Origin of the sequence: Actinomadura craniellae (genome assembly GCF_003289645.1) — a bacterium.
Classification (GTDB): Bacteria; Actinomycetota; Actinomycetes; order Streptosporangiales; family Streptosporangiaceae; genus Actinomadura_D; species Actinomadura_D craniellae.
Map to the genome: position 1 here is coordinate 1 of NZ_QLYX01000012.1, position 57,671 is coordinate 57,671.

General features: G+C 73.2%; 39 protein-coding genes (1 of these 39 running past the window's edge). 16 read left to right on the forward strand and 23 right to left on the reverse strand.

Translation table 11 applies throughout. The features are described 5' to 3' along the window. Positions 1 to 634, reverse strand: a 634-nt coding sequence (locus DPM19_RS23485) for a cytochrome c oxidase subunit I (protein ID WP_199485251.1), incomplete at its 3' end; no start/stop codon positions are given. After that, positions 631 to 858: a hypothetical protein gene (locus DPM19_RS23490; RefSeq protein ID WP_146778972.1), complete on the reverse strand. Its 228-nt coding sequence runs from the start codon at positions 856 to 858 to the stop codon at positions 631 to 633. The genes DPM19_RS23490 and DPM19_RS23485, both read right to left, overlap by 4 nt. A gap of 171 nt (positions 859 to 1,029) precedes the next feature. Between DPM19_RS23490 and DPM19_RS23495 the strand changes: the two genes are divergently transcribed. Then, positions 1,030 to 1,320 (forward strand): EF-hand domain-containing protein, encoded by a 291-nt coding sequence (locus tag DPM19_RS23495; protein ID WP_233510668.1) that lies wholly within the window; start codon positions 1,030 to 1,032, stop codon positions 1,318 to 1,320. A 45-nt stretch (positions 1,321 to 1,365) separates the two neighbouring features. On the opposite strand, the gene DPM19_RS35410 is transcribed toward DPM19_RS23495, so the two are convergent. Both DPM19_RS35410 and DPM19_RS23500 read right to left on the reverse strand, forming a co-directional pair. Next, the gene (locus DPM19_RS35410) at positions 1,366 to 1,890 is read right to left on the reverse strand and encodes a flavin reductase family protein (RefSeq protein WP_158566870.1); all 525 of its coding nucleotides are present in this window, start codon (positions 1,888 to 1,890) and stop codon (positions 1,366 to 1,368) included. Between the two features lie 19 nt (positions 1,891 to 1,909). Further along, positions 1,910 to 3,133, reverse strand: a complete 1,224-nt coding sequence (locus tag DPM19_RS23500) for a styrene monooxygenase/indole monooxygenase family protein (RefSeq protein ID WP_158566871.1) — start codon at positions 3,131 to 3,133, stop codon at positions 1,910 to 1,912. A gap of 258 nt (positions 3,134 to 3,391) precedes the next feature. Here DPM19_RS23500 and DPM19_RS23505 point away from each other — a divergent pair, with 258 nt between their 5' ends. From DPM19_RS23505 to DPM19_RS23545, 9 genes are all read left to right on the forward strand, one after another. Then, positions 3,392 to 4,372 (forward strand): AraC family transcriptional regulator, encoded by a 981-nt coding sequence (locus DPM19_RS23505; protein WP_111870177.1) that lies wholly within the window; start codon positions 3,392 to 3,394, stop codon positions 4,370 to 4,372. Between the two features lie 139 nt (positions 4,373 to 4,511). Then, positions 4,512 to 5,750 carry a serine hydrolase domain-containing protein gene (locus tag DPM19_RS23510; protein ID WP_111870178.1) on the forward strand — a complete coding sequence of 413 codons (1,239 nt, stop codon included), beginning with the start codon at positions 4,512 to 4,514 and terminating at the stop codon, positions 5,748 to 5,750. Positions 5,751 to 6,111: 361 nt separating this feature from the next. Further along, positions 6,112 to 6,378 (forward strand): hypothetical protein, encoded by a 267-nt coding sequence (locus DPM19_RS23515; protein WP_111870179.1) that lies wholly within the window; start codon positions 6,112 to 6,114, stop codon positions 6,376 to 6,378. A 1-nt stretch (position 6,379) separates the two neighbouring features. Next, positions 6,380 to 7,981, forward strand: coding sequence for a M14 family zinc carboxypeptidase (locus tag DPM19_RS23520; protein WP_111870180.1), 1,602 nt, complete (start codon positions 6,380 to 6,382; stop codon positions 7,979 to 7,981). After that, complete coding sequence (locus DPM19_RS23525) at positions 7,978 to 12,588, forward strand: kelch motif-containing protein (protein WP_111870181.1); 4,611 nt, start codon at positions 7,978 to 7,980, stop codon at positions 12,586 to 12,588. The genes DPM19_RS23520 and DPM19_RS23525 overlap by 4 nt, the downstream gene beginning before the upstream one ends. Before the next feature lie 28 nt (positions 12,589 to 12,616). Further along, a complete protein-coding gene (locus tag DPM19_RS23530; RefSeq protein ID WP_111870182.1) occupies positions 12,617 to 13,792 on the forward strand; it encodes a Kelch repeat-containing protein in 1,176 nt (391 codons plus the stop codon). Beyond that, complete coding sequence (locus DPM19_RS23535) at positions 13,789 to 16,992, forward strand: serine/threonine-protein kinase (protein ID WP_111870183.1); 3,204 nt, start codon at positions 13,789 to 13,791, stop codon at positions 16,990 to 16,992. Before DPM19_RS23530 ends, DPM19_RS23535 begins: the two co-directional genes overlap by 4 nt. Then, positions 16,977 to 22,184 carry a hypothetical protein gene (locus DPM19_RS23540; RefSeq protein WP_111870184.1) on the forward strand — a complete coding sequence of 1,736 codons (5,208 nt, stop codon included), beginning with the start codon at positions 16,977 to 16,979 and terminating at the stop codon, positions 22,182 to 22,184. Before DPM19_RS23535 ends, DPM19_RS23540 begins: the two co-directional genes overlap by 16 nt. Next, on the forward strand, positions 22,177 to 23,985 hold the full coding sequence (locus tag DPM19_RS23545) for a hypothetical protein (protein WP_111870185.1): 1,809 nt from the start codon (positions 22,177 to 22,179) through the stop codon (positions 23,983 to 23,985). Before DPM19_RS23540 ends, DPM19_RS23545 begins: the two co-directional genes overlap by 8 nt. Before the next feature lie 46 nt (positions 23,986 to 24,031). Here the strand turns inward: DPM19_RS23545 and DPM19_RS23550 are convergent, their stop codons facing one another. Both DPM19_RS23550 and DPM19_RS23555 read right to left on the reverse strand, forming a co-directional pair. Continuing rightward, on the reverse strand, positions 24,032 to 26,413 hold the full coding sequence (locus DPM19_RS23550) for a hypothetical protein (RefSeq protein ID WP_111870186.1): 2,382 nt from the start codon (positions 26,411 to 26,413) through the stop codon (positions 24,032 to 24,034). 143 nt (positions 26,414 to 26,556) lie between these two features. Next, positions 26,557 to 27,561, reverse strand: coding sequence for an aldo/keto reductase (locus DPM19_RS23555; RefSeq protein WP_111870187.1), 1,005 nt, complete (start codon positions 27,559 to 27,561; stop codon positions 26,557 to 26,559). 258 nt (positions 27,562 to 27,819) lie between these two features. On the opposite strand from DPM19_RS23555, the gene fusA reads away from it, so the two are divergent. Further along, positions 27,820 to 29,931 carry an elongation factor G gene (fusA, locus tag DPM19_RS23560; protein ID WP_111870188.1) on the forward strand — a complete coding sequence of 704 codons (2,112 nt, stop codon included), beginning with the start codon at positions 27,820 to 27,822 and terminating at the stop codon, positions 29,929 to 29,931. Between the two features lie 214 nt (positions 29,932 to 30,145). Beyond that, entirely contained in the window at positions 30,146 to 30,988 is an 843-nt protein-coding gene (locus DPM19_RS23565) for a dienelactone hydrolase family protein (RefSeq protein ID WP_233510669.1), read from the forward strand. Positions 30,989 to 31,035: 47 nt separating this feature from the next. Here DPM19_RS23565 and DPM19_RS23570 read toward each other — a convergent pair whose 3' ends face one another. Then, positions 31,036 to 32,043 carry an aldo/keto reductase gene (locus tag DPM19_RS23570; RefSeq protein ID WP_111870190.1) on the reverse strand — a complete coding sequence of 336 codons (1,008 nt, stop codon included), beginning with the start codon at positions 32,041 to 32,043 and terminating at the stop codon, positions 31,036 to 31,038. 141 nt (positions 32,044 to 32,184) lie between these two features. Here DPM19_RS23570 and DPM19_RS23575 point away from each other — a divergent pair, with 141 nt between their 5' ends. From DPM19_RS23575 to DPM19_RS23585, 3 genes are all read left to right on the forward strand, one after another. Next, on the forward strand, positions 32,185 to 33,003 hold the full coding sequence (locus DPM19_RS23575) for a helix-turn-helix domain-containing protein (RefSeq protein WP_111870366.1): 819 nt from the start codon (positions 32,185 to 32,187) through the stop codon (positions 33,001 to 33,003). A 191-nt stretch (positions 33,004 to 33,194) separates the two neighbouring features. Then, the gene (rfbB, locus tag DPM19_RS23580; protein WP_111870191.1) at positions 33,195 to 34,169 is read left to right on the forward strand and encodes a dTDP-glucose 4,6-dehydratase; all 975 of its coding nucleotides are present in this window, start codon (positions 33,195 to 33,197) and stop codon (positions 34,167 to 34,169) included. A 244-nt stretch (positions 34,170 to 34,413) separates the two neighbouring features. Next, complete coding sequence (locus DPM19_RS23585; protein WP_233510670.1) at positions 34,414 to 35,112, forward strand: response regulator transcription factor; 699 nt, start codon at positions 34,414 to 34,416, stop codon at positions 35,110 to 35,112. A gap of 45 nt (positions 35,113 to 35,157) precedes the next feature. On the opposite strand, the gene DPM19_RS23590 is transcribed toward DPM19_RS23585, so the two are convergent. The 16 genes from DPM19_RS23590 to kynU form a co-directional block, all read right to left on the reverse strand. Next, on the reverse strand, positions 35,158 to 35,670 hold the full coding sequence (locus DPM19_RS23590; protein WP_111870193.1) for a pyridoxamine 5'-phosphate oxidase family protein: 513 nt from the start codon (positions 35,668 to 35,670) through the stop codon (positions 35,158 to 35,160). Between the two features lie 26 nt (positions 35,671 to 35,696). After that, the gene (locus DPM19_RS23595; protein ID WP_233510671.1) at positions 35,697 to 37,145 is read right to left on the reverse strand and encodes an FAD-dependent oxidoreductase; all 1,449 of its coding nucleotides are present in this window, start codon (positions 37,143 to 37,145) and stop codon (positions 35,697 to 35,699) included. 21 nt (positions 37,146 to 37,166) lie between these two features. After that, a complete protein-coding gene (locus DPM19_RS23600; RefSeq protein WP_158566872.1) occupies positions 37,167 to 41,762 on the reverse strand; it encodes a non-ribosomal peptide synthetase family protein in 4,596 nt (1,531 codons plus the stop codon). A gap of 23 nt (positions 41,763 to 41,785) precedes the next feature. Beyond that, the gene (locus DPM19_RS23605) at positions 41,786 to 43,603 is read right to left on the reverse strand and encodes a non-ribosomal peptide synthetase (protein WP_111870195.1); all 1,818 of its coding nucleotides are present in this window, start codon (positions 43,601 to 43,603) and stop codon (positions 41,786 to 41,788) included. An 88-nt stretch (positions 43,604 to 43,691) separates the two neighbouring features. Next, positions 43,692 to 46,025, reverse strand: coding sequence for an ATP-binding cassette domain-containing protein (locus DPM19_RS23610; protein ID WP_111870196.1), 2,334 nt, complete (start codon positions 46,023 to 46,025; stop codon positions 43,692 to 43,694). A 90-nt stretch (positions 46,026 to 46,115) separates the two neighbouring features. Then, a complete protein-coding gene (locus DPM19_RS23615; RefSeq protein WP_111870197.1) occupies positions 46,116 to 47,207 on the reverse strand; it encodes an FAD-dependent monooxygenase in 1,092 nt (363 codons plus the stop codon). Between the two features lie 36 nt (positions 47,208 to 47,243). Beyond that, complete coding sequence (locus DPM19_RS23620; RefSeq protein WP_111870198.1) at positions 47,244 to 48,413, reverse strand: glycosyltransferase; 1,170 nt, start codon at positions 48,411 to 48,413, stop codon at positions 47,244 to 47,246. Next, on the reverse strand, positions 48,413 to 49,402 hold the full coding sequence (gene rfbA / locus DPM19_RS23625; RefSeq protein ID WP_111870199.1) for a glucose-1-phosphate thymidylyltransferase RfbA: 990 nt from the start codon (positions 49,400 to 49,402) through the stop codon (positions 48,413 to 48,415). The genes DPM19_RS23620 and rfbA overlap by 1 nt, the downstream gene beginning before the upstream one ends. Further along, a complete protein-coding gene (locus tag DPM19_RS23630) occupies positions 49,399 to 50,016 on the reverse strand; it encodes a dTDP-4-dehydrorhamnose 3,5-epimerase family protein (RefSeq protein ID WP_111870200.1) in 618 nt (205 codons plus the stop codon). The genes rfbA and DPM19_RS23630 overlap by 4 nt, the downstream gene beginning before the upstream one ends. Further along, complete coding sequence (locus DPM19_RS23635) at positions 50,013 to 50,843, reverse strand: alpha/beta hydrolase (RefSeq protein WP_111870201.1); 831 nt, start codon at positions 50,841 to 50,843, stop codon at positions 50,013 to 50,015. Before DPM19_RS23635 ends, DPM19_RS23630 begins: the two co-directional genes overlap by 4 nt. After that, positions 50,840 to 51,907 (reverse strand): methyltransferase, encoded by a 1,068-nt coding sequence (locus DPM19_RS23640; RefSeq protein ID WP_111870202.1) that lies wholly within the window; start codon positions 51,905 to 51,907, stop codon positions 50,840 to 50,842. Before DPM19_RS23640 ends, DPM19_RS23635 begins: the two co-directional genes overlap by 4 nt. A gap of 18 nt (positions 51,908 to 51,925) precedes the next feature. Next, positions 51,926 to 53,191, reverse strand: coding sequence for a class I SAM-dependent methyltransferase (locus DPM19_RS23645; protein WP_111870203.1), 1,266 nt, complete (start codon positions 53,189 to 53,191; stop codon positions 51,926 to 51,928). After that, positions 53,188 to 54,369 (reverse strand): dTDP-4-amino-4,6-dideoxygalactose transaminase, encoded by a 1,182-nt coding sequence (rffA, locus tag DPM19_RS23650; protein ID WP_111870204.1) that lies wholly within the window; start codon positions 54,367 to 54,369, stop codon positions 53,188 to 53,190. The genes DPM19_RS23645 and rffA overlap by 4 nt, the downstream gene beginning before the upstream one ends. 78 nt (positions 54,370 to 54,447) lie before the next feature. Continuing rightward, positions 54,448 to 55,194: a methyltransferase gene (locus DPM19_RS23655; protein ID WP_111870205.1), complete on the reverse strand. Its 747-nt coding sequence runs from the start codon at positions 55,192 to 55,194 to the stop codon at positions 54,448 to 54,450. A 37-nt stretch (positions 55,195 to 55,231) separates the two neighbouring features. Further along, positions 55,232 to 56,032: a tryptophan 2,3-dioxygenase gene (locus DPM19_RS23660; RefSeq protein WP_233510672.1), complete on the reverse strand. Its 801-nt coding sequence runs from the start codon at positions 56,030 to 56,032 to the stop codon at positions 55,232 to 55,234. Positions 56,033 to 56,058: 26 nt separating this feature from the next. Beyond that, positions 56,059 to 57,300, reverse strand: a complete 1,242-nt coding sequence (gene kynU / locus DPM19_RS23665; RefSeq protein ID WP_111870206.1) for a kynureninase — start codon at positions 57,298 to 57,300, stop codon at positions 56,059 to 56,061. Between the two features lie 277 nt (positions 57,301 to 57,577). Here kynU and DPM19_RS23670 point away from each other — a divergent pair, with 277 nt between their 5' ends. Next, positions 57,578 to 57,671, forward strand: partial view of a hypothetical protein gene (locus DPM19_RS23670; protein ID WP_146778973.1) — the 5' end (the start) only. Its footprint extends 692 nt past the window's final position; 94 of the gene's 786 nt are visible here — the first part of the coding sequence; its start codon is at positions 57,578 to 57,580; its stop codon lies beyond the right edge, outside the window.

Below are 57,671 nucleotides of genomic sequence, written 5' to 3' on the forward strand. Positions count from 1 at the left end.
TGGTCAGCAGCACGTTCCAGGTGAAGATCGGCATCCGGAACATGGTCATGCCGGGGGCGCGCATCCCCAGGATCGTGGTGGCGAAGTTGACGGCGCCCAGGATGGTGCCCAACCCCGACAGCACCAGGCCCAGCACCCACAGGTCCCCGCCCAGTTCGGGGGAGTAGGACTCGGCGGACAGCGGGACGTACCCGGTCCAGCCGAAACTGGCCGGGCCGCTGCTGCTCAGGAAGCCGCTGATGACGGTGAGGCCGCCGAACAGGAACAGCCAGTAGCTCAGCGCGTTCAGCCGGGGGAACGCCACGTCCGGGGCGCCGATCTGCAGCGGCATGATCACGTTGGCGAACCCGGCGAACAGCGGGGTGGCGAACAGCAGCATCATGATCGTGCCGTGCATGGTGAACAGCTGGTTGTACTGCTCGGGGCTCACCACCTGCTGGCCCGGTGCGGCCAGTTCCGCACGGATCAGCATGGCCATCAGCCCGGCCAGCAGGAAGAAGGCGAACGAGGTGACCAGGTACAGGTAGCCGATCTTCTTGTGATCGGTGGTGGACAGCCACTCGGCCAGCCGTGTGCCCAGCGGCCGCCGTGCCGCTCCGGGCGGCGAGATCGGTTCTTCGGTCGTCCGGGTCATGGCCTCTCCGGGGTCTCGATGCGCGCGGGGGCGCCCGGGGGCTGCTGCCGCGCGGACGGCTCCGGGGAGGTCCGGGCCTCCCGGCCCGCGTTCATCGAGGCGATGACCAGGGTGGACATCAGCGCCGCACCGGCGGCCACCACCGCCAGTACCACCAGGGCCACCCGGGGCGGCCGCCAGGAGACCACGGCCTGCGGCGGCCGTTCCCGCTGCGACATCCCCACCGCCCGTCCCCGGATCGGACCACCTCGACGCCGATCCCCTACCCGACCGTTCGGGCATCTCCTTCAGTAACCGGTCAACTTCTCCTAGTGATGGTCGCGGGCCGGGTGGTCCGGAGGGGGCGGGTGACGCTCGGGGGCCGCTCCTTGAGAGAGCCGATATCGTGGCCGGACGTGTACTCGCCGGGCCTGCGTCCGGCCCGGCCAGGAGAGGTGGACCCGATGTCGTTCAGCCGGCAGGACGCCGCAGACGCCTTCGCCGTCGTCGACACCGACCACGACGGGATGATCGACCCGCAGGAGCTCACCCGGCTGTGGGAGCGCACCGGCGGCGCCCTCACCCCCGACCGGCTCGCCGAGATCTTCGCGCAGGCCGACACCAACGGCGACGGGCTGATCTCCTTGGAGGAGTTCGTGGAACTCCTGTGGCCCGGTGCCGCCGAGAGCGAGCCCGCCGCCCCCTGAGCCGGCGCCCGCCAGGAGCCCGTCCGGCCAGGAGGCGCGGGGCGGTCACAGCTCGGGGTGCCCGCTGACGACGTGGTAGCGGCCGGAGTGGTAGACCAGCGGTGCCCCGCCCGGGGCGTCGTACCGCACGACCTCCCCGAGCATGATCACGTGGTCTCCGGCGTCGATGCATCGCGCGGTACGGCATTCGAACCGGGCGACGGCCCCGGGCAGCAGCGGCACCCCGCCGATGCCGTCGGCGGTCGGGACGCCGCCGAACTTGTCCTCGGCCGGGGTGGCGAACCGCCGGGAGAGCGGGTGCTGGCCGGCGGCGAGGACGTTGATCGCGAAGTACGGGGCACCGGCGAAGTCCGGCAGGCTCGGGGCGTCCTTGCCGGGACACCACAGGACCATGGGCGGGTCGAGGGAGACGGAGGTGAAGGAGTTCACCGTCATGCCGACCCGGCGGCCGCCGGCGGCGCGCGCCGTCACCACCGCCACGCCGGTCGTGTACTGGCCGAGCGCGCGCCGGAAGTCACGGCCGTTGAAGGACACCGGCCGTCCGGTGCCGGTCACCGCGGTGCTTCGCATGTCAGTGGCCTCCGGAGGCTCAGGCGCCGACCGAGGCGAGGTACGCCTCGGCGTCCGCCGGGTCCATGAACCAGTGGAAGAAGTCGCGCGGGTCGTCGAAGCCGTTGGCGAAGCGGTGGGCGATGCGCGGGCCGGCACCGGCCGCGCCGAGGAGCCGGAGCACGTGCTCGGGCGGCGGCGCGAGCAGGGCGTTGGTCCAGGTGGTGACGTACTGGGCGTAGTCCCAGTACCGCTCGAACGTCTCCTGCATGAAGACCTGGTCGAAGGGCCGGTCGCCGTGCTCCAGGATGCTCGCCAGGTAGGAGGCGGCGCACTTGGCGGCGTTGTTGGACCCCTGGCCGGTGATCGGGTCGTTGAGCACGACCACGTCGGCGACGCCGAGCACGAGCGCGCCGGAGGGCAACTGCCCGACGGGCTTGCGGACGGTGGGCGGGAACCGGCCGGCCAGGGTCCCCTGGGGGTCGGTGAGCCGGACGTCCTGGCACCGCTCCGCCTCCCACGGCAGGTGGTCGGCGAGGATCTGCAGCGACCGTTCCAGGTGCCGCTCGGGTGTGGTCGCGTCGCTCCAGCAGTCCATCGGGCCGCCGGGAACGCCCTCGAAGACCATGATGTCGCAGGGCCCGGTGGTGGTGAGCGCGGGGAAGGTGAAGTACTCGCCCACCCCGGGGATGAGGTTGAAGCTGACGGCCGAGTACTCCGGTCGGGCGGCCATGCCGGTGACGTAGGTGAGGGCCAGGGCGCGCTGCGGCACGGCGTACGGGGATCGCTGCGCGTCCCGCTCGAAGAGGCCCGAGATCGCGCCCTTGCCCGCCGCGACCAGCACCAGGTCGGAGTCGCGGGCGTAGTCCTCCAGGTCGTCCACACCGGCCTCGCGCAGCTCGACCTTGCCGCCGCGCCGTTCGAACTCCGCCAGCCAGGCCGGCATCTTGACCCGCTGGTCGACCGAGCGGGCGGTGGCGTCAAGGCGTGAAGCCCAGTTGATGGCCCGGCCGCCGGAGCCGTCCGGCACGGCGAAGGAGAGGCCCTCGATGGGCGGGCAGGTCTCGCCCCAGAGGTCGAGGTTCAGCGCCCGCTCGTGGCCCAGCGCGGTGCCGAACATGCACTGGCTGGACATGATCCTGCCGTCCCGGATCTGCCCCCCGGTGCGGTCGGACACGAGGGTCACGTCGTATCCGGCGTCGACCAGGCCGATGCCGAGCTGCAGTCCGGCCTGGCCGGCTCCGATGATGGTGATTTTGCGCATGGGGGACGACCTCCGGTCGCTCGGTATTCGGACGGTTACGGGTGGCGGATGCGAACCCGAATATCGGTCGGGATAAAAAAGGTAATTCGGTGCCGGGCGCACCGCTTGTGGGAATGGCGGTCTTGCCCGGCGGCCCCTGCGTGGTGTCTCCTTTTATGTGGCGGAGTTACGGACAACGTAGGTCCGGCGCGACGCCGCCGCCATCCGCGCAACGCGGGGTCCTATCCGGATTGCGCACCCCGGTCCGTGGAGGTGGACATGAGCGATCGGCCGCTGCCGCTCGCCGCCCACGAACGGTTCCACACGCATGACCTCGACGAGGCCCGCGCCGAGGTCGGCCGCGCCTTCTGCCCGCACGGGCTGAGCCTGGTGGGCCGCGGGGCGAGGCTGGCGGCGCGCCTGCACTCGACCACCTTCGAGCGGACCGGCCTGCACTACCTCGACTACGGGGCCGAGGTGCGCATCACGCCCGGTGAGCTGGAGAGCTTCTTCCTCGTCCAGATCCCGCTGGCCGGCGCGGCCGAGGTGAGCTGCGGGCGCGAGCAGATCGTGTCCACGCCCGAACTCGCCTCCGTGCCGTCGCCGACCGACCCGCTGTCCATGCGCTGGGGGGCGGGGAATCCGCAGCTCATCGTCTGGATCGACCGGCCCGCCCTCGAAACCCATCTGGGCAGGCTGCTGGCCCGGCCGGCGCACCGGTCGATCGACTTCTCCCTGGGCATGGACCTGACCCTGCCTGCCGCCCGCTCGTGGCTGGGGACCGTCGACCTACTGCGACGGGAGGCCGACGGGGACGGCGGGATGCTGGACCAGCCGCTCGTCGTGAAGCAGTTCGAGGAACTGCTCATGACACAGCTGCTGCTGGCGCAGCCGAGCAACTACACCGCGGCGCTGCTCGGGGAGCAGCCGCGGATGGCCCCGCCCGCGGTCAAGCGGGCCATGGAGCTGATCGAGGCGCACGCGGCCGAACCGCTCACGGTGGCCGACATCGCCGAGGCGGTGGGGGTGGGCGTGCGCGCCCTGCAAGAGGGGTTCCGGCGGCACCTGGAGACCACCCCGCTGGGCTACCTCCGGGAGGTACGGCTGACCCGGGTCCGGGCGGACCTGGTCGGTTCCGACCCGGGGGTCACGACCGTCACCGACGTCGCGTGCCGCTGGGGGTTCTTCCACGCGGGCCGCTTCTCGGCCGCCTACCGGGAGCGTTTCGGGGAGTCGCCCTCCGCGACACTACGGCGCTGACCAGGGGAGACGCCGGTTCGCCGGCCGGGCCGCGCAGTGCCGGTGCGGGGCCGGGGAGTCCGCGGCGGCGCCGCGCCCCGGCGTGCGGTAGAAAAGCGCTGAACGGTGTTCGGTACCCAAGGCGCAGGAGGGCTCATTCATGGAGCTGGCCCCCGAGAAGACCGGGTTCGCCCCGGCCCGGCTGGAGCGCATCACGGAGCACTTCGAGCGCGCCTACATCGAGCCCGGCAAGATCGCCGGTTGCCAGGTCGCGGTGACCCGGCACGGGCACCTGGCCTACTTCCGCTCGTTCGGCCAGATGGACCGCGAGACCGGCAAGGCCATGGCCGACGACGCCGTCTTCCGCATCTACTCGATGACCAAGCCGATCACCTCGGTCGCGCTGATGACGCTCTACGAGCGGGGCCTGTTCCAGCTGAACGACCCGGTCAGCCGCTTCTTCCCGGCCTGGCGCAAGCAGCGCGTCTGGGTGTCGGGAGCGGGCCCCGACATGGTCACCGAGGAACCCGTCCGCCCGCCCACCATGCGCGACATGCTGTGCCACACCGGCGGCATCACCTACGGCACGGCCCTGGCGGACGTGGGCGCGCTCGGCACCGACCACCCCGTGGACCTGGCCTACGACGAGGTGGGCGTGCGGCGCGGCAAGGGCGAGACGCTGACGGAGTTCATGGACAAGCTCGCCGAGGTGCCGCTGCGCTACCAGCCGGGCGAGCGGTGGATGTACTCCTTCTCCACCGACGTCTGCGGTGCCCTGGTGGAGCGGATCAGCGGCCGGCGGTTCGACCGCTACCTACGGGAGGAGATCTTCGAGCCGCTGGGCATGGCGGACACCTCCTTCGTGGTCCCGGCCGACCGGGTGGACCGGTTCTGCGCCAACTACCACCGCGCGCCCGACAAGTCCCTCGTGCTCGCCGACGCGCCGGGGACCAGCCGCTACCTCCGGGAGCCGAACTTCTTCTCCGGCGGCGGCGGTCTCACCTCGACCACCGCGGACTACCTGCGCTTCTGCGAGATGCTGCGCCGGGGCGGCGAGCTCGACGGCGCCCGCGTCCTGGGCCCCCGCACCCTGGCCCTGATGCACCGCAACCACCTCAAGGGCGGCCGGGACCTCGCCCAGATGGCCATCGCCTCCTTCTCCGAGACCGCCAACGAGGGCGTCGGCTTCGGCCTGGGCTTCGCCACCACTCTCGACGCGGTGACCAACGGCGGTATCTGCGCGGGCGACTACTACTGGGGCGGCGCGGCTTCGACGATCTTCTGGGTCGATCCGGTGGAGGACCTGACGGTGGTGTTCATGACCCAGGTCATGCCCTCGCGGACGTTCGACTTCCGGGGACAGCTCAAGAACCTGGTCTACTCGTCGATCGTGGACTGACGGCGCCCGGGCGGGCGGTGCCCCTGGCGGCGCGGCCCGTCCGGGGCAGGCCGCATTCGGGCGGACCGAATCCGTGAGTGCATACATTCCGCTGTCCGCAATTTCCGATGATCTTTATGGGTGCCGGATTCGCCGCTCCGGTACTGGTGGGATATGTGGCTATTGTCGGATTTTTACTCGGGTGGGACTATCCCGCGAAATATTTCGCGGGTCGGACTGTTGACTTCGGTTCGGTAGAGAGTCACCCTGAGCTGCGTAAGCGCATGCACTCCTCCGCAAAGCGGACCGCATGTGACGGGGAATTATTCGCCTTCCGTATGTCAAGATCTCCTTTTCCCATCGGGTATTCCAGGGGGACAAGATGGGTCTCCTGCTCATTGACACGAGCGCCGAGGTGCTGCCCGGCCTGCGCGACATCGACGACCTTTATCTCGTTCGCTCCAGCATCGAGCGGATGGGAGACGACCGCTACCGGATCTCCGGCTACGCACCCGAGACGGTGATCCCGGAGTTGGAGGCACGGGGGTGCACGGTCCAGGTGCTGATGACCTCACAAGACATCGACCACTTCAACGACGACGTCGCGACCGCCATCGCCCCGCCGGACGACACCCCCCCAGAGTCCTGAGATGCCGCCGCCCTATCCCGAGATCACGGCGCCGCTGCGCCCGCAGCAGATCGAGGACGCCCTGGCGGACCTCGCCACGACCTTCCCCACGCTGTGCACGCGGACCGTCTTCACCGGCAAGACGCACGAGGGCCGCTCGCACAGCTACCTCAAGATCGCGAACGGCACCGGCGAGCGGCCGGCCGTCCTCGTCACCGGCGGCGTGCACGCCCGGGAATGGGCTCCACCGGACGCGCTGGTGACCTTCGCCCGCAACCTGCTGGTGTCCTTCCAGAGCGGCACCGACATCACGATCCCGGCGATGGAGGTCACCCCGCTGACCGGGCCGCCGGTGCGCTACCGCCCGTGGAAGATCAAGGCGAGTGATGTCGCCGGCATCCTCAACAAGGTCGACTTATACATCTTCCCGCTGGTCAACCCGGACGGCCGGGAGTTCGACCTCACCCCGCCGATCGACCCGATCGGCTGGCGCAAGAACCGCAGACCACCCCCACCGGCGGGCGGCGACATCGGTGTCGACCTGAACCGCAACTTCAACATCGCCTGGAAGTTCGAGGACTACTACGACCTGCCGCTGTACGTCTCGCGCTACGGCGAGGAACCGGCGAAGCGGACACCGGTCGGCGACATCAACCAGCTCTACCGCGGGCCGAACGAACACTCCGAGCAGGAGACCCGCAACGTCGAGTCGCTGCTGGACACCCTGCCCGTCCACTACTACGTCGACGTGCACATGTTCGGCCGCAAGATCCTGCACTCCTGGGGCCTGGACGGGAACGGCAACGACCCGGCGATGAGCTTCACCAACCCGGCCTTCAACAACAAGCGGGACGGGATGATCGCCGGCGACCCCGCGCTGCCGTTGGGACGGACCGACTACAAGGAGTACCTGCCCGACGACCCACCCCACAAGATCCGCTCGCGGGCCGTGTTCATCGCGAACGCGATGCGCGACGAGATCCTGCGCGCGGCGAACGGCGGCGCGACCCCACCGGCCGCCTCCAGCCCGCAGCAGAACCACTCGGACTACGAGGTCGGCCCGAGCGCCTTCCTGTACCTGCCGGTGGGTGGCGGCCCGACCCCCGGCTGCGCCGACGACTACGCGTGCAGCCGGCAGTTCGTCAATCCCGCCCGCAAGCCGATCTTCGCCTACACGATCGAGACCGGGCACCCCGAGGAGCAGGGCTTCCACTGCAACTACGCCAACCCGCCCGGGCACTTCCGGAAGATCAACCGGGAGGTCCACGCGGCGCTGCTCGCACTGCTCAAGGTCGCGGCGGCGTCGCCGCTGGCCCCGCCCGCACCCTCGCCCCGGCCCCCGAACAGCGGGCCGTGCCTGATCGCGACCGCCACCATGGGCGACGCCGGCCACCCGGACGTGGTGTTCCTGCGCGCCCTGCGCGACGAGCGGCTGCGCGCCACCCCGCGCGGCGCCCGGCTCGCCGACCTGCTCGACCGCGTCTACTACAGCTTCAGCCCGGCGGTGGCCCGGTACATCGAGGGGCGCCCCCGGGCCCGGACGGCCGTCCGGCTGCTGGTGATCCGTCCCCTCGTCGCCGTGCTGCGGCGCGCCCTGGGGACCGGCAAGGGAGGTCGCCGATGACCGGCACCGTCGAGCGGCTCGCGATCGAGGTCGGCAAGCTCCTCGAACCGATCACCGAACGGCTGGCCTCCGGCCAGCTCGTCGACCTGTTCGCCGACCTGGGGCTGCCGCTGCCACCGGCGGTGGCGAACTCACCCGCCGTCCAGGACGCGGCGAGCTCCGCGAACAACGTCCTCGTCGCGCTTCCCGCGAAGATCGGCGCGCTGGTGGACGCCGTGGCCGACGGCGACGACGGCGCCGTCGCCGCCGCGCTGACCGGGCTGCTGCAGGTGCTGCCCGGCGCGTTCAGCGCGAGCCGCGCGCTGGCGACCGCGGTCCGGACCGCGGTCACCGGAGCCGGCCCGGTCAGCCCGCCGGTGCAGCAGATCCTCACCGACCTGCCCCAGCGGCTGATCGACTTCACCGCCGCCACCTACCTGCTGGAGCAGCGCCCCGCGCTCGGCAACGCGCTGGCCCTGTTCGGCCTCGTCGACAACGTGCAGGTGGCCCCGGACGGAGACCGGCCCGGCTACCTGCGCCGCGGGTTCCGGACAGACCGGCTGGGCACGTTCCTGCGCGACCCGCTCCAGGCGCTCGCCGAGGTCTACGGCTGGGGGAACCCGGCGACCCCGCTGGACGTGCAGGCACTGTTCACCAGGCTCCGCGACCTGGCGCACGCGGCCGGCATCCCGGTCACCGTGCTCACCGGCCCGGACGGCCGGCTCCAACTGGCGGCGTTCCTCTTCCGGATCGACCAGGTCACCGGTCTCCCGCCGGGCACGCCGACCCCGCTGGACCTGGTGCTGGACGAGTTCGACCTCACCGGAGTCGATGTCGACCTGCCGTTCGGCACCACCTGGAAGGCGCACCTGCGCGCGGCGGGCACGCTCAACCTCGGCGCCGTGCTGCGCATCGAACCGCCCGCCACGCTGCGCCCCCAGGCGCCCGCGCCCGGCGTCCGGGGCGAGGTGACGGTGTCGTTCGAGCGCGTCCCCCCGCCCGGGTCCGGGCCGATCGTGCTGCTCGGCAGCGCCACCGGCACCCGGCTGGCCGCCGACGCCATCCGCGCCGGGCTCGGCCTGTCCTTCGCCGCGGACGGCGGCGGGATCCAGGCGCGGCCGGTCCTCGACGCCGCGGTGGACGGCGGCAAGCTGGTGATCGACCTGTCCTCCGGCGACGGCTTCCTCGCCACCCTGCTCGGCGGCGCCAAGATCGAGGCCGACCTCGACGCCGGCATCACCATCGACCCCGAGCACGGCCTGCGGTTCCGCGGCGGCGGCGGGCTGGAGGTCCAGCTGCCGGTGCACGTGGAGCTGGGGCCGGTGGAGGTGCAGGCGGTCCACCTGGCGGCGCGCGTCGACGGGCCGGGGGTCGTGCTGGAGCTGTCGGCCGGGTTCCGGGCCCAGCTCGGTCCCGTCCAGGCCACCGTCGAGCGGGTGGGCGGCCTGGTCCACCTCAGCCTCCCGCCGGGCGGCGGCGACCTCGGCCCGGTCAAGACGAAGTTCGGGTTCAAGCCGCCCGACGGGGTCGGCCTCGCGGTCGACGCGGGCGTCGTGTCCGGCGGCGGGTACCTGTTCGCCGACGCGGACCGCGGGGAGTACGCCGGGGCGCTGGAACTGGAGTTCGCGAACTTCGTCGAGCTGAAGGCGATCGGGCTGATCAGCACCCGGATGCCGGACGGCTCCGCGGGGTTCTCGCTGCTCATCGTGATCACCACCGAGTTCGGCGGGGGTGGCCTCCAACTCGGCTACGGGTTCACCCTGCTCGCCGTCGGCGGCCTGATCGGGCTGAACCGGGGCATGAACCTGCAGGCGCTGGTGGAGGGCGTGCGCACCGGCTCGATCGAGTCGGTGATGTTCCCGCGGGACGTGGTGGCGAACGCGCCGCGCATCCTCAGCGACCTGCGCGCCTTCTTCCCGCCCGAGGACGGCACCTTCCTGGTCGGCCCGATGGCGAAGATCGGCTGGGGCACGCCGACGCTGGTCAGCGTGTCACTCGGGGTGATCGTCGAGATTCCGGGGAACCTCGCGATCCTCGGCGTCCTCAAGTGCGTGCTGCCCACCGAGCACCTGCCGCTGCTCGTCCTGCAGGTGAGCTTCATCGGCGCGGTCGAGTTCGACAGGTCGCGGCTGTGGTTTTTCGCCCAGCTCTTCGACTCGCGCGTCCTGATGATGACCCTCGACGGCGGGATGGGCCTGCTCGTCGCCTGGGGCGACGACCCCGACCTGGTGCTGACGGTCGGCGGGTTCCACCCCTCCTTCACCCCGCCGCCGTTGCCGTTCCCGGTGCCGAACCGGCTGTCGGTGGACATCCTCAACCAGCCGGGCCGGCTGATCCGGGTGTCCGGCTACTTCGCGATCACCAGCAACACGGTGCAGTTCGGCGCCCGGGCGGAACTGCGGCTGGGCTTCGGCGGCTTCGGCGTCGAGGGGCACCTCGCGTTCGACGCGCTGTTCCGGTTCTCGCCGTTCATGTTCATCATCGAGATCTCCGCGGGTGTCTCGCTCAAGGCGTTCGGGGTCGGCCTGTTCGGCATCGACCTGCGGTTCCGGCTGGAGGGCCCGGCGCCGTGGCGGGCCCGCGGCCGCGGCTCGATCTCCCTGCTGTTCTTCGAGATCTCCGCGGACTTCGACATCACCTGGGGCGAGGAGCGCGACACCACGCTGCCGCCGGTCGACGTCCTGCCCCTGCTGGCGAGCGAGATCGCCAAACTCGAGGGCTGGCAGACCTTGCCGCCCGCCGGCGGCGCGAAGGCCCTGGTCAGCCTGCGCCCCCTGGCCGAGACCGACCAACTGGTGCTGCACCCGCTCGGCACGCTGTTCGTCCGGCAGCGGTCGATCCCGCTCGGCGTCCGCCTGGACCGGGTCGGCGCCCAGCGGCCGGCCGACGGCCGGCGCTTCGGCGTCGCGCCGGCCCCGGGCAGCGGCCTGGTGCAGCGGTCGGTCACCGACGACAAGTTCGCCATGGCCCAGTTCCAGGACATGGACGACGCGGCGAAGCTGTCCCGGCCCGCCTACGAGGACCAGGACGCCGGGCTGGAACTGGCCGCCGCGCAGGGCGCGCTGGCGTCCGCCCGGGTGGTCCGGCGCAGCGCCCGCTACGAGCAGATCGTCATCGACAGCAGGGCACGCCAGGCCGGCGGCACGACGCTGCGGGCCACCGCCGCCGCCCCGGCCGGCGGAGGCAAGCGGCTCACCACCGTCAGCCCCGCGGTGTTCAACCGGTTGCTCGACGGCAGCAGCACCAGCCGCTCGCCGCTGTCCCGGCAGGACGCCGAGCGCAGGCAGCCGTTCACCGCCGCCGAGACCGTCCAGATCACCGGGCGCCGGTACGTGGTCGCCCATGCCAGCAACAACCTCCAGGCGTTCCCGCCGGGCACCGGCCCCGGCGGCCCGGCGAGCTTCCGCAGCCAGACGGCCGCGGAGGACGCCCTCGCGGACTGGGTGGCCGACGCCCCCGCCCTGGCCGGCACGCTGCACGTCATCCCCGAGTCCGAGGCGGCCGCCCCGCCCGCGGTGCCGGGCACCTGGACCGCGGCGGCGAACCCGTTCCCGGCGGCGGTGTCCTGGGCGGCGGCGACGGACCCGGCGGCACGGCTGCCCGGCGGCAGGGTCCTGGCGGCCGGCGGCGCGGACGCCACCGGGCAGTCCGTCGCGGGCACGGCGCTGTTCGACCCCGTCGCGCTCGCCTGGGCGGCGGGCCCGGCGCTGGCGACCGCCCGCCGGCTGCACTCGACCACCGGGCTCGCCGACGGCCGGGTCCTGGTCGCCGGGGGGCTGGGCGGCACGGCGCCGGTCGCCGCCGCCGAGATCTACGACCCGGTCGCCGGCACCTGGTCCGTGACCTCCGGTGGCATGGACACGGCGCGCTTCGCGCACTCGGCGACGCCGCTGCCGGACGGCACGGTCCTGGTCGCCGGCGGTACCGGAGCCCGCGGCGCGGCGCTGCCGTCGGCGGAACTGTTCGACCCGGTCGCCGGCACCTGGGACGCCGCCGCGCCGATGACCGACGCCCGCTCCGGCCACCGCGCCGTGGCGCTGCCCGGCGGCCGCGTGCTGGTCGTCGGCGGCGCGCTGCCGACCGGGGGAGCCGACGCCGCGCTCGCGCACTGCGAGATCTACGACCCGGAGACCGGCGAGTGGACCCCGACCGGAAGCCTGGTCACACCGCGCCGGGGACACCAGGCGACCTTGCTGGCCGACGGCTCGGTCCTGGTGACGGGCGGCGCCGCCCCCGGAACACCCGCCACCGGCGGGTACCACCCCGGCGCGCTGGCCGCCGCGGAACGGTACGACCCCGGCACGGGCGTGTGGACACCGGTCGCCGCCATGCCCGGCGGGCGCCGGGGGCACCGCGCCGTCCTGCTGCGGTCCGGCGGGGTGCTCGTCGTCGGCGGCACCGGCGGCCCCACCACCGCGGGGGGCTACCGGAGCGCGGTGCGCTACGACCCGGCGGCCGACACCTGGACGGCCACCGGCCCCCTCGGCACCGGCCGGTACGACTTCGCGGCCGTCGAACTGGCCGACGGCCGGGTCGTCGCCACGGGCGGGCGGGTGCTCTCCGGCGCCGCGGCACCCGACCCCGACGCGGACGTGCTAACCGCCACCACAGAGATCTTCACCCCGTGAACCGGGCGACCACGAAGGGTTCGACGCCATGACCAGTCCGACACTGGCGGCCACCGGGCAGTGGACGGCCACCGACGACCTGCCCGCGCCCGGAAGCTGGGACGGGCAGTACGACGGCGCGGTCCTGCTGGAGAACGGCAAGGTCCTCGTCGTGGGCGGCGCCGACGCGGCGTCGGCGGCACTGGCCCGCGCCGCGCTCTACGACCCGGCCGCGCAGACCTGGCAGGCCACCGGTTCGCTGCAGACCGCCCGCCGGCGGCACTCCGCGACCCTGCTGGACGACGGGAAGGTCCTCGTCGCCGGCGGGATCAGCGGGTCCGCGCAGTTCCCGGCGCCGGGCCTCGCGGCGGCCGAGGTCTACACCCCGGCCACCGGAACGTGGGCGGCGACGGGCGCCATGCCGGGGCCCCGCTGGGGGCACAGCGCCGTGCTGCTGGAGGACGGGAAGGTCCTGGTGGCGGGCGGCACGACGGTCCGGTCCGGCCAGTCGGTGCGGGCCCTGCGCTCGGCGGCCCGCTACGACCCGGCCGCCGGCACCTGGAGCGCGGCCGCGGACATGACCGACGCCCGCAGCGGCCACACCGCCGTCGTGCTGGACGACGGGAAGGTCCTCGTCGCCGGCGGCACCGCGCCGGTCAGTCGGGACGGCGAGGCCGCGCTCGCCTTCTGCGAGCTGTACGACCCGGTCGCCGACACCTGGACGCCGACCGGGAACCTGCGCGTCCCGCGCGCCCGGCACCAGGCCGTCCGGGTGTCCGGGACCCGGGTGCTCGTCACCGGGGGCAGCGCTCCCGGGGCCGCCGCCGACGGCACGTTCGACCCGCTGAGCCGGCGCACGGCCGAGGTGTACGACCAGGCCACCGGCGCGTGGACCTTCACCCCGGAGATGCCCGGCGGGCGCGGCCTGCACCGTGCCGTCCCGCTCGGCGCGGGCAAGGTCCTGGTGGTGGGCGGCACCGACGACGTCCGTGACGGCGTCGGCTACCGCAGCGCGCTCATCTTCGACGCCGCCGCGAACACCTGGACCCCGGCCGGCGGACCGGCCGACGGCCGGTGGGCCTTCGCCGCCACCGCGCTGGCGGACGGCAAGGTCCTCGTCACCGGCGGGATCACCCGGTCCGGCCTGGCGGCCTCGACTCCGGACGCCGTCGAGCTGACCGCCGGCACGGAGGTCTTCAGCATCACCGGAGGGGGCATCCCGTGAGCGCGAACGCCTATTCCTTTCTGCCCTGGCTGCGGACCGGCATCGCGACCAAGATCACCGCCGATCCGGGTACGGCCGACCGGGCGAGCATCACGGTCACGCTCCGGCTGACCGGTGAGGCGATCGCCGGCGGGCAGCTCCCGCCCCGGGACGTCGAGCAGCAGGTGCAGATCTACGGGCCGGGAGACGTCATCGGGGTGGACCCGCGAGCCATCTCCCGCACCGAGCCGGCGCCGTGGGTCACCAACGTCGAGCCCAACTACCTGGCGCACCTCGAGTTCTACGACGAGGACTTCCCGTGGCGTTACAGCCCGGCCGTCCCGGACGGCACGACCCGGCGGCTGGCGCCCTGGCTTGCGCTGGTCGTGCTCGCCGCGGGGGAGGGCCCGGACGGCGCGGGCGCCGAGTTCACCGAGGGCGTGCTCCCGGACCGGCCGCTGCCGTTCATCGCCGTCACCGACCCGGCGGCCACGCTGCCGCCGGCGGACCAGCTCGGCGCGTGGGCGCACGTCCACGTCAACGGCGGGCTGGACGCCGCGGTCGCCACCGACGACCTGTCCGCCGCGCTGCCCAACCTCGACGGAGTGCTGCGGCACAACGCCGACAACGCCTGCTCCCGGCTGATGTGCCCCCGGCGGCTGGACCCCGACACCGGGTACCACGCCTTCCTGGTGCCCGCGTTCGAGACGGGACGGCTCGCCGGGCTCGGCCTGGACCCCGCCGGCTCGCCGGGCGCGCTGTTCCCCGCCTGGGGCGCGACGTACCAGGGGCAGCAGGCTGCGGGAACGCTGCCCTACTACCACCGCTGGTTCTTCGGCACCGGAGGCGCCGGGGACTTCGAGTACCTGGTCCGGCTGCTGGAGCCCCGGATCCCCGACCCGCGCGTCGGCCGCCGGGACGTCGATGTCCACCGCTCGCCGGGCCTCGGCCTGCCCGGCATCAACACGCCGGACGCCATCGGCGGGGTGCTGCGCCTCGGCGGTGCCCTGCAGGTGCCCAAGCGCCCCGCGGACGCGTTCGACACCTGGGACACCCCCTACCCGCACCCGTTCCAGCAGGCCCTGTCCGGCCTGATCAACCTGGCCGACGACTACACCGGACAGCAGCCGGCCGCGGCCCACGCCGCCCTGGCCGCCACCGACCCGGCGGCCCGGGCGGCGGTCCCCCAGGCCGCCGAGGGCGATCAGGTCGATCCCGTCATCACGCCCCCGCTGTACGGCCGGTGGCACGCGCTCACCTCGCGGCTGCTGTCCGAGCGGGACGGCACGCCAATCCCCGCTCCGCTCGACCGGAACTGGGTGCACCGGCTCAACCTCGACCCGCGGTTCCGGGTCGCCGCGGGCTTCGGCGTCCGGGTCGTCCAGCGGCGGCAGGAGGAGTTCATGGCCGCCGCCTGGGCGCAGATCGGCGACGTGCTCGCCCTCAACGGCAGGATCCGCGCCGCCCAGCTCGCGCGCGAGGTCGGGCACGCGTTGCAGGCCAGGCATCTGGAACCGCCGGCGACCACCGCCCGGCTGGCGGCGTTCCCGTCAGGGAAGTCGTTGACGCTGACCGCGCCGGCCCACTCGCGGGTGACGGTCTCCGCATCGTCCGGGCCGGGGCAGGGGCTCCTCGCCGGCCTGGCCGGGACCGTCGCCGTCGGCCACCGGGTGGCCACCAGCCAGGTCGCCGCCGCGCCGCTGTCCCCGGCGATGCGCCGGATCGTCCGGCCGGGCGCGCGGCTGATGCGGTCGCTGGAGTTCCCCGCGGGCAGCCCCCCGGAGGCGCTGGTGTCGCGGATGGACGCCGAGTCCGGCCCGGTCACCGCCGCGCCGCCCAAGACCGTGCCGGACGCGGTCGTCACACCCGAGCAGCTGGACGAGGTCCTGCACCCGCCGGGCCCGGGCCTGGCCGCGGCCGGCGATCCGGTCGGCGAGCTGCCCACCAGCAGCGACTTCGTGCTGACCCTGCCCGGCGACCCCTTCGTCCCCACACCGGGCGGCCCGGACAGCCCGGAGGCACAGCAGTTCAAGGCCGCGCTCCGCGACCTCTACCAGGGCCGGGACGCGGCGGCCGTGGGCGGGCGGGCCGACGCGCGCGACCGGCTCCTCGTGGACGAGGCCGCGACCGCGGTGCTGCAGGGCCTGCGCGCCGACCGGACGGTGCCGCAGGCGATGCTCGACGCGGTGAACCTGCCCCAGCGGGTGCGGTCGTTCGCCGAACGGTTCATCGAGGCGATGGCCTACCCGGTCATCGACCTGCCGATGTACCGGGCGCTGCTGGAGGACTCGGTGGACGTGTTCGTGCCCAACCTCACCCTGATCCCGCCGAACACGATCACCCTGCTGGAGACCAACCAGGAGTTCATCGAGTCCTACCTCGTCGGGCTGAACCACGAGCTGGCCCGCGAGCTGCTGTGGCGGGAGTACCCGACCGACCAGCGGGGCACGCCGTTCCGGCAGTTCTGGGACTCCCGCACGGCCCTGTCCCCGCCCGGCGAGACGGCCGAACAGCGCAGGGAACGGCTGTACGACATCCGGCCGATCCACCGCTGGCCTCCCGAGTCCGGGCTCGGCGAGAACGACAACCGGGAGGAGGGCGGCGCGCAGGAGGACGACCTGGTGCTGGTCATCCGGGGCGACCTACTGAAGAAGTACCCGAATGCGGCGATCTACGCGCACCGGGCCCGCTGGCAGCCCGACAACGCCCACCCCGATCCGGACCAGGAGCGGGTCCCGGTCGATCTCGTCGATCCGGAGCACCCGACCCTGGCGGAGATCCGGCTGCCGCTGTACGAGGCCAAGGTCGATCCGGACATCCACCTGCTCGGCTTCGACCTGACCGCGGCCGAGGCCGAGGGGGAGAACGGCGACGCGGGCTGGTTCTTCGTCATCAAGGAGCGGCCCGGCGACCCCCGGTTCGGGCTGGACGTGGGGCCGAGTACCCGGGTGGAGGTCTGGAACGACCTGTCCTGGCCGGACGTGGACCCCGCCGGCCACGGCTTCATCCGGCTCGACGCGAACACCGCGCCGGTCCCGCTCCAGGAGTTCGACGACCCGATCGACGACCAGGAGAAACGCGAGCAGCACCTGGAGGACCTGTCCCTGCCGGTCTGGTTCGCGGGGCTGAGCGCCGCCGACATCGCCTACATGCTCTTCCAGGCACCGGTCCTGATGGCCGTACACGCACAGGAGATGCTGCCGCAATGGCCGACCAGCTGAGTGACGACTACCCGGTGCTGCTCGGCCCGGTACGCATCGAGACCCGGTTCACCCCGACCGAGTTGCTGGTCCGGGTGTTCCCGGACGAGTGGGCGATCGACGCGTTCGAGCCCCGGCCCACCCGGGCCGAGATCAGCGCCCTGGACGCCTACTGGACCGCGTTCTGGCGGGCGGCCGGCGACCTGGCCGGCGAGCAGGCCGCCTGGCAGGAGCTGACCGGGCGGATCGCGCCGGGCCGCGCGAGCTGGTTGCTGCAGAGCCGGCGGCCCGCCAACCCGGGGGAGCGGCCGACCGCGGTGCCGGCCGGCACGGCCGTGCTGGTGGTCGTCACCGGCCAGGCCGTGCCGGCGAACGACCGGCAGCCCACGATCAACTACTGGACCTCGATCTGGCGGGCGCACGGCGACCGCGCCGAGATCCGCGCCGCCGACATCGCGCTGCTCGCCGCCGTCGGCGCGACCCGCGCGGGCACCATCCGCGCCCGCCGCCCCGCCGGGGTGGACGCCGCCCCGGTCACCCCCGGCGACGCCGTGGCGGTGGCGTTCCTGGTGCTGCCGCCGCCGGCCGCCGCCGACCTGGCCCCGCAGTCGTGGACCCGGGCGGCCACCGCCCGGCTGCTGCCGGACCGGTTCACCGTCCTGGGCTACGTGGCCGGCGAGCAGGTGCTGTCGGCGACCGGGGCAGCGATCCCCGCCACGCTGGCGGTGAGCCCCGACCCGAGCGCCACCGACCAGCTGGAGGTGGACGAGGAGACCGGCGCCCTGCACGTCCCGGACGCGCTGCGCTGGCTGACCGACTTCGACCGCGCCGTCCAGGTGGGGATGGGCCTGCGGATCCCGCTGGACGACGGCACCCGCGACGGGCTGGACCGGCTGGTGGTGCTCGGGTTACGGCAGGGGGCCGCCCCGGCGCAGGCCGCCACCGACCTGGCGGACCTGCTCACCCGCCAGCACCGCAGCCCGGCCGGGTTCGGCCTGCTGCCCCAGGGCACGCCGACCAACAACACCGAACGGGCCCCGGCGGGCCAGGACGCCGCCGCGGAGACCGCGGCCGGGCTGCGGACGGCGTTCGGTTTCGCCGCCGCGGCGACCCCGGGCGACTGGACGGCCAAGACCGACGGGCAGTGGTTCGCCGAACTCCTCGGCCTCGACCCCGCCACGCTGACCGGGGTGCCGAACGCCGACCTGACCGACCAGCGGGACGCCCGCGCCCTCAACACGGCGCTGTGGCCCGCCACCTGGGGCTACCACCTGCAGACCGCGCTGCACCCGATCCTCGCCCCCGACGCGGTGGCGCGCACCCGCGAGTTCTTCCTGCGGCACGTGTCCGGGCGCGGCCCGATCCCGGCCGTCAAGATCGGCAGGCAGCCGTACGGCATCCTCCCCACCACCGCCTTCTCCCGGCTGGCCTGGCCCGACCCGGCCGCGCACCGGCGCGCCCTGAAGGGGGTGCTCGACGCCGCCGCGCAGGACTGGGCCGCGGCCGTCGCGAAGGTCGCCCGGCTCGGCGCCGCCACCGACGACCCGCACCAGACGCTGCTGGACATCCTCGCGCTGCACCCCACCTCGGCCGAGTACCACCAGCGGTACGCCCAGAGCGTCGAGGACGTCTACAACCGGGAGCACCTGGGCGGCCTCGGCGGCACCGTGCTGCCCGCGCTGGCCCAGCTGAACATGCCGCAGCCGATCCGCGCGCTGCTCGCCCGGCTGGGCCACACCGGCGCCGACCCGGACCTGATCCGCCGGCTGTTCGTCGGCGACCAGCACCCCCTGCTGGGCCCGCTGGTCGACGACCGCCCGCCCTCGGAGACCGACCCCCTCCGGGAGTACACCGCCGACCAGCGCAACTACCTGCGCTGGCTGGCCGACCACGGGCGCACCGACCTGGAGACGGTCCGGCTGGAGCAGGGTTTCGCGGCGGGCGGCCCGCCCGCCGCGCTGCTCTACCTCCTGCTGCGGCACGCGGTCCTGCTCGGCTGGGAGGAGGCCGCCCGCGGCCTCGCGGTCGCCGCCGGACTGCCGGCCCTGCCAGCCGCGGACCCGCCGTTCATCCACATCAAGCTCGGCGACCCGCCGCCGCCCAGCGAGAGCCGGTTCCGGCGGCTGTACTCCCCGGAACCGGCCATCACGGGGGACCCCGCCACGCTGGTGGTCGACCACATCCCGACCGTCATCGACACGCATCCGGCCACCGCCCCGCTCGCCGAGCAGGTCGGCGCGCTCGCCCTGCTGGCCGACCTGCCCACCGCCCGGCTGGAGCGGGTGCTGGCCGAGCACCTCGACTGCGCGACCTACCGGCTGGACGCCTGGCGGCTGGGGCTGGCCAACGAGCGGCTGGCCGAACTGCGCTACGGCCCCGCCGGCGACGCCCCGGCCCGGCGCGGGGTGCACCTGGGCGCCTACGGGTGGCTGGAGGACGTCCGCCCGCGGCCCGCGGCCGGACAGCCCACCCCGGTGCAGCCGCCCGCCGGGCTCGACGAGGTCTTCGACGGCCCGCTGCTGCACGACCCGAAGAACGGCGGCTACGTGCACGCCCCGTCGCCCGGCCACGCCACCACCGCCGCGGTGCTGCGGGCCGGCTACATCGCCAACGGCTCGCCGGAGAACCCCGGCGCGTTCGCGGTGAACCTGAGCTCCGAGCGCGTCCGGGTGGCGCTCACCATGCTGGACGGGCTGCGGCAGGGGCAGTCGCTGGGCGCGCTGCTGGGCTACCGGCTGGAACGCGGGTTGCACGACCGGCACCCGGACGCCGAGGTGGACTCCTTCATCCTCGCGCTGCGCGGCGAGTTCCCGTTGCGGGCCGGCAAGCTCCCGGAGACCCGGCCCGTGGAGCCCGTCGCGATCGAGCAGGTCGAGGCCCGCAACGTCATCGACGGGCTGGCCCTGGTCCGGCACCTCACCCGCAACGACGTCCCGCAGAGCTACCCGTTCGGCCTGGACGACCGGCTGCCGGACGCCGACCCCGACCAGGCCGCGGTCATCACCGGGGAGGTCGTCCGGCTGCTGGACGTCCACGACGCCCTGGCCGACCTCGCCGTCGCCGAGGGCGCCCACCAGGCGCTGCTCGGCAACGCCGAACGGGCCTCCGCCACCCTCGACGCGTACGCCAAGGAGGGTTTCCCGCCCGAGCCCGCGGTGGTCGAGACCCCGCGCGGCGGGACCACCCTCACCCACCGGCTGGGCCTGCTGCTGAACCCCGGGCGGAGCCCCGCCCTCGCGCAGGGCCCCCGGGCCAAGGCCGAGCCCGCGGTCGACGACTGGCTGCCCAAGCTGCTGCCGTCCCGGCAGGACGTGGCGGCCGTGGTCACCTGGACCGACCCCGTCAGCGGGCAGGGGCGCAGCCGCGTGGTGACCCAGGTCGACGTCGGGTTGCAGCCGATCGACCTGCTGTGGGCGGTCAGACCCGCCGGCGAGGCGGCGATGACCGACCTGGACGACCGGATCATCGGCGCGGTCCTCGACCGCGACCATCCCCGCCCGGATGCGGTGCTGACCATCCGGCACACCCAGCGGGTGCCCGGAAAGGTCACCTTCTTCGAGCTCTCCCCGCTGGTCGCCGCGCTGCGGTCGCTGCTGACGGCGTCCCGGCCGCTGCGCCCGACCGACCTGGTGCCCGCCGCCGGCACCGCGCCGGTGGATCGGGGCGCCGACGACGCCATCGCCCTGTCCAAGGCGCGGCCGGCCGCGGTCCGCGACCTGCTGGACGACCTGCGCGAGGACGTCGACGACTACGTCGCCGACCTGGCGGCGCTGCTGCCCGACCCGCCCGGGCAGCCCGACCGGGCCGACCTGGTCGAGGGGATCGACGTTTTCCTCGGCCGGTACGCCGGGCTGGTCACCGCCGCGGGCGGCTTCGGCATGGTCCGCAGCGGCTGGGGCGAGGCGACCGGCTGGCGCCGCGGCGTGTACGCGGACGTGCTGGCCGCGGTGGCCGTGACCGCCGACCGGATGGCCAAGACGCTGGCCTCGGCCGACGCGCTCATCGCCCAGTACGACGCGCTGCCCTCGGGCACCCCCGCCCAGCAGCGGTTCCGGCTGCTCCAGCAGGCCGAGCGGCTGCTCACCACGCAGCCGACCACCCCCCGCCCGGCGCAGCCGGCGCAGCTGCGCGCGATCGTCGCCGTCCGCCGCCAGCAGTTCCACGGCAGGCTGCAGGCGCTGCGGCAGGTGGACGACACCACCAGGACGACGCTGAGCGGGCTGCTGGACCAGGTCGCGGACCTGCTGCCGCTGACCACCTTCGACCCGACCGGGCTGGACCTGACACCGTTCGAGGACCGGGTCGTCGCCCATGCCGGGGACCTGCTGGCGCGGGCGCGGGCGCTGCGGACCGACATCGCCGCCCGGCTCGCCGCCGCCACCGCGGCGCTCGCCGAATACGACCAGGCGGTGACCGGCCCGGACCGGGTCCAGGCCGCGACCGACGCGCTCCGGGCGCTGCTCGGCGAGGACGTGCTCGCGGTGCCGGAGTTCACCCCGCCCGCCCCGGTCACCGCGGACTGGAAGAAGTCCCTGAACGACAGCGGCGAGCTCGTCGAGCACCTCGCCGAGGACTTCGACCGGGACTTCCCCGTGGACGACTGGCTGCACGGCATCGCGCGGGTGCGGGACAAGCCCCGGCTGTGGGAGAAGGCCGTCGTGCTGAGCGACGCGCTGCGCGGGCCCGGCGGCCTGCTGGGCAACCTGCTCGGCTGGCAGGAGCCCGAACTGCAGCCGGTCCAGCTGCCCTACCGGAACAACGACCACTGGCTGGGCATGGAGTTCGCCGACGGGACCACGATCACCGAGGACCGGCTGCTGTTCACCGCGCACTACGCCGCCGGCGCGATGCCGCTGATCGGCGACGCGCGGTGCGGCCTGCTGCTCGACGAGTGGACCGAGGTCATCCCGGCCGAGCGGGAGACCACCGGGATCGCCGTCCACTACGACGGCCCGGACTCCGAGCCGCCGCAGGCGATGCTGCTGGTCGTCCCGCCGGTGAAGACCGGCACCTGGAGCACCGGTGACCTGGTCGCCGCGATCAACGAGACCTACGACCTGGCACAGTCCCGCGCCGTCGAACCCGGGCACCTGGACGACACGGCGTACGCACAACTGCTACCGGCGACGGTCATGTCGGCGACCCGGCGGCCGATCACCATCAGCACCGATCTCGCGATCGCCAACCTCCGCTGGAAGGCCGCCCATGAGTGAGCCGCCCCGTATCGACGACCTCCCCGCGGCCCTCGCCGGCCGCGCGTTCCCGACGGTCGGCCAGTGGAACCGGCTGGAGGGCCGGCCCCGCACCACCGACTTCGCCCGCGCGCTGCGGGTGGAGGTGCGCGACCCGCTGTGGATGCTCACCCGGCAGTGGCAGCTCGGCGAGTTCCGCGGCACGGACGGGGGCTCGCCGGTCACCGCCACCTACTCCGTCGCCACCGTCCCGCCCACCCGGTTCCGGCCGGGCGGCGGCGCGGCCGGGGACCTGCCCGCCGACCGGCCGCTGGAGGCGGTCGCCGAGCGGCGGCCGGTGCCGTTCGCGTTCGGCGCCGACCGGATCTCCTTCGACCTCCGGCTGGCCATCGGCCGCCGCTGGCTGAAGCTGGTCGGCCGGTCGCCGCTGCTCCGCCTGCTCAACATCCGCCAGCAGTACGTCACGCGCTACCCCATCGCGCTGCCCAACCCGGCCAGCGACGCCGACACCCCGCGGGTGGCGCACCCGGAGGTCTGGGCGTCGATGCAGGCGGTCGCCGGCCGGCGGATGGACGGCTACCTGCTCTACCAGCACCTCAAGGGCGGCGGGCACGCCGCCGACGGCATCACCGGCCTGCTGAACCTGCACCGTCCCGCGCTCGCCGAACTCGGCGCCCGGCTGGTCGCCTGGTTCGAGGCGCTGATCGACCAGCCCGCCGGCGACGACGCCTGGGACCCGCGCCGGCTCGAACACCGGTTCTCGGTGGCGGCCACCGGGCCGGCCGGCGGCGAGAAGGTCCTCACCGCGCAGGAGTACCCCGGTGGGCGGCTCGACTGGCACGCCTTCTCGATCGACCCCGGCGGCCCGCTCGGCGGTACCGACCCGGCGCCGCCGCCCATCAACCGGACCGTGTTCCCCGCGCCGGTACGGTTCTCCGGCATGCCGCTGCCCCGCTGGTGGGCGGTCGAGGACGGGCGCACCAACTTCGCCGCGGTCCGCCCCGACAGCACCGACCTGGCCCGGCTGATCTTCCTGGAGTTCGCGCTCGTCTACAGCAACGACTGGTTCCACCTGCCCTGCGACCTGCCGGCGGGGACGCTGGCGGAGATCCGGGGCCTGGCCGTGACCGACGTCTTCGGGCAGCAACTGTGGATCACCCCGGCCGGTGCCGGGGACGACCAGGACTGGCAGCGCTGGTCGATGTTCACCCTCGACACGATCGGCGACGAGTCGGTGCCCGCGGACACCGGCCTGTTCCTGCCGCCGGTCGTGCCGAAGGTCGCCGACGGGCCCGTACTGGAGGACGTGGCGCTGATCCGCGACGAGAACGCCAACCTGGTCTGGGGGATCGAGCGCACCGTCCGGCAGGCCACCGGCGAGGGCCGCCGGGGCAGCGAGGTCGCCGCCGAGGTCCTGGCCCACCGCAGGCGGCTGTTCCCGCCGGAGCCGCCGGGCGACCCGCGCGCGGCCGTCGCCTACGAGGCGATGAACTCGATCCCGGAGAACTGGATCCCGTTCATCCCGGTGCACGTCCCCGGCGACAACCGGAGCATCCAGCTGCAACGCGCCGCGCTGCCCGGCGCGATCGACGGCGTCCCGGTCCGGCCCCGGACCGCGCTGCTGCGTGAGGGGTTCGACGCCGGGCAGCCGTACTTCGTCAACGAGGAGGAGGTGCCGCAGTCCGGCACCGTGGTCACCGTCGCCTACAACCGCACCCGGTGGACCGACGGCCGGGTCGTGCTCTGGCTCAGCGCCCGGCGCGGCACCGGCCGCGGCGAGGGCTCCAGCGGCCTGGCCTTCGACTCCCTGATCGACACCTGAGGGCCCCGCCCGCCGGGTCCGGGTCCGGCGGGCGGGGCGGTCGGGATCAGCCTTCCTGGTCGTCGTCGGTGACCACCAGCCGGGCGAACCCGCTGCCGATCACCGCGTTGGTCGGTGCCGAGGCGACCACCTGGTAGGACTGGGCGGCCGGGGCCACCGTCGTGTTCCCGGTGATGGGGATCTGGAACGTCGCCGACGTCGCCCGGGCCGGGATGACGACCTGCCGGGCGAGCTGGGTGGCCACCGGCGTGGCCCCGGTGACGATCGACTGGACGTTGACCGTCACGGGCTCGTCGGTGCGGCGCGACAGCGTGAGCTTCATGGTCGCGACGCCGGGCCCGTCGCCCTCGGGGACGGTCAGGCTCTGCACCGAGATCTGCGGCAGCTCCGACAGCCGCGCGCTTCCCGCGTCGTCGTCGGCGAACGCCAGGTCGGCGAGGTAGACGCCGCCGGTGGCGCTCGCACCCGAGATGCGGATCTCGCTGACGGAGTGCAGGTCGACGTGCTTGAGGGAGCCGGTCGGGATGCGGACGGTGCGCAGCCAGGTCTTGGGCAGCGGCGAGCTGAGGCCCGGGAACCGGGTCAGCGCGTCGCTTATGGCCGACACCCGGACCGTTTGGGCGCGTCCCCTCCGGTCCACCACGGTGACGTCCAGGTCGGCGTCCCCGGAAGCCTCGTCCAGCGCCGCCCGGAAGGTCAGCGCGTCGTAGCCGCGGACGTTCCCCGCGCCGTGCGGCAGCACGGCCCGCACCCGGGCGCCCGGTCCGGTCCAGGAGAACCGCAGCACCGGCGTGGACGCCACGTTCGGCGCGTAGGTGGCGGGCGTCCAGGACGGGGCCTGCGAGGTGGTCAGGGTGGTGGCGCAGGACGGGAGGCCGCTGTCGAGGGACCGGTCGAGCATGCCGGCGCAGATGACGCCGGTGCCCGGGCCGGTCACGGTCACCGACCGGGACGGCGCGGTGAACGTGGCCACGTCCAGCCGCTCGTCGGCGGGCGCCTGGGCGACGGTGTGCACCTCGGCCCGCCCGGCGGACGGGGCGGTGCCGCCGCTGCCGTCGAACAGCGGCAGGAACTCGTCCTCCTCGCCCTGGAACAGCCGGAAGAACCCGGAGATGTAGGTCGTGCCGAGCGCGTACTGCTCGGCGGCGCTCAGCCGGGTCGGGGCGGTGTTGCCGCAGACCGGGTCGGCGTTGTTGAACCAGTCGTCGCCTGCGGGCGCGACGGCCACGCCCGGGGTCCACTCGGTGTTGAAGAAGTTGTGGTTGACCCCCATCATCATCAGCGCCGAGCGGGCCGCCTTGTCCCGGCGCGCGGCGTACCGGGTGTCGTCGTAGAAGTGCTGGCCCTGCTGGTTGGAGACGTCCCCGTCGCAGTAGGGCAGGAACACCGACATCGGGACGTTGGGCAGGGTGGCCCGGGCGAAGTCGGTGGGCGCCAGCGGCAGCACCGCCCTGATCCCGTAGGGCTTGGCACGGCCGTCGTTGAGCAGGGCGGCCTTGACGACGCCCTCACCGCCCCGGGAGTGGCCCATCAGCCCGACGTCGTTCATGTCGAGGCGGCCCTTGAACAGCTTGGTCAGCGCCGGGTCGCCGGAGCCCTTGGCGGCGGCGGCGAGCAGGTCGAGGTGGTGCATGACGAGTTCGCCGCGGGCGAGCGCGCCGCGGTCCTCGCTGAAGGGGTTGTCGGTGGCGTTGACGCCGTTCGCGCTGATCGACACCACCGCGTAGCCGTGGCTGGCCAGCACCTCGGCGGGCCCGCTGTAACCGGTGTGGCTGTCGATGGGCAGCTCGCCCGCCGGGCACGGCCACTGCGAGTTGGACGTCCGCCGGGTGTCCGGGTTGTAGCAGGCCGAGTGGCGGCCGTGCAGGAACAGCACCAGGGGACGCTTGCCCCAGGCTTTGGGCTGGTAGACGACGGCGCGGACCTCCGCGGGGCGCCCGCCGATCCCGGACAGCGTGACGGCGGTGTCGCCGAAGTCGTAGGCGGTCTTCTCGACCTGGTACCTGCCGGGTGTGGCGGGGTCGGCGGGCAGGTGGGGCTTCTTCTTCGGTGTGGTGGCCGGGGGAGCGGGCCTGGCCCGCGGGGTGGTGTTCGAGGGGACTTCGCCGTTCCAGGCCACCTGTACGGATGTCGCCTTGGCGGCTCGGGGGTCGGCGGTGACGAGCGTCAGGGTCTTCCCGTCGGGCGACTCCTGGGCGGGGCCGAGGGAGGCGCCGTCCACGGCCAGTTCGGGCACGGCGGCGCGGACCGGTAGCGGCTGGTCCAGGTGGAGGGTGATGCGGTGGCCGCCGGGGACGGGCTGGACCGTCCAGTCGGCGGTGGGTTCCGGGTCGGCGTGCGCCGGCCCGGAGAGCCCGGCCAGGAGGACCGCCGCGGCCAGCGTCCCTCCCGCCAGGGCCCGCTTCCAGGCACGGATGTGCAGGGGCATGTTCGATCCCTTCGAGTGCCACGCACCCAGAGGCCCACCCGCGGGTAGCACCCGTTGCGGGTGGGTTTGGTGCAATTTGCACTCGAATAAGACCGGTTGTCGTGCTGTGGACCGTTACACCGCTGTTGCGGCCCGGTTAATGATCAACCGGAGGGGAGCGCCGGCCCCTCTCCCGCGCCGGTGCGCTCGATGGCCGCGGCGATCTCGTCCAGGTCCGCCCGGGTGAGCCGCAGCGCCGCGGCGGGCAGCCAGCCGTCGATCTGGTCAGGCCGGCGGGCACCGACGATCGCGCCCGTCACACCGGTCCACGCCAGCGTCCACGCGACCGCCACCGCGGAGACCGGGACACCGTGCCGCTCCGCGACCGGCGGCAGCGCGGCGGCGAGCGCCAGGTTGGCGTCCAGCCCGGTGGTGAAGTCGGGGTGGCCCGAACGCCAGTCGTCGGGAGGCAGGGCCGCGGCGCGCTCCCGGGAGAACGCCCCGGTCAGCAGGCCCGACTGCATGGGCGAGTAGACGATGACGCCGGTGCCGTGCGCGGCGCACCACTCGATCTCGGCGGCCGCGGAGCGGTGGATCGCCGAGAACGGCGGCTGGAGCGAGTCGACGTGCCCGATCTTCTCGGCGGTCTCCAGCCGGGAGACGTCGTGGTTGGACAGCCCCGCCGCGCGGATCTTGCCTTCGGTCTTGAGGCCCAGCATCGTCCCCCAGTAGTCCTCCAGCGGCGTTCCGTCGTCGGGCGGCCAGTGCATCTGGTAGAGGTCGATGCGCTCGACGCCCAGGCGGCGCAGCGAGTCCTCCACCTCCCGCCGGATGCTCTCCGGCGCCCCGATCCGGCGGGGCTCGGCGGAGCGGTCGGCCGGGTCCCAGACCATGCCGCACTTGGTGAACACGTAGGGCCGGTCGGCCTCGGGGACGCCCTGCAGCGCCCGCGCGACGACCTCCTCGGAGTGCCCGAGCCCGTACACCGCGGCCGTGTCGATCCAGTTGACGCCGTGCTCCAGCGCGTACCGGATCGCCGCGATCGACTCCGTGTCGTCCTGCGTCCCCCAGCCGAAGGTCCAGCCGGCGCCGCCGATCGCCCAGGCGCCGAACCCCACCCGGGTGATGTCCATCTTGGTGGTACCGAGCGGCTGCGTTGGCAGTGTCATGACAGATCCCCCCTCAAGATCCCCCGGATCCCCTGAGGTCGCGTCCCCCTCTCTCGTTGGTGTGCTCGATCGGTCGCGGTGGAACCGCCTCAAATCATGAAAAGTCGAGGGTTCCCGAGTGCCCGGAAAACCCTTCGCACCGTTCCGGGATGTCCGGTTACTGTCGCGATCACCGTAGAGAGATCGAGTTCGGGTGGCCGCCGGGTGCGGACCCGCGCCGGCCACCGCCGATCGAGAACCGAAGGAGGATGATGCACGATGGTCGCCACATTCCTGGACCTGACCCATGTCCGCAATATCGGGATCATTGCCCACATTGACGCAGGGAAGACGACGACCACCGAGCGCATCCTGTTCTACACGGGGGTCTCGTACCGGATCGGCGAGGTCCACGACGGCGCCGCCACCATGGACTGGATGAAACAGGAGCGGGATCACGGCATCACCATCACCTCCGCCGCGACGACCTGCCACTGGGCGCTGGACGGCACCGAACACACCGTCAACATCATCGACACCCCGGGCCACGTCGACTTCACCATCGAGGTGGAACGCTGCCTGCGCGTGCTCGACGGTGCCGTGACGGTGTTCGACGGCGTCGCCGGAGTCGAGCCGCAGTCGGAGACCGTCTGGCGGCAGGCCGACCGCTACGGCGTCCCGCGCATCTGTTTCGTGAACAAGCTCGACCGCGCCGGGGCCGACTTCCACCGCTGCGTCGACATGATCGTCGATCGGCTCGGGGCGGTGCCGCTGGTCGTGCAGCTTCCGCTGGGCGCCGAGGCCGGCTTCACCGGCGTCGTCGACCTGGTCGAGATGCGGGCGCTCGTCTGGCCCGCCGACCACACGCGGTCCTACGACGCCGTCGGGATCCCGGCCTCGCACGCCGAGGCCGCCGCCCGGTGGCGCGGCCGGCTCGTCGACACGCTCGCCGAGCACGACGAGGAGATCATGGAGCTGTACCTGGAGGGCACCGAGCCCGCCGCGGAACAGCTGCACGCCGCGATCCGCCGGGTCACGATCGCCTCCGGCGGGTCCACCGGCGTCACGATCACCCCGGTGCTCTGCGGCACCGCCTTCCGGAACAAGGGCGTGCAGCCGCTGCTGGACGCGGTCGTGCGCTACCTGCCGTCCCCGCTCGACATCGGGGCCGTCGAGGGGATCGAGGGGCACGCCGCGGGGCGGGCCGTGCGGCGGGAGCCGTCCGACGCCGAACCGCTGTCCGCGCTGGCGTTCAAGGTCATGAGCGACCGGCATCTCGGCAGGCTCACGTTCGTCCGGATCTATTCGGGCCGCCTGGAGTCCGGCACCGCGGTGCTGAACCCGATCAAGGGACGGAAGGAGCGGATCGGCAAGATCTACCGCATCCACGCGGACAAGCGCGAGGAGATCGGCTCGGCGGGCGCCGGCGACATCGTCGCCGTCATGGGCCTGAAGCAGACCACCACCGGTGAGACGCTGTGCGACGAGCGGCACCCGGTGACCCTGGAGTCGATGGACTTCCCGGCCCCGGTCATCGAGGTCGCCATCGAGCCCAGGTCCAAGGGCGACCGGGAGAAACTGGCCGAGGCCATCGGGCGGCTGGCCGAGGAGGATCCGTCCTTCCAGGTGCACGCCGACGCCGAGACCGGCCAGACCGTCATCGGCGGCATGGGCGAACTCCATCTGGAGATCCTCATCGACCGGATGAAGGAGGAGTTCCGGGTCGAGGCCGATGTCGGCCGGCCCCGGGTCGCCTACCGGGAGACCATCCGCCGGGCGGTCGAGAAGGTCGACCACACGCACAAGAAGCAGACGGGAGGCAAGGGGCAGTTCGCCCGGGTGCAGATCTCGGTCGAGCCGATCGAGGGCGGCGAGGCCTCGTACGAGTTCGTGAACCGGGTCACCGGCGGCCGCATCCCGCGGGAGTTCATCCCCGCCGTGGACGCGGGCTGCCAGGAGGCGATGCAGTTCGGCGTCCTGGCCGGCTACGAGATGACGGGCGTGCGCGTCATCCTGCTCGACGGTGCCCACCACGAGTACGACTCGTCCGAGCTCGCGTTCAAGATCGCCGGTGCGCAGGCCTTCAAGGAGGCCGTGCGCCGGGCCTCGCCCGCGCTGCTCGAACCGGTGATGGCCGTGGAGGTCATCACCCCCGAGGAGTACCTGGGCGCGGTCGTCGGTGACGTCAACGCCCGCCGCGGCCAGGTCGGCGGCATGCGGGAGCGCTCCGGCGCCCGGGTCGTCGAGGCCCTGGTGCCCCTGTCGGAGATGTTCGGGTACGTGGGAGACCTCCGCAGCGCGACCTCGGGTCGCGCCGCCTACTCGATGCAGTTCGACTCCTACGCCGAAGTGCCGCGGAACGTCGCCGAGCGGATCACGGCGGCCGGCTGAACGGAGTGCGGGGCCGCCCGGGTGCATGCACCCGGGCGGCCCCGCGCGGTGCGCAACGGGTTGTACCTACCTGATAATTCGCGCTTTTTGAATTGAATATTCGTCTGACGCATCCGGGACGGTACAGAGCGACAATCGCTGCACATTCCCGCCCCCCACAGGAAGGCCGGCCTTCCCGATGCGCACACGTTCGAGACGTCCACGAAAATGGTTCATGGCGCTGCAGTCCGCAGCCGTCCTCACCCTCGGTCTGGTCGCCGCTCCGGCCGCCCACTCCGCCCAGAGCCCCTACGAGCGCGGACCCGCCCCCACCGAGACGAGCGTCCGGGCCTCGACCGGCCCGTTCCAGTACGCCCAGGTGAGCGTGCCGGGCGCCGGCTTCGGTTCGGGCACGATCTACTACCCGACCGACACCGGCCAGGGCACCTTCGGCGGTGTCGCGGTCTCACCGGGCTTCCTCTCGCCCGAAATCCTCATCGCCTGGCTGGGGCCAAAACTGGCCTCGAACGGCTTCGTGGTCATCACCATTTCGACCAATAACCCAGGAGACCAGCCCGACAGCCGCGGCGAGCAGCTTCTGGCCGCGCTGAACTACCTGGCCACGCAGAGCCCGGCGGCCGTGCGCCAGCGGCTCGACCCCGGCCGGCTCTCGGTGATCGGGCACTCGATGGGCGGCGGTGGCGCCCTGCGCGCGGCCGACAGCCGGCCCGACCTCCAGGCGGCCATCCCGCTGGGCGGCTGGCACACCAACAAGAACTGGTCGAACATCCGGGTCCCCACCATGGTCATCGGCGCCCAGAACGACTTCATCGCGCCCAACGACCAGCACTCCCAGCGGTTCTACACCAGCATCACCCAGGCCCCGGAGAAGGCCTACCTCCGGCCCGTGGGCACCGGACACGTCAACGTCGGCACGGGAACCCCGGTGGTCGGGAAGTTCGTCCTGTCCTGGCTGAAGCGCTTCGTCGATGACGACACCCGCTACGACCAGTTCCTGTGCCCGACGCCCTCCGGCAGCGACCTCGTCGAGTACCACAGCACCTGCCCGCACACCTGATCCGCGCTCCCACCGGTGGCGGCCGGCGCGAGGCGGCCGCCACCCGGTCAGCGGCCGGTGAGCCTCGCCCAGGATTCGCCGGCCACCCAGGGGTTCGTTTCGCACTCGGCGAGGAAGGCGCCCGGGAAACCCAGGTCGAACTCCGCCGCCGCCGCCAACTGCTCGGCCGTCTCCGCGGGCAGGGCGACGTCGACCGAGCCGAGGTTCTCGGTGAGCTGGGCGACGCTGCTCGCGCCGACGAGCGGGTGCACGGCGCTCGACCGGGTTCGCAGCCAGGCGAGCGCCACCTGGGCGGCGGGGACGCCCAGGTCGGCGGCGGCCTTCCGGACGGCGCGTGCGACGGCGTGGTCCCGGGGGGTGAGGGTGGCGGGGTCGGTCCGGGGGCCGGCGCCGCCGGGGTCGAGGAACTTTCCCGACAGGACGCCGCGGGCGAGCGGGGCCCAGGCGGCCACGCTCAGCCCGAGCGCCTCCGCCATCGGCAGCAACTCCCGCTCCACGTCGCGCTGGAGCAGGTTGTAGGGCACCTGGAGGCCCGCGAACGGGGTCCAGCCGTGCCACTCCGCCAGGGTGTTGGCGCGGCTGACCACCCAGGCGGGGGCGTCGGAGATGCCCACGTACAGGATCTTCCCGGCGCGGACGGCGTCGTCCAGCGCGCGCATCGTCTCCTCGATCGGGGTGTGCCGGTCCCAGAAGTGCACCCAGTAGAGGTCGATGTGGTCGGTGCGCAGCTGCCGCAGGCTCCGCTCCAGGGACAGGGTGAGGTTCTTGCGGTGGTTGCCGGCGGCGTTCGGGTCGCTCCGGTCACGGGAGATCGAGTACTTCGTGGCGAGGACGAAGCGGTCGCGGCGGCCGTCCAGCAGCTCGCCGAGGATGCTCTCGCTGTCGCCGTACGCCGAGGCGGTGTCGATGACGTTGCCGCCGGCGTCGGCATAGGTGTCGATCATGGCGCGGTACTCCCGGACCGCGTCCGCGTTCTCCCGGTCGTGGAAGGTCATCGCGCCGAAGAACAGCTCGGACACGCGCAGCCCGGTCCGGCCCAGCAGTCGGTAACGCACGGGTCCTCCTAGCCTTCGGTGAAGGTGCTCATGGCAGCCGAGCCTGCCGGTCGGGGCAGCGCGGAGGGAGGCCGCGGTGAGACTGGTCCTCCCAGGGCCATGATCGCCGGAACCGGCTCCGTGGCGGGTAGGCTGCCCGGCATGGCAGGCAGTGAGCTGGGGGCCTTCCTGCGTTCCCGGCGGGAGGCCGTCGCGCCCGCCGAGGCGGGGTTTCCGAACGGGTCGCGGCGCCGCACGCCCGGGCTGCGCCGGGCCGAGCTGGCCACGCTCGCCGGGGTCAGCGTGGAGTACCTCACCCGGCTGGAGCAGGGGCGCGACCGGCGCCCCTCGCCCGAGATCATCGGTGCGCTCGCCGAGGCGCTGAGCCTGTCCGCGGACGAGACGGTCCACATGCACCGCCTGGTCAAGTCGGGCGACGGCCGCTGCCAGTGGGCCGGGCCGCCGGCTCGCACGGTGCGCCCCACCGTGCGGGCGCTGCTCGACCGGCTCGAACCCGCCCCGGCGATCGTGGCCGACCGGCTGGGCGAGGTGCTCGCCTGGACGACCGGGTACGAGCGGCTCGCCGCCCCCGTCGGGCTGCTGGACGTCCGGCCGCCGCACCTCGCCCGGTTCGTGTTCACCGACGACCGGGCCCGGACCGTCTACCCCGACTGGGAGCGGGTCGCCGACGAGCGGGCGGCCGCGCTGCGGGCCGCGGCGGCGCTCGGCGACCCGTACGCCGCGGACCTCGCCAAGGAGTTGACGGCCGCGGCCGGCGCCTCGTTCGGTGACCGGTTCACCGCCCCGGGCGCCCTCCCCGGGTACACCGGCGTCGAGCGGTGGGCGCACCCGGTGGCGGGCGAGTTGCGGCTGGCCTACGAGAGCCTCGAACTGCCCGACGCCGACGAGCAGCGCCTGGTCGTCTACCTCCCGGCCGACGACGCCGCATCGACCGCGCTCGACCACCTCACCGCGGGCTGAGCGCCGCCGGGAACCGGGCCGGCCACGGCGTGCCCGAAAGATTCTCACACCAATGGGTGTGGCTCGGTACCGTATTGTGCGCCGGCTGAATTATACATTTCTTGTAGTTGCCGAGTTGACTGCGGATCGCGCAGTCCGCAAGGGTGGAAAACACCTGACACCAGGATATGGACGGGCGGTGCGGATCGCTTATGGTCACGAGAATACTGGTCACCGGAGGAGCCGGTTTCATCGGCTCGCATTACGTGCGCTCGGTGCTCGAAGGGAAGCATGAAGAAGTGCGCGTGACCGTGCTGGACAAACTGACCTACGCGGGTAATCCGAACAACCTGCGGGAGGTCCGCGACGATCGGCGGCTGACCTTCGTGCGCGGTGACATCTGCGACGCGCGCCTGGTCGACGGCCTGGTCCGGCGGGCCGACCAGGTGGTGCACTTCGCCGCCGAATCACATGTGGACCGCTCGCTGTTCGGCGCGGACACGTTCGTGCGCACCAATGTGCTGGGCACCCAGACCCTGTTGAACGCGGCGCTGCGGCATGGCCTGGAACGGTTCGTGCACATTTCCACCGACGAGGTCTACGGGTCCATCACGGCGGGCTCCTGGACCGAGGACCACCCCGTGCAGCCGAATTCACCGTATGCGGCGTCCAAGGCGTCCAGCGACCTGGTCGCGTTGTCCTACCACCACACCCACGGTCTGGACGTGCGGGTGACCCGGTGCTGCAACAACTACGGGCCGCACCAGTTCCCGGAGAAGGTCATCCCGCTGTTCGTGACCAACCTGCTGGAGGGGCGGAAGGTGCCGCTGTACGGCGACGGCCGCAACGTCCGGGAGTGGCTGCACGTCGGCGACCACGTCCGGGGGGTGGAGCTGGTGCGCACCGGCGGCTCCCCGGGCGAGATCTACAACCTCGGCGGCGGCACCGAACTGACCAACCGCGAGCTGACCGGGATGCTGCTGGCGGCGTGCGGGGCGGGCCGGCACATGGTGGAGCACGTGCCGGACCGGCTCGGGCACGACCTGAGGTACTCGACCGACTGGACGAAGGCGCGCGACGAGCTGGGCTACCGCCCGCGCACGGACTTCGCCGCCGGCCTCGGCGAGACGGTCGCCTGGTACCGGGAGCACCATGACTGGTGGGCTCCGCTCAAGCACGCCGGGTGACGATTTACCGTTTTGTTGTAAGACAATATGAAATGGGTACCCCTGCCGGATGCCGAGCGGCCGCGTCCGCACCGCGGCCACTCGACATGAGCGCTCCGCGAAAAGAAGGCGACGAGGGGAGGCAGGGGTGCGATCGAACGGATCCGAGCCGAAACGGGGTGCCCCACACCGGACCGAAGAACCATTCACTCCGGTCATCGGATCAAATGGTTCACTCTTCAATCATTCGGCCGGCACCGAGGCCGTGGAACAGCCGATCCGGATCCTCGTGGTGGCGGACTGCTCCGCGGTCGCCTACCTGGTCGAGGACATGCGCTGGCACGGGTTCGACGCGCACGCCGCCAAGTCCGGAACGGGAGCGATGGAGGAGTACGCCGACTACGACGTGCTCCTGCTGGACGTCGACCTTCCCGACCTCGACGGGCTGGCGGTCTGCCGGACGATCCGCGCCACCAGCGACATCCCGATCATCGGTTTCACCTCGCAGCCGTCCGAACTGGACCAGGTGCTGTGCCTGGAGGCCGGCTGTGACGACTGCATCGAGAAGCCGTACCGCTCCCGGGAACTGGTCGCCCGGATCAACGCCGTCATGCGGCGGGTGCGGGTCACCGACGGCGAGCCCGGACGGCAGGACGGGCAGCGGCTCTCGCTGGGCCCGCTGTCGATCGACTCCGTCGCCCGCGAGGTCCGCCTGCACGACCGGCTGGTCGGCACCACCCGCAAGGAGTTCGACCTGCTGCGCCTGCTGGCGGCCGAGCCCGAGAAGGTCTTCTCCCGCGAGGAGCTGATGACCGAGATCTGGGACCACCCCGCCGAGGCGGACGTGAGCCCGCAGGCCAGCCGAACCATCGACACGCACGTCAGCAGCCTGCGCGGCAAGCTGGGCGGGGGCGGCTGGATCACCACCGTCCGCGGCGTGGGGTTCCGCTTCGGCGGCCCGTGAGCCGGTCGGGGCCGCCGCCCGGTCGGCGGCCCCGACCGGCTCGGCTCAGGCCGCGAACCGCCACCGGGTCTGGGAGAACTCGTCCTTGCCGAAGCCGAACACGGTCACCGGTGCCAGCGCGTAGACCCACGTCTCGCCGACCATGCCGTGGAAGGCCCCGTCCCGGACCTTGAAGTGCCACTCCTCGGAGTACTTGGCCCGGTACACCTCGGCCACCCGCCCCAGCTCGGCGTCGTCGGTCACCCGGACCGCGTCGCCCTCCAGGACGATGTCGAGCCCGCTGCGCAGCCGGTTGCACCCGGTCATCAGGATGCATCGGGAGTCGCCCGACAGGTTCCCGACCTTGCGCTCGCCCGGCCCCGAGCAGAAGTACATCCGGTCGGCGTGCCAGACCGCGACCAGCGGAGTGGTGTGCGGCCGCCCGTCCGGGCGGAGGGTCGTCAGCCAGTACAGCTCCGCCTCGGCCAGCAGCCGGCGCCCCTCGCTCCACGGGGCGGCCGACGCGCCTTCCCTGCTGAACCGCAGGTCCAGCTCGACGTCGAACGGTTCCTTCGCCATGTGAGAACTCCTCTCCTTGCGGACGGTCACGCCGACCGCTCTCGCGGTGCGGGCACGGAGTAGGCCCCGGAACGGTCGCCGCGGGCCAGCGCCGGGTAGGCCGCGATGATCCGTTCGATCTCGGTGCGCAGGTCGTGCCCCGCGCAGAGCCGGTCGAGGATGTCGTCCTGCCACGCCTGCCGCCGGACGACCTCGTGGTAGGGCATGTGGGTGAAGGCGACCATCTGGTAGAGCGGCATGAAGTCGCCCGGGCAGCGCCGGCCGAGCAGGCGTTCCAGCCGCTTGCGGGCGTGGAAGCGCTCGTCGTCCACCCGGGCGCTCAGCTCCTCCAGGTTGGCCAGCGACAGGTCGGTGATCGCGTGGCCGGGGGCGACGCGCAGCTCGCTGTACTCCGCGACCGCCCGGGTGACGCCCGCCACCGGGTCGCCGGCGGCGTGCCGGTCCAGCAGCGAGCACAGCACCGAGACGTCCTCAAAGGAGCAGTTGATGCCCTGCCCGTAGAACGGGACGATCGTGTGCGCCGCATCGCCCAGCAGGACGGCCCGCTCGTCGTGGTACGGGGTGCACCGGACGACCTTGAGCTGGGCGGGGCGGGTGCCGAGCACGTCCTCGGCCACCCGGGGCAGCGCCGGCGCGATGTCGCCGAACTCGCGGTCGAACAGGTCCCGCACCGCCGGCCGGTCACCCAGCGACCGGAACCGCAGGTCCCGCCCGCCGCCCTCCAGCGGCATGAACAGCGTGGTGGTGAAGGTGTCGTCGCGGTTGGGTTGCGCCTGCAGGAAGTGGTCGCCGCGCGGCCACAGGTGCATGCCGGCGCGGCCGCTCTCGGGCCGCCCCGGCTCGCCCAGCCGCCAGCGCATCCGGTGCTCGTCGGCGGTGTCCAGGGCGATCTCGACGTGCCCGTGCGGGATGTACCCCTGCTCGATCCGCATCCGGGCGCCGGACTTGGACAGCTCGTGCCGCAGCAGGCTGTTCGCTCCGTCGCAGCCCACGAGCAGGTCGCCCGAGACGCTGCACACGCCGCCGTCCGCGGTGACGAACGTGGCCTCGGCCCGGCGCGAGTCGGCGACGACGCACGTGTGGCCGTAATGCACCCGCGCGCCCTCCGCCATGGCCTGCCGCAGCAGCGTCCGGTGCAGCACCGAACGCGGGATGGACAGCAGGTGGTGGTCGGGGTGCACCCCGTAGGGCTGGTAGGAGACGCCGCCGTCCCGGTGGTGCACGATGCGCTGGGACAGCACCACCCCCGCGGCGTACAGCGCGGCGCGCTGCTGCGGGCCGAGGCAGTTCAGCCCCCGGGAGGTGAGCGTCAGGTTGAACGAATGCCCTGTGGGGGCCGGGCCCTCGTCGAAGGCCGGGCACTTCTCGTACAGGCTGACGTCGAAGTTCCGCCGGCGCAGCTCGATGGCCGTGAGGCACCCGACGGGACCGGCTCCGACGATGATCGCTCGTGGCTTGCGGATGGCGTGTGGCACGGTGCGGTCCTTTCCGGTCGATCACGGAGCCGGGACGGTTGCGAGCTCTCCGGTCGCCCGGAAGTAGCCGATCATCGCGGTGATCCAGGCCCCGTCGGCCGCGGGGAACTCCGTCCCCAGCGCCCGCAGCTCCCGGGCGGTGGCCTCGTTGGTGTACAGGTGGTCGCCCAGCTCCAGCACGCCCTCCTCGAACAGCGGGACGAGGCTGGCCAGCGAGTACCCGCCGTCCTCGCCGCTGCGGTCGGCCAGGGCGGCCAGCCAGTCGTCCGCCGGGACCAGGTCCAGCCCGTAGCCGGCGGCCCGGATCGCCGCGAACACCGCGTCCCAGCTCAGGCCCTCGGGGTGGAAGACATGCAGGGTCCGGTTCGGTGCGGACTCCGCCAGCGACAGCCGGGTGACCGCGTCGGCGACGAAGTCGACCGGCAGCAGGTCCACCGGCGGCCCGGGTTCGGCGGGGGCCAGCCCGAGCTCGACGAAGCTCTTGAGCTGCAACCAGAAGAAGTCGTCGGCCCGGCAGGCGCCGGTGGCCGAGTCCCCGCCGATCCGCCCGATCCGGTGGATCGTCACCGGCACCCCGCGCTCGCGCGCGGCCAGGGCCAGCCGCTCGGCGACCCACTTGCTCTGCGCGTAGCCGATGCCGAGCCCGCGCGGCTCCGCCGGGACGCCGTCCTCGGTGACGACCCCCGACGGCTGCCGGGGGGAGAACACCGCCGGCGTCGACATGTGGTGCACCGGCTTGCGGGTGCGCTCGGCGGCGAACTCCAGCACGCGGACGAAGCCGTCCACGTTGGTGGGCTTGACCGACGCGTAGGGGGCGGCGAAGTTGATGTGCGCGGCCGCGTGGTACACCGCGCCGACCTCCCCGGCGAGCCGCGCGTACGCCGCGGCGTCCAGGCCGAACCGGTCCTCGGCCAGGTCGCCGGGTACCACCTCGATCCGCGCCGGGTCCAGGTCGGCTTCGAGCCCGTAGCGGCGGGCGTTGGCCAGCAGCCGCGACCGGGCCTGGGCTGCGTCGCCGGCCCGGACCAGGCAGTGCACGGTGCGGCCGGCGGCCAGCAGCGAGCGCAGCAGGTAGATCCCGAGGAAGCCGGTCGCGCCGGTCAGCAGCACGTGCCGCGACTCCGCCGGGGCGGTGCCGTCCGCCGTCAGGCCGTCCGGCAGCCGGACGTCGGCCCACAGGTCGGGCTCGCCCGGGTCGTCCCCGGCCCCGGACAGCCGGGCCGCCATGCCCGCCACCGTCGGCGCGCCGAGCAGCGTGCCCAGCGCGATGTCGGCGCCGAACTCCTCGCGCACGGCCTGCATGAGCCGCACGGCCAGGATCGAGTGGCCGCCGAGGGCGAAGAAGTCGTCGTCGAGCCCGACGTCCTCGCTCTCCAGCAGCCCGCTCCAGATCGCCAGTAGCCGGCGCTCGGTCGCGGTCGGCTCCCGCGCGTGCTCCCGCGGGCCGCGTGGCGCGGTGTCGGCCGGTGCGGGCAGCGCCCGGCGGTCGATCTTGCCGCTGGGCGTGGTCGGGACGGCGTCCAGGTACGCGAAACGCCACGGGATCATGTAGTCGGGCAGGGTCCCGCCGAGCAGCCGGCGCAGCTCGGCGGCCGGGGCGGGGCGCGCCGCGACCAGGTACGCGATCAGCCGCCGGTCGCCGGGCCCGAAGTCGGCCGCGACCACCGCCGAGGTCTCGACGAAGTCCAGCCCGTTCAGCGCGGCCTCGATCTCGGCCGGTTCGACGCGGTAGCCGCGCACCTTCACCTGGTCGTCCACCCGGCCGAGGTAGTTCAGCTCGTGGTCGGCGGTGTACTTGACCAGGTCGCCGGTGCGGTAGAGCCGGGCGCCGGGGTCGAACGGGTCGGCCAGGAACCGTTCCCGGGTCTGCTCGGGCAGGCCGTTGTAGCCGGGGGACAGGATGTCCCCGCCCACGTACAGCTCGCCGGGCACCCCGAACGGCACGGGCCGCCGGTGCTCGTCCAGTACCGGCAGCTTCACGCCGGTCACCGCGTGCCCGATGGGCGGGGTCTCGCCCCAGGCGGCGGGGTCGGCGGGCAGCCGGTGGACGGTGCACAGGTGGCTCTCCGACGGGCCGTAGATGTTGAACAGCCGGGCGCCGGTGTGGTGGGCGAACATCTCCCGCAGCGCGGGCGTGACCACCAGCTGCTCCCCGGTCGAGTAGACCTCGGCCAGGTGCGGCAGCGGGGTGCGGTTGCGCGCCACCAGGCCGGCGATCTGGTGCAGCGCGATGTAGGGCAGGAACAGCCGGGCGATCCGCCGCTCGTCCACGAACGCGACGAGCCGGTGCAGGTCGGTCCGCAACTCCTCGCCGACCACCACCAGCGTCCCGCCGGCGCACAGCGTGCCCAGGATCTCCTCGACCGAGACGTCGAAGGACAGGGACATGTACTGCAACGTCCGGGCGGCGGCGTTGGCGCCGGAGATGTCGATCTGCCGGTGGACCAGGTTGGCGACGGTGAGATCGTTGATGATCACGCCCTTCGGCCGCCCGGTCGAGCCCGAGGTGTACACCACGTAGATCTCGTCCCGCGGGGACTTGTACCGCGGCGGGTCGGTCGCCGGGTGCGGGCCCGCCCCGGCGTCCAGGTCGAAGACGCAGGTCCCGACGGGCAGCCGCCCGGCCAGGGAACCGCAGGTGACCACGACCGAGGCCGCGGAGTCGGCGAGCATGTACTCGATCCGGTCCTGCGGGTAGGCCGGGTCGAGCGGGACGTAGGCCGCGCCGGACTTGAGCACCGCCAGCAGGGCGACGATCATCTCCGGGCCGCGGTCCAGGAAGATCCCGACCCGTGCCCCGGCGGCGGCACCGCGCCCGCGCAGCGCCCGGGCCAGCCGGTTGGCCGACTCGTTGAGCTCCCGGTAGGTCAGGGCACGGTCCTCGAACTCCACCGCCGTCGCGTCGGGCGTCCGCCGCGCCTGCCGCTGGAAGATCTCAGCGACCGGTTCCCGGCCCACCCGCTCGTCGGCGGGGGCGTCCCAGGCGGCCAGCAGTTCCCGCTCCTGGCGGGGGGTGAGCAGCCGCAGGTCGGCGACGGTGGCGTCCGGCCGGTCGGCCATCTCCGCCAGCAGGTTCAGGAACCGCTCCGCCATGGCCCGCACGGTCTCCGGCAGGAACAGCGCCGTGTCGTACTCGAAGACGCCGCCGAGCCGGTCCGTGTCCTCGTCCGGTTCCTCCTCCAGGAGCAGGACCAGGTCGTACTTGGCGCCGTGGCTGACGTGCCGCCAGGGCTCGACGTCCAGCCCCGGCACCCGGTAGGCGCGCCGGTCCTTGCGCAGGTGGGTCACCATGGTCTGGAAGATCGGGGCGTGGCCGGTGCTCCGGCCGGGGTTGACCGCCTCGACGACCTTCTCGAACGGCAGCGCCCGGTGCCGCATCGACTCCACGACCTCGGTCTTGACCTGGCCGAGCAGTTCCCGCACCGGCATGTCGCCGGTGACGCGGGGCAGCAGCGTGACCGTGTTGATCAGGTGCCCGACGACCGTCTGGGCCTCCGGCCGGTCGCGCAGCGAGGCCGGCATGCCCACCGGCAGCTCCCGCCGGCCGGTGTGCTTGTGCAGGAAGACCGCGTACGCGGCGAGCAGGAACATCAGCGGGGTGACGCCCTCGGCGCGGGCCCGTTCCCGCAGCCCGCGCAGGGTCCGCTCGGGGACCGCGAAGGGCACCGCCCCGCCCGCGAACGCCTGCACCGGCGGCCGGGGCCGGTCCAGCGGCAGGTCGAGCAGGGGAGCGACCCCGCCGAGCTTGTCCTTCCAGTAGGTCAGGGACTCCTCCGCCGCGGGCCCGCCCGGCCGGTCCTGGACGTCGCGGAACTGCCAGGGACGGTCGGTGCCGCCCGGCTCCCGCCCTTCCGCCAGGTCCCGGTACGCGGCGAACAGCTCGGGCAGGAAGACCTGCCAGGAGAAGCCGTCGAACACCGCGTGGTGGACGTTGCAGAGCAGCCGGGTGTCGCCGGGCCCCCGCCGGGCGCACACCACCCGCAGCAGCGGGCCGTGGCGCAGGTCGAAGTCGGTCCGCGCGACGTCGTCCACCAGCCGGTTCAGGTCGGCCCCGGCCGGGGCGTCGGCGACCTCGAACCGGACCTCCGGCTCGGCCGAGATGCGTTGCATCACCGTGCCGTCGACCAGCTCGAAGGTGGTGCGCAGGCTCTCGTGCCGGCCCACCACCCGGCGCAGCGCGCGCTCCAGCAGGGCGGGATCGAGCGCCGACCGGACGCGCATCGAGATCGGCGAGTTGTAGACCGTCGGGTCGGCCGCGTACTGGCCGATGAACCAGATGCCGGCCTGCCCGTCCGAGGCCGGGTGCAGGCGGTCTTCCGGAAGGTCGGCCTCCCGCGCCCGGTCGTCCCGGTCGTCCCGGACGGTCGCGATGTGCTCGGCGAGCGCGGCGGCGGTCCCGCAGCGGGCCACGTCGTCCCCGGTCAGCGGGACGCCCAGCACGCTCCCCAGATCAGCGGCCAGGTCCCTGGCCAGATCAGCGGCCAGATCAGCGGCCAGGGCGGCGGGGGGCTCGGCGGGCGGGGCGTGGTCGGCGAACCGGTCTCCGGCCGCGGGGGCGGCCGTTCCGGTCACCGCCCGCCACCGTTGGAGTACCACGGCGAGCAGCAGATCGTTCACCTTCGAACACCTCCGATCGGGTGTCAGCCGGTCCGCGCGGGCACGCCGGCGCGGATCTCCTCGACGCGGGCGGCCAGGGACTCGGCGGTGTCGTGCTGGAAGACGTCCTCGGCCTGCACGGTGACGCCGAGCACCTGGCGCAGGCCGGCGGCGAGCTGGATGAACTGCAGCGAGTTGCCGCCCGCGGCGATGAAGGAGTCCCGGGTACCGAGTTCGGGCACCCCGGCGATCGTGCGGTAGAGCCCGGCGATGACCGAGGCCAGCGGGTCGTCCACGGGGGCGCCGGCCGCGGCCGGGCGGGCGTCGCGCGGTTCTTCGAGTGCCATGCGATCGACCTTTCCGTTGAGGTTCACCGGCAGTTCGGTGCGGTGGTGGAAGCGCGCCGGGTGCATGTAGTCGGGCAGCCGCTCGCGCAGGCCCGCCAGCAGGTCCCCCACCGGGACCGGCGCGTCGTCGCCGGTGGTGTAGAACGCCACCAGCTCCTTGAGGTTGTCGGCGGCGTCGAACGCCTTGACCACGACCTGGTCCACCGGCGCGGCCTGCCTGAGCGCCAGCTCCACCTCGCGGGTCTCCACCCGGAAGCCCCGGATCTTGACCATCTGGTCGGTCCGGCCGACCAGCGCGATCTCGCCGCCGGGGGTGGTGCGGGCCAGGTCGCCGGTGCGCAGCAGCACCGGGTGGTCGACCGCACCGGTGTGGATCTCCAGCGAGCCGCGCAGCGGGTCGTCGACGAACTTCTGCGCGGTCAGGGCGGGCGCGTTCAGGTAGCCCAGCGCCACCCCGGCGCCGCCGATGCACAGCTCGCCCACCTCGCCCGGCGGGCAGGGCCGCAGGGAGCCGTCCAGCACGTGCATCGTCACGCCCGGCAGCGGCCGGCCGACGGGGACGGCGCCGCCGCCGAGGTCGTCTTCGGTCACCCGGTGCACCGCGGTCAGGGCCGAGTTCTCGGTGCACCCGAACGCGTTGTAGATCGTCGCGTCGGTGGCGCGCAGCGCCCGGGCCAGGTGCGGCGGCGAGGCGAACTCCCCGCTGATGATGATCGTCCGCACCTCGCGCAGCGCGTCGGGGTGGTGGGTGACCAGCAGGTTGAACAGCCCGCAGGGCAGGTTCAGGAAGGTGACCTTCCGCTCGGTGATGGTCGCGGCCAGGTCGGGCAGCGAGGGCAGCTCCGGCGGCGCCACCACCAGCCGGGCGCCGTGCAGCAGGCTCAGCCAGATGTCGGTGGTGGAGGCCGCGAAGGAGAGCGCGGCGAGCTGGAGGAACGCGTCGCCGGGCCCGACGGCGACCTCGCCGTTGTGGTCGGCGATCCGGGAGATCCCGCGGTGCGCGATCCGCACGCCCTTGGGGCGGCCGGTGGAGCCGGAGGTGAACAGGATGAACGCGGTGCTCTCCGGGTCCGCCGCCAGCCCGAGGTCGGTGTCGGCCAGGCCGGCGCTCCCGGCCAGCAGGCCGGCCGCGTCCCGGACGGTCACGCCCTCGCCCAGGTCGATCGGCCCGTCGCCGACGACCAGCGGCAGGGCCGCCTCCGCGGCGACCGCCCGGCGCACCGCGAGCGGGTGGGCCGGGTTCAGCGGGACCACGCACGCGCCGGCCTTCAGCAGCGCCAGCAGCGTGACGTAGAGCTCGATCGAGCGGGACACGTGCATACCGACGCGCGTCCCCGGCCGGACGTCCTCGCGTTGCAGCCGCCGGGCGAGCCGGTTGGCCCGGGCGTTCAGCTCCCGGTAGGTGAGGGTGACGTCGCCGTACTCCAGGGCGGTGCGGTCCGCCGCCCGCCGCACGGCGCGTTCGAAGGCGTCGGAGAGGCTCGGGACTCCTTGCAGGTCGTGTTGTTTCCGCACGGGGTGCCTCCTCGGGGGCTCGGGGGGTCTCGGGGGGAACGCGAAGGCCCCCGGCGCGGTGCCGGGGGCCTTCGGGATGCGGTGGGTGTCAGCGGTGCGCCGCCGGGCTGCCGTCCGGCAGTGACCGGCGCAGGTACTCGGCGGTGTGCGAGTCGCAGGTCCGCGCCATCTCGGTGGGCGTCCCGGCGAAGACGATCTCGCCGCCCTGCTCGCCGGCGTCCGGGCCGAGGTCGATGATCCAGTCGGCGTGCTTGATGACGTCCAGGTCGTGCTCGACCACGATCACCGAGTTGCCCGAGTCCACCAGCCGGTCCAGCAGGGCCAGCAGGGTGTCGATGTCGGCCATGTGCAGACCGGTGGTGGGCTCGTCGAAGACGTAGACGCTGCCCTGCTCGTGCAGCCGGTGGGCGAGCTTGATGCGCTGCCGCTCACCGCCGGACAGCATCGACAGCGGCCGGCCGAGCGTCAGGTAGCCCAGGCCGACCTCGTGCAGCGGGGCGAGGCGCTGCAGGATGGTGGGGTTGGAGAAGTACTCCAGCGCCTCCTCCACGGTCAGGGCGAGGATCTCCACCACGTTCTTGCCGTCGAGCTTGTAGCGCAGCACCTCGTCCCGGTACCGGCGGCCCTCGCAGACCTCGCAGACGGTGGTGACCGGGTCCATGAAGGCCAGGTCCATGGTGATGGTGCCGCGGCCCTGGCACTCGGGGCAGCCGCCCTTGGAGTTGAAGCTGAACAGCCCGGCGTCCACGCCGTGCTCCTGGGCGAGCAGCCTGCGCACCATGTCCCAGACGTTGGTGTACGTCGCCGGGGTGGAGCGCGGCGAGATGCCGATGGCCGACTGGTCCAGCACGATCGCCTCGGGGTGCTCAACAGCGAAAACACCCGAGATGAGGGTGCTCTTGCCGGACCCGGCCACCCCGGTGACCGCGGTGAGCACGCCGGTCGGGACGTCGACGGAGACGTTTTTGAGGTTGTGCAGGTCCGCGCCGCGGAGGGGCAGCGCGCCGGTCGGCTCGCGGTACCCGCCCTTGACGTCGAGCACCTTGCGGTAGCGCCGCCCGGTCTCGGTGTCGCTGGCCGCGAGCTGCTCGACCGTCCCCTCGAAGACGATGTCGCCGCCGTGCGTGCCGGCGCCGGGCCCGACGTCGACGACGTGGTCGGCGATGGCGATGACGTCCCGGTCGTGCTCGACGATGAGCACGGTGTTGCCCTTGTCCCGCAGCGCGGCCAGCAGCCCGTTGAGCCGGTCGACGTCCCGGGCGTGCAGGCCGACGCTGGGCTCGTCGAAGACGTAGGTCATCCCGGTCAGGGCGCTGCCCAGGTGGCGCACCGTCTTGAGGCGCTGGCCCTCGCCGCCGGACACGGTCCGGGTGGGCCGGGCCAGGCTCAGGTAGCCCAGCCCGACCGACTCGATGCGGCGCAGCGCGGCCAGTGCGGCCGGCACCACGGCGGTGGCCGCCACGCCCGTGACGCCTTCGAGCACGCCGATGAGGTCGCTGATCTCCATGGCGCAGTAGTCGGCGATGTCGTGCTCGCCGATCTTCGTGGCCAGCGCGGCCCCGTTCAGCCGGGCGCCGTGGCACTCGGGGCAGGGCCGCTCCGACACCAGGTCCTCGACGGCCTTGCGGTCGCGGGCGTTCAGCGACTCCAGCCCCGGCTTGATGTAGCGCCGGGTGAAGCGGTGCACCAGCCCCTCGTAGTCGTTGATGGCGACCTTGCCGAGGTCGTCCGGGCGGCGGGTCTGGAACCCCTCGCCGTACAGCAGCAGGTGCATCTCCGCGTCGGTGTAGCGGCCGACGGGCTTGTCGGCGTCGAACACGGGCTCGCCGACGTGGTCGATGTCCTTCCTGGGGTCGTAGCGGCTGATCTGGGCGTACCGCTTCCAGTAGTTCGTCCCGACCGCGAAGGACGGGTGCCGGATCGCCCCCTCGTTGAGGGACTTCTCCTTGTCCAGCAGCCGGTCGAGGTCGAGTTGCAGCTTGTTGCCCAGCCCCTCGCAGGTCGGGCACATCCCCTGCGGGTCGTTGAAGGAGTACAGGTGCGAGGGGCCCGCGCTGGGGGCGCCGTACCGCGAGAACAGCACCCGCAGGATGGGGTTGACCTCGGTCATCGTCCCCACCGTGGAGCGCGAGCCGCCGCCGACCGGCTTCTGGTCGACGATGATCGCGGGGGTCAGGTTCTCGATGAAGTCGAACTTCGGGCGCTCGTGCCGCGGCAGCCGGTTGCGGATGAAGGCGGGGAAGACCTCGTTGAGCTGCCGCTGCGACTCCACCGCCAGGGTGTCGAAGACGATCGACGACTTCCCGGATCCGGACACGCCGGTCACGACGGTGAGCCTGCCGTGCGGGACGCGCAGCGTGATGCCCTTCAGGTTGTTCTCGCGGGCACCGGTGACGACGATATGGACGTTGTTGCCGCTCATCGTGCGTTCACTTCTCCTCGGATGTCGCGGCCGGGGTCACGTTGCTTCTTGCCGACGTTGCCTTCCCCTGACAAGGGGGTTGACACCGGGCTAGGCCGCCCAGGGCAGGCCGTCGGCCACCCGCAGATCGGTGAGCGAGACGCGCCCGCCCCGGGTGAGCAGGTCGGTCATCAGGGCGGGGAGCGGGGCGTCCAGGGCGGTGCCCACGTTCTCGAACCACTCCAGGCTGGCCTGCGCGACCCGCTGGGCGTCCTCCACCACCGGGCGGCGCGCCGCCTCGTACGTCGCCAACGCGTCGGGCACGGTGCCCGCCCCGCGCAGCGCGGCGGCGAGGGCGAGCGCGTCCTCCAGGGCCAGCTTGGTGCCCGAGCCGATGGAGTAGTGGACGGTGTGCGCCGCGTCGCCGAGCAGGACCACGTTGCCGGCCCGCCAGGTCGCGTTGCGGACCACGGTGAAGTGGTGCCACCGCGACCCGTTGGAGCGCAGTGGCGCGCCGTCCAGGTGCTCGGCGAAGAGGCCGGCGAGCCCGTCGAGGTCGGGTCGCCCGCCCGCCGTCGGCGCGCCCGGGCCCGCCTCGACCAGGAAGGTGCTGCGGCCGGGCTCGTAGGGGTAGGCGTGCGCGAGCACCGGCCCGGACGCGGTCTCGGCGACCAGGAAGCTCAGCCCGTCGAAGGACCCGCCCGCCCCCAGCCACGCGTAGCGCAGCGCGCACGGGGTGGCGGTGGTGCCGAAGGACTCCAGGTGGGCGGCGCGGATCGCCGAGTGGGCGCCGTCCGCGGCCACCACCAGGTCGGCCGCGGCGCGCAGCCGCCCGACCGGCGGGGCCGCCCGGTGGTGGTGCATGGCCACGCCCAGCCGGTCGCACCGCCGCCGCAGGTGCCGCAGCAGCGCCCGGCGGCCGATGGCCGCGAACCCCAGGCCGGTCGTGGTGGCCGAACCGCCGCGGTGATGCACCGTGACGTCGTTCCAGCCGACCAGGTCCGGCGCGAGGGCGCCGGCCAGCGCGAGGTCGGCCCGCCGCAGCGCGTCCAGCGCCGGGGCGGAGAAGATGACCCCGAATCCGTAGGTCCGGTCCGCGGGGTTGCGCTCCCAGACCTCCACGTGGTGCCTCGGGTCGAGTTCCTTCGCCAGCGCGGCGAAGTACAGCCCGCCCGGGCCGCCACCGACAACGGCGATCCGCACGTGTGCTCACCTCCCGGCAGTGGGTGGGTTCTCCGGTCAGCCGATCAGCTCTTCGATCCGGCCGACGATGGCCGTGGGGGACGGCAGCGCCGCCATCTCCCCGGCCACCTCCGTACCGGCCTTCCGGTAGGACGGGTTGCGCAGCGCGGCGTCGACCGCCCGCGCCACGTCGGGGGCGGTGATGCCCGCCATGTCGAGGGTCATGCCCGCCCCGCGCGCCTCGACGGTCTGCGCGTTGGTCCAGTTGACGGTCCCGGCCAGCGGGATCGCGATCTGCGGCAGCCCGGAGACGAACGAGGTGAGCACGGTGCCGGAACCGCCGTGGTGCACGATCACGTCGCTGGTGTCCAGCAGCGCGCGCAGCGAGATCCAGTCCACCGTCCGCACGTGGTCGGGCAGCGGGGTGGGCAGCTCGGGCAGGTCGGCGCCGGCGGTGAGGACCACCACCTCCACGTCCAGGTCGGCCGTACCCTGCACGATCTCCCGGTAGATGCTGCCACCGCGGGACATCTCGGTCACCGACCCGCAGGTGGCCACCACCCGCGGCCGGTCGGCGGGCACCCGCGCCCACTCCGGCAGCGACGAGCCGACGCTGAAGGCGGTGTACCGCATGGGCAGGGTGTGCCCGGGCTGCTCGATCTCCGAGGGCAGCTGCACGAAGTCGCTCAGCGAAGCCGGGCACACGTCGATCTCGATCTCCGCCTCCCGGAGGGAGTCGATCCCGGCCTTGCGGGCGGTCGGCGCCAGGTACTCCAGCGCGGGCCCGAACGTGGGCAGCGGGGTGCCGTAGCCGTGCAGGATCGCGGGGACGCCGACGATCCGGGCCGCGAGCAGCCCCGCGGCGTGGATCGACGGGTAGACGATCGCGTCGGCCCGCCACTCCCGGGCCACCTGCACGAGCTCGTCCAGCATGAGCTCGCCGACCTCGCCGAACACGGTGCCGTACACGCCCAGCATCTCCTCGTCGGACAGGTCCGCGCCCAGCGAGGTCTCGTTCAGCTTGCGCACCAGCTCGGCGTAGGGCCGCACCACGTCGTTCCTGGTGCCAACGTCGGTGGCGATCAGCCCCGAGGCGGTGGCGGTGCGCAGCGCGGACCCGCTGGTGGCGACCAGCGACTCGTGCCCGGCGGCCTGCGCGGCGTGCGCCAGCGGGATCAGCGGCATCAGGTGCGAGGATGCCGACATCGTGGTGAACAGGTAGCGCATCATCTGCTCCTTCCGTTTCCGGACGTGCTCAGGGTGGGGACCGCCGCGTACTCCACCGGCGGTTCGCCGGAGTCGGCGATCAGGTCGTAGCGCAGCGGGGTCGGCACCCGCCGCCCGGTGATGCTCCGCTCCACCAGGTCGATCAGGTACCTGCCGTGGTCGGTGTCGGCGTGCTCGCGGCCGAGCCGCAGGCACTGTTCCTCGCCGATGAAGCCCATCCGGAACGCGATCTCCTCCAGGCAGGCGACCCGCAGGCCCTGCCGCTGCTCCAGCAGCTGGACGTACTGCCCGGCCTCCAGCAGCGAGTCGTGGGTGCCAGTGTCCAGCCAGACGAACCCGCGGCCCAGCTCCACCAGCCGGGCCCGGCCGCGCTCCAGGTAGACCCGGTTGACGTCGGTGATCTCCAGCTCGCCGCGGGCGGACGGGGCCAGCCCGCGGGCGATGTCCACCGCGTCGCCGTCGTACATGTACAGGCCGGTGATGGCGAGGTCGGAGCGGGGCTCGCTCGGCTTCTCCGCCAGCGCCACCAGCCGGCCCCGGTCGTCCACCTCGCCGAGGCCGTAACGCCAGGGGTCGCGGACCGGGTAGCCGAACAGGGTGCACCCGTCCAGCCGCTCGGCGCTGGACTGCAGAACGGAGGAGAAGCCGGGGCCGTGGAAGACGTTGTCGCCCAGCACCAGCGCCACCGGCTCGTCCCCGATGTGGTCCGCGCCGATGATCAGGGCCTCGGCGATGCCGCGGGGCTCCGGCTGCTCGGCGTAGTCGATCCGCAGGCCCAGCCGGGAGCCGTCCCCGAGCAGGTCGCGGAGCAGCCCGAGGTGCTGCGGCGAGGAGATGACCAGGATGTCCCGGACGCCGGCCAGCATCAGCACCGACAGCGGGTAGTAGATCATCGGCTTGTTGTAGACGGGCAGTAGCTGCTTGGACAGCACGCCGGTCAGCGGCCGCAGCCGGGTGCCGCTGCCACCGGCGAGGATGATGCCCTTCATGAGGTGCCTCCCGGGGCGGACAGCCGCTTCTCGATGACGTGGCTCTCGTGGTGGTCCGGCAGCAGCCCGAGCTCCCGGGCCTCGGCCAGGGTGGGGGCGGCGGCGTCCCGCGGGGAGAGCACCGGCGCGACGTCGCGGGGAATCGGCAGCCCCAGCTCGGGGTCCAGGACGTCCACCGACCGCTCGTCGGCCGGGTCGTAGGTGCGCGACAGCAGGTACGCCAGGGCGGTGTCGTCGGCGAGCGCGACGAACGCGTGGCCGACGCCGACCGGGTAGTACACCGCCCGGAAACCGGTGGCGTCCAGCTCGACGGCGTCCCACCGGCCGAACGTGGGGGAGCCGACGCGCAGGTCCACCACGATGTCCAGCGCCCGGCCCCGCACGCAGTGGACGTACTTGGCGGTGCCCGGCGGCGTGGCGGTGTAGTGCACGCCGCGCACCACGTCCCTGCGGGACGCGCTGAGGCTGGTCTGCGCCACCGGGAACAGTGGCCCGTCGTGCGCGTCCTCGAAGGCCGTCTCGTGGAACACCGAGACGAAGAGGCCGCGGTCGTCGCGGTTCACCCGGGGGGTGAACTCCAGGGCCCCCTCGACGGCGAGTCGTCGGGTTTTCATCCGTCCTCCAGTCCGAGCCGGCCCAGCACCGCCCGGCCCAGCGGGGTGCGCGGGCGGCCGAGGTCCAGCGGCAGGTCGAAGTGGTCACGGTCGGCGGCCACCAGGCCGGTGGCCCGCTGCCCGGTTGCGCGCAGCGCGCCCAGCAGCAGCGCGTGCTGGCGGGCGTACTCGCGGGTTTCGTGCCGGCCCCGGGCCACGAGCACGTCGGGGACGCGCAGCGGCAGCCGCCGCAGTGGGCTGTGGTCGGCCGCCGCCCGGGCGTCGAGCCCCAGCGCGTCGTTGACGTAGCTGTGCCGGACCGGCTCCAGGTCGTAGACGCCGCTGAGCAGGCAGGCCCCGGCGACCTCGGCCGGTTCGGGGCCGGTGACGGCCAGCGCCACCAGGTGCGCCCCGGCCGAGCTGCCGGCGGCGTGGACGCGGTCGGGGCGCGAGCCCAGGTCGCGGGCGTGCGCGCGCACCCAGCGCAGCCCCCGGCGCACCGACGCCGCCATCTCGGGCAGCCCGCGCCGGGGGGCCAGCCCGTAGCCCAGCGCGACGTACCCCGCCCCGGCCGCGATCAGGCCGGGGGCGGGGAAGCAGGCGTCCTCCTTGCTGGACTCCTGCCAGTGGCCGCCGTGGACGAACACCAGCAGGGGCGCGCCGGGCAGCAGCGGGGGGAACCAGTGCAGCCGCTCGTCGGGCGAGGGCCCGTAGGGGACGTCGAGCTCGCAGTCCAGCCGGCGGCGGGCCGCCGCGCTCTCGTCGCGGTACCTGGCCAGGGTGCCGGCGGCGTCCCGGGCCAGGCGGCTGGGCGAGTACTCCCGGTCCAGCTCCTGCCGGGACGTCACGGGGCCCGCCTGCCCTCCACCACCCCGTGCGGCGTCCAGCCGGTGCCGGCGACGCGCCGCAGGCCGGTGAAGCCCGCCGCGCGCAGCCACTCCTCGTGCTCGCACCAGCGGTAGATGGTGCTGTCGCGGAACGGGAGGGTGGCGAAGTAGACGTTGTCCAGCGCCGCGTACAGCGGGCCGGCGCCGTCGTCGTCGCAGAACGCGTTGAAGACCAGCACCCGGCCGCCCGGCTCGACCGCGTCGTGCGCCTTGCGCAGCAGCCGCAGGTTCTGCTCGGGCGACCAGATGACGAGCTGGTGGGCGAACAGGACGCAGTCGTGGCCGCCGGGGTAGGGGTCGTCGAAGATGTCCGCGGCGTGGGTGCCGACCCGGTCCGCCAGCCTGGCCCGCTCGATGTTGCGGCGGGCGGGCTCCAGCGCGCCCGGCCGGTCGAGCACGGTGATCCGCAGCTGCGGGTGCGCCCGGGCCAGCGCGATCGCGTTGACCGCGTCGCCGCCCCCGACGTCGAGGATCCGCCGCGTCCCGGTGTGGTCGACCTGGTCGACCAGGACGGGGTTGGACAGCTCGGACCAGGAGTTCATGCACCGGTAGAACAGCTCCTCCAGGCCCGGCACGCCGGCCAGCCGCGAGTACAGGTCGCGGGTGTCGCCCGGGAAGTGCCGGATCCCCGCGTTCTCGCCGGTGCGCAGCGACTCGGCGAAGTCGGCGGCGGGCAGGTAGGACACCCGCGCCTGGAACTCCACGATGTCGCGCAGGACGGGCCAGCTGCCCTGGGCGAACGCGGCGGCGACGGCCGGGCCGGTGCGGTACCGGCCGCCCTCGACGGCGGTGAGCCGCAGCGCGGTGGTGCCCAGCAGCAGGATGCCGGCCGGGCGGCGGCCGAGCCCGAGGGCTTCGGCCACCTCGGCCGCGCCGAGCGGGCCGCGCTCGTGCAGCAGCTCGAACAGCCCGAGCTCGCAGGCCGCGTTGAGCTGCTGGAACGCGGCGTGCCCGAACAGGATGGGCACCAGCTCCGCCAGGTCGGATCCGGTGGCGGGCGGCTCGTGGACGGTCAGATCGGTCATGGGTCCCTCCGGGCGGGGTCAGGCCGCCACGATCGACGGCTCGGGGACCGGCAGGATGAACGTGCCGCCGGAGTCCAGGAACGCCGACTCCTTGCGCAGGATCTCGTCGGCGTAGTTCCAGGCCAGGAGCAGGTAGCAGTCCGGCGGGTCCTGCGCCGCGGCCTGCGGCGAGCGCACCGGGACGTGCGTGCCGGGCAGCACCTTCCCCTGCTTGAGGTCGGTGGTGTCGCTGCAGAACTCCAGCTCGGCGCTGCCGAGCCCGCAGATGTTGAGCAGCGTCGTCCCCTTGGCCGAGGCGCCGTACCCGGCGACGCGCTCGCCGGCGGCCACCAGCCCGCGGACCAGGGAGCGCAACCCGTCCCTGGTCCGCTCGACCTGCCGGGCGAAGTCCCGGTAGGCGGCGTCCCCGTACAGCCCGGCGGACTCCTCCAGCCGCAGCAGTTCGGAGACGACCGGCCGGACCGGCCAGGGCCCGTCGGCGAAGCCGGCGAAGACCAGGATCGAACCGCCGTGCACCGGCAGCCGCTCGATGTCGAAGACGCGCATGCCGTGCCGCTCGAACAGCGCGCACAGCGGCCGGATCAGGAAGTACGACAGGTGCTCGTGGTAGATGGTGTCGAACTCCAGCCGTTCGACCAGGTCCAGCGCGTACGGCACCTCCACGGCGAACACCCCGTCCGGGGTGAGCAGCTCGCGCAGGCCGGAGACGACGCCGGAGATGTCGTCGATGTGGGCGAAGACGTGCCGGCCGAGCACCAGGTCGGCCCGGCCGAAGTCGCGGGCGACCTGCCGGGCGGTGCCGGCGGAGAAGAACTCCGGCAGCGTCGGGACGCCCGCGGCGTCGGCGACGGCCGCCAGGTTGCGCGCCGGATCGACGCCGAGGACGCGCGCCCCGGTGTCCTGGAACGCCGCGAGCTGCTGCCCGGTGTTGCTGCCGATCTCCACCACGAAGTCGCCCGGCGCGAGCCCGAACCGCCGCCGGCAGGTCTCGGCGACCCCGCGCATGTGCCGGACCATCGTGTCGGAGCCCGACGTGACGTAGGCGTAGTCGCGGTACAGGATCTCGGGGTCCACCACGTGGGTGAGGCTCAGCAGCCGGCACGAGCGGCAGGACACGACGCCCAGCGGGTAGCGCGGCTCGTCCGGGTAGGCGGCGGCCGGGTCCAGGAACCCGTTCGCCAGCGGGACGGAGCCGAAGGAGACGACGTCCTGCCAGTCGTCGGCCCTACAGGTGCGGCAGCGGGTGACCGGCCGGGCCGCGGTACGGGTCGTGAGGTCGGTCATCGGGATTCCTTTCCGCGCGGCTCGAACGAGGTGAGGGCGTCCACCACCCGCGCCACCTGGGCGCCGGTCATCCCGGCGTACAGCGGCAGGCGGATGAGGCACTCGGCGACCCGCTCGGTGACCGGGCAGCCGCCCGGGGCGGTCCGGCCGTACCGGCGGCCCGCCGGGGAGGTGTGCAGCGGCTGGAAGTGGATGGCGGCCCGGACGCCGTGGCCGGCCAGGTGGTCCAGGAGGGCCCCGGTGGTCGCGGCGTCCGGTGGCACCAGGTAGTAGATGTGCGCCGGGTGGGTGCACCCGGCGGGCACGGACGGCGTCTTGATCGCGGTGCGTTCCGCCCAGCCGGCCAGCTCCCGGTGGTAGGTGTCCCAGACGCCCAGCCGGCGCCGCTGGATGTCCGGCAGCTCCTCCAGTTGGGCGGTCAGGAAGGCGGCGAGCATGTCCGACAGCAGGTAGCTGGACCCCACGTCCACCCACCGGTACTTGTCGACCTCGCCGCGGAAGTACTGGCACCGGTCGGTGCCCTTGTCGCGGACGATCTCCGCGCGTTCCAGCAGCGCGGGGTCGTTGACGAGCAGGGCGCCGCCCTCGCCGCACTGGACGTTCTTGGTCTGCTGGAAGCTCAGCGCCCCCAGCGCGCCCAGGGAGCCCAGCCCCCGCCCGTGGTAGGAGCCGGTGAGGCCGTGCGCGTTGTCCTCGATCACCGGCAGGCCGTGCCGCCCGGCGATCTCCCCGATCTCGTCCATCGCGCAGGCCACGCCCGCGTAGTGCATCACCACGATGGCCCGGGTGCGCTCGGTGATCGCGGCCTCGACCAGCCGCTCGTCGAGGTTGAGCGTGTCGGGCCGGCAGTCGACGTACACCGGGACCGCGCCGCGCAGCACGAAGGCGCTGGCGGTCGGCGGGAAGGTGTAGGAGGGGACGATGACCTCGTCCCCCGGCTCCAGGTCCAGCAGGAAGGCCGCGATCTCCAGGGCCTGCGTGCAGGACGGGGCCAGCAGCGCGTGCGGCGACCCGGTGTATCGCTCCAGCAGCGTGGTGGCGCGCCGCGCGAACGGGCCGTCGGGGCCGTCCAGCTTCCTGGACGCGATCGCCTCCTGGACGTAGGACTCCTCGCGCGCGCCGACGTACGGAACGTAGAGCGGGACGGTTTCGGGACTCGCTTGCGTAATGAGGGTCATGGTTCACGCACCTGGGGTCGGAAACGGGCCGGCGCCGGTGGACGGAGCGTCCACCGGCGCCGGCATGAGGGGCCGCGGTCACCGGGCCCGGTCGAACTCCAGCAGGGTGAAGTCGAGCTGCACCATCCCGGTGTCGTCGGCGTAGCCGGCCAGCGCGGGGTCCGAGCCCAGCTCGTCCGGCGGGGCGGCGAAGCATTCCTGCCGGTGCACCCGGCAGCGCAGCCCGGCCTGCCGGCCGAGGTCCTCCAGCAGGCCGGCGTTCCCCATGGCCTTGCTGAAGCCGAAGAAGAGCCGGCCGGTGTCGGTCAGGTGCCGCGGCACGGTGCGGAAGAACTCCCGGTGCATCGCGTAGCCGGGATCGAAGAAGTGGTACTCCACGATCGAGTCCATCGGGCGTTCTGCGGGGGCTTCGATGAAGGGCGAGTTCCAGTAGACGAGGTCGAAGGTCTCGTCGTCGCCGAGCGCGCCGAACAGGTCGCTGCGCAGCGCGCGCACCCGGTCCGCCACGCCGTGCCGGCGCGCGTTCATCGCGGTGTTGCGCACCGCGGCGGGGTTGATGTCCAGGGCCGTCACGGACGCGCAGCCGCGCAGCGCGGCCAGCACCGAGGCGACGCCGCAGCCGGACCCCATCTCCAGGAAGCGCCCGCCCGCCGGGTAGGGCAGCCAGGAGGCGAACAGGCCCGCGGCCTGGTTGTAGTCGCCGCCGAGGACGTCGTCGAGCTGGTCCCATTCCAGGTCCAGCTGGGTGAAGGTCGCCTGGTGGTCGGTGCGCCGGGTGACCTGGTCGTAGGCCTCCAGCGCCATCGCGTAGCCGAGATTGTGCATGGGGGTTCCTCTCCAGGAGCGGGCCGTTCAGGGCCGGTCAGAGCAGGGTGCGGGCGGTCCACAGCTCGGGGAAGAAACGGTGCTCGTTGACCTCGCGCAGCCAGCGGGCCCCGTCGGTGCCCGCGGTGCCCCGCTTGCCGCCGAGCATCCGCTCGACGACGAGCAGGTGCGCCGCGCGCCAGTGCGAGAACTGGTAGGCCACCTCGATCAGGTGCTCGGCGAGCCGGTAGGGCTCCGGGTGCCCGGCCGGGTCCGCGTAGACCTGCTGCCAGGCCCGCTCGACCCGCTCGTCGGGCTCGTACTGCCGGGTGACGTCGCGGTCCAGCGTCGCGGCGGGCAGCGGGAGGCCGTGCCGGTCCAGGAAGCGCAGCGCCTCGTCGTACAGGCTGGGGCGCTCGAACTCGGCGCGCAGCTGCGGGTAGCGGCGCAGGTCGGGCGGCCGGACCATGACCGGGTTCTTGTTGCCCATGGCGAACTCCAGGCCGCGGTACGCGAACGACTGGGTGCCGGACGCCTGGCCGAGGACGTCGCGGAACCGGACGAACTCGTCCGCGGGCATCCCGTTCATGCTCTCCCAGCAGGCGATGAGCACCCGCTGGGTGCGGGTGGCGCGGGCCAGCGCCCGGCACGCCTCGCCGGCGCGGTCGGCGCGGAGGTGACCGCGCGCCTGGTCCAGTTCCAGATGCACCATCCGGAACAGCAGCTCCTTCACCTGGCTCAGCAGGATGAAGGAGAGTTCGAAGGGCGAGCCCGTCCGGGTGTCCTGCAGGTCGTGCAGCTCGTCCATGCGCGCGTAGCTGACGTACTCCGCCCGCCGGTCTGCCACGGCGTTGCTCACGATGAACTCCTTCGCTCGGGTTCGGCTCAGGTGACCACTTCGCGCACCTGGAAGTCCGGGGCGCGGTGCGCGCCCGTGCTCGCGACCTCCTGCATCGCCGCGACGGCGGTGTGGACGTCGGTGTAGGACACGTACAGCCCGTTCAGGCACAGCCGGAGCACGGTGGACGAGCGCACGTCGCCGATGACCCCGCGGGCCTTCAGCGCGGCCATCACCGCGTGCGCCTCGGGGTGGCGCACCGCGAAGTGGTTGCCCCGCCGGAGCGGGTCGCGTGGTGTCGCCACCTCGAAGCCCAGCCCGGTGAGCATGCTGTCGGCGCAGCCCAGGAAGAACTCGCCGAGCTTGAGGCTCTTGTCGCGCACCGCCGCGACGCCGGCCCGTTCCAGCGGTTCCAGCGCGGCTTCCAGGGCCAGCAGCGACAGCACGTGCGGCGTGCCGATGCGGGTCCGGGCGATGTCCGGGGCCGGCTCGAAGCCGTCCGCCATGTCGAACGGCCGGGCGTGGCCGTGCCAGCCGGTCAGCGGCAGGTCGAGGGCGGCCTGGTGCCGGGCGGCGGCGTAGACGTAGGCGGGCGAGCCGGGGCCGCCCGACAGGTACTTGTAGGTGCAGCCGACCGCGAGGTCGACGCCGTCCGCGTCCACCTGGACCGGTACGGCGCCGGCCGCGTGGCTGAGGTCCCACATCGCCAGGGCGCCGGCCCGGTGCGCGAGGTCGGTGATCCCGGCGACGTCCCACAGCGCGCCGGTGCAGTAGTCCACGGCCGGGTAGAAGACCACGGCCACCTCGCCGGCGTGCCGGTCGAGCGCCGCCGCCAGCGTGTCCGCGGTGGTCTCGACGACCTCCAGGCCGAGCAGCCGGGCCGCCGAGGCGGCCAGGTACCGGTCGGTGGGGAAGTTGCCCGCCTCGGTGACGAGCACCCGCCGGCCCGGGCGCAGCCGGGCCGCGGCGACCAGCGTGTTGAAGATCTGCACGGATGTGGACTCGCCCACGGCGGTCTGCCCGGCCGCGGCTCCGATCAGGCGGCCGATCCGGTCGCCGACGCGCAGCGGCGCCGACCACCAGTCCTCGTCGTTCCAGGCCCGGATCAGCCGCTCGCCCCACTGCCGCCGCACGACGTCGTCCATGACGCCGGGCACGGCCGCCGGGAGCGGGCCGAGCGAGTTGCCGTTCAGGTAGACCACGCCCTCGGGCAGCGCGAAGTCGGCGCGGAACGGGGCGAGGGGGTCGGCGGCGTCCAGGCTCTTCGCCAGCGCGCTGCTCGGTCGCATTGTTCGGGGCACCCCAATTCGTGATGTCACACAAACACCGCACAAATCAGGCGCACTATAGGAAAAACTATCTTCGGTCCTAATGGGCGTCAACCAGTGCGATGTCATAAGACCTGTAGATATGTGTCAGGGAAACGTCAGAGGCGGGCGATCTGGCCAGCTCAGCCGGTGGTGCTGCGCCGTGCTGCCATGTTTATTCAGCATGTGAGCACATGAATATGGATAAGCAGGGAACTCCGCCGAAATGAAACACCACACGAATCTACCTCAATCACCCATGGCGGGACCTGTCTCGTGCGTCGGACCTGCCTGTCTCGACGGGACGGCCCCCCGGCGCCCGCTCCCCGGCGCCCGGCTGTGCCCACCCTGCC

What these genes read in the sequence shown, in the direction of transcription:
- DPM19_RS35410 (WP_158566870.1), bottom strand. Translation starts at nt 1,890, where the DNA reads ATGCGAAGCACCGCGGTGACCGGCACCGGACGGCCGGTGTCCTTCAAC.
- DPM19_RS23500 (WP_158566871.1), bottom strand. Translation starts at nt 3,133, where the DNA reads ATGCGCAAAATCACCATCATCGGAGCCGGCCAGGCCGGACTGCAGCTC.
- DPM19_RS23505 (WP_111870177.1), top strand. Translation starts at nt 3,392, where the DNA reads ATGAGCGATCGGCCGCTGCCGCTCGCCGCCCACGAACGGTTCCACACG.
- DPM19_RS23510 (WP_111870178.1), top strand. Translation starts at nt 4,512, where the DNA reads ATGGAGCTGGCCCCCGAGAAGACCGGGTTCGCCCCGGCCCGGCTGGAG.
- DPM19_RS23515 (WP_111870179.1), top strand. Translation starts at nt 6,112, where the DNA reads ATGGGTCTCCTGCTCATTGACACGAGCGCCGAGGTGCTGCCCGGCCTG.
- DPM19_RS23520 (WP_111870180.1), top strand. Translation starts at nt 6,380, where the DNA reads ATGCCGCCGCCCTATCCCGAGATCACGGCGCCGCTGCGCCCGCAGCAG.
- DPM19_RS23525 (WP_111870181.1), top strand. Translation starts at nt 7,978, where the DNA reads ATGACCGGCACCGTCGAGCGGCTCGCGATCGAGGTCGGCAAGCTCCTC.
- DPM19_RS23530 (WP_111870182.1), top strand. Translation starts at nt 12,617, where the DNA reads ATGACCAGTCCGACACTGGCGGCCACCGGGCAGTGGACGGCCACCGAC.
- DPM19_RS23540 (WP_111870184.1), top strand. Translation starts at nt 16,977, where the DNA reads ATGGCCGACCAGCTGAGTGACGACTACCCGGTGCTGCTCGGCCCGGTA.
- DPM19_RS23545 (WP_111870185.1), top strand. Translation starts at nt 22,177, where the DNA reads ATGAGTGAGCCGCCCCGTATCGACGACCTCCCCGCGGCCCTCGCCGGC.
- DPM19_RS23550 (WP_111870186.1), bottom strand. Translation starts at nt 26,413, where the DNA reads ATGCCCCTGCACATCCGTGCCTGGAAGCGGGCCCTGGCGGGAGGGACG.
- DPM19_RS23555 (WP_111870187.1), bottom strand. Translation starts at nt 27,561, where the DNA reads ATGACACTGCCAACGCAGCCGCTCGGTACCACCAAGATGGACATCACC.
- fusA (WP_111870188.1), top strand. Translation starts at nt 27,820, where the DNA reads ATGGTCGCCACATTCCTGGACCTGACCCATGTCCGCAATATCGGGATC.
- DPM19_RS23565 (WP_233510669.1), top strand. Translation starts at nt 30,146, where the DNA reads ATGGCGCTGCAGTCCGCAGCCGTCCTCACCCTCGGTCTGGTCGCCGCT.
- DPM19_RS23575 (WP_111870366.1), top strand. Translation starts at nt 32,185, where the DNA reads ATGGCAGGCAGTGAGCTGGGGGCCTTCCTGCGTTCCCGGCGGGAGGCC.
- rfbB (WP_111870191.1), top strand. Translation starts at nt 33,195, where the DNA reads ATGGTCACGAGAATACTGGTCACCGGAGGAGCCGGTTTCATCGGCTCG.
- DPM19_RS23590 (WP_111870193.1), bottom strand. Translation starts at nt 35,670, where the DNA reads ATGGCGAAGGAACCGTTCGACGTCGAGCTGGACCTGCGGTTCAGCAGG.
- DPM19_RS23610 (WP_111870196.1), bottom strand. Translation starts at nt 46,025, where the DNA reads ATGAGCGGCAACAACGTCCATATCGTCGTCACCGGTGCCCGCGAGAAC.
- DPM19_RS23620 (WP_111870198.1), bottom strand. Translation starts at nt 48,413, where the DNA reads ATGCGCTACCTGTTCACCACGATGTCGGCATCCTCGCACCTGATGCCG.
- rfbA (WP_111870199.1), bottom strand. Translation starts at nt 49,402, where the DNA reads ATGAAGGGCATCATCCTCGCCGGTGGCAGCGGCACCCGGCTGCGGCCG.
- DPM19_RS23630 (WP_111870200.1), bottom strand. Translation starts at nt 50,016, where the DNA reads ATGAAAACCCGACGACTCGCCGTCGAGGGGGCCCTGGAGTTCACCCCC.
- DPM19_RS23640 (WP_111870202.1), bottom strand. Translation starts at nt 51,907, where the DNA reads ATGACCGATCTGACCGTCCACGAGCCGCCCGCCACCGGATCCGACCTG.
- DPM19_RS23645 (WP_111870203.1), bottom strand. Translation starts at nt 53,191, where the DNA reads ATGACCGACCTCACGACCCGTACCGCGGCCCGGCCGGTCACCCGCTGC.
- rffA (WP_111870204.1), bottom strand. Translation starts at nt 54,369, where the DNA reads ATGACCCTCATTACGCAAGCGAGTCCCGAAACCGTCCCGCTCTACGTT.
- DPM19_RS23655 (WP_111870205.1), bottom strand. Translation starts at nt 55,194, where the DNA reads ATGCACAATCTCGGCTACGCGATGGCGCTGGAGGCCTACGACCAGGTC.
- kynU (WP_111870206.1), bottom strand. Translation starts at nt 57,300, where the DNA reads ATGCGACCGAGCAGCGCGCTGGCGAAGAGCCTGGACGCCGCCGACCCC.